Origin of the sequence: Spirosoma endbachense (assembly GCF_010233585.1) — a bacterium.
Taxonomy (GTDB): domain Bacteria; phylum Bacteroidota; class Bacteroidia; order Cytophagales; family Spirosomataceae; genus Spirosoma; species Spirosoma endbachense.
Genome location: NZ_CP045997.1, coordinates 5,409,341 through 5,467,011, shown reverse-complemented (window position 1 = coordinate 5,467,011; position 57,671 = coordinate 5,409,341). Strand labels below are relative to the sequence as shown.

At 48.0% G+C, this 57,671-nt stretch carries 51 protein-coding genes (2 of these 51 running past the window's edge); 32 read left to right on the top strand and 19 right to left on the bottom strand.

Annotated elements, in window-relative coordinates; translation table 11 throughout:
- Positions 1 to 243 carry the 3' portion of a putative Ig domain-containing protein gene (locus GJR95_RS22015; RefSeq protein WP_162387905.1) on the top strand. 3,600 nt of this gene lie to the left of the window's left edge, so the window shows 243 of its 3,843 coding nt (coding positions 3,601-3,843); the start codon falls outside the window, past its left edge; its stop codon occupies positions 241 to 243.
- A 124-nt stretch (positions 244 to 367) separates the two neighbouring features.
- Here the strand turns inward: GJR95_RS22015 and GJR95_RS22010 are convergent, their stop codons facing one another.
- From GJR95_RS22010 to GJR95_RS22000, 3 genes are all read right to left on the bottom strand, one after another.
- Entirely contained in the window at positions 368 to 1,180 is an 813-nt protein-coding gene (locus GJR95_RS22010; protein WP_162387904.1) for an alpha/beta fold hydrolase, read from the bottom strand.
- 345 nt (positions 1,181 to 1,525) lie between these two features.
- Positions 1,526 to 4,012: an outer membrane beta-barrel protein gene (locus GJR95_RS22005; RefSeq protein ID WP_162387903.1), complete on the bottom strand. Its 2,487-nt coding sequence runs from the start codon at positions 4,010 to 4,012 to the stop codon at positions 1,526 to 1,528.
- Between the two features lie 500 nt (positions 4,013 to 4,512).
- A complete protein-coding gene (locus GJR95_RS22000) occupies positions 4,513 to 5,211 on the bottom strand; it encodes an outer membrane beta-barrel protein (RefSeq protein ID WP_162387902.1) in 699 nt (232 codons plus the stop codon).
- Positions 5,212 to 5,456: 245 nt separating this feature from the next.
- Here GJR95_RS22000 and GJR95_RS42555 point away from each other — a divergent pair, with 245 nt between their 5' ends.
- Positions 5,457 to 5,552, top strand: coding sequence for a LytTR family transcriptional regulator DNA-binding domain-containing protein (locus GJR95_RS42555; RefSeq protein WP_262889814.1), 96 nt, complete (start codon positions 5,457 to 5,459; stop codon positions 5,550 to 5,552).
- A gap of 108 nt (positions 5,553 to 5,660) precedes the next feature.
- Positions 5,661 to 8,693, top strand: coding sequence for a sensor histidine kinase (locus GJR95_RS21990; protein ID WP_162387901.1), 3,033 nt, complete (start codon positions 5,661 to 5,663; stop codon positions 8,691 to 8,693).
- Positions 8,694 to 8,791: 98 nt separating this feature from the next.
- On the opposite strand, the gene GJR95_RS21985 is transcribed toward GJR95_RS21990, so the two are convergent.
- Positions 8,792 to 9,259: an Hsp20/alpha crystallin family protein gene (locus tag GJR95_RS21985; protein ID WP_162387900.1), complete on the bottom strand. Its 468-nt coding sequence runs from the start codon at positions 9,257 to 9,259 to the stop codon at positions 8,792 to 8,794.
- A 58-nt stretch (positions 9,260 to 9,317) separates the two neighbouring features.
- Positions 9,318 to 9,578 carry a hypothetical protein gene (locus GJR95_RS21980; protein WP_162387899.1) on the bottom strand — a complete coding sequence of 87 codons (261 nt, stop codon included), beginning with the start codon at positions 9,576 to 9,578 and terminating at the stop codon, positions 9,318 to 9,320.
- 419 nt (positions 9,579 to 9,997) lie between these two features.
- On the opposite strand from GJR95_RS21980, the gene GJR95_RS21975 reads away from it, so the two are divergent.
- The 4 genes from GJR95_RS21975 to GJR95_RS21960 all read left to right on the top strand — a co-directional run bounded on the left by GJR95_RS21975 (position 9,998) and on the right by GJR95_RS21960 (position 12,921).
- On the top strand, positions 9,998 to 10,831 hold the full coding sequence (locus GJR95_RS21975; RefSeq protein WP_162387898.1) for an ABC transporter ATP-binding protein: 834 nt from the start codon (positions 9,998 to 10,000) through the stop codon (positions 10,829 to 10,831).
- A gap of 106 nt (positions 10,832 to 10,937) precedes the next feature.
- Positions 10,938 to 11,729, top strand: coding sequence for a hypothetical protein (locus GJR95_RS21970; RefSeq protein WP_162387897.1), 792 nt, complete (start codon positions 10,938 to 10,940; stop codon positions 11,727 to 11,729).
- Between the two features lie 2 nt (positions 11,730 to 11,731).
- Positions 11,732 to 12,103, top strand: a complete 372-nt coding sequence (locus GJR95_RS21965) for a GntR family transcriptional regulator (RefSeq protein ID WP_162387896.1) — start codon at positions 11,732 to 11,734, stop codon at positions 12,101 to 12,103.
- Positions 12,104 to 12,177: 74 nt separating this feature from the next.
- Complete coding sequence (locus GJR95_RS21960) at positions 12,178 to 12,921, top strand: hypothetical protein (RefSeq protein ID WP_162387895.1); 744 nt, start codon at positions 12,178 to 12,180, stop codon at positions 12,919 to 12,921.
- Between the two features lie 76 nt (positions 12,922 to 12,997).
- Here GJR95_RS21960 and GJR95_RS21955 read toward each other — a convergent pair whose 3' ends face one another.
- Complete coding sequence (locus tag GJR95_RS21955; protein WP_162387894.1) at positions 12,998 to 13,801, bottom strand: methyltransferase domain-containing protein; 804 nt, start codon at positions 13,799 to 13,801, stop codon at positions 12,998 to 13,000.
- A gap of 292 nt (positions 13,802 to 14,093) precedes the next feature.
- On the opposite strand from GJR95_RS21955, the gene GJR95_RS21950 reads away from it, so the two are divergent.
- From GJR95_RS21950 to GJR95_RS21930, 5 genes are all read left to right on the top strand, one after another.
- Positions 14,094 to 14,777, top strand: coding sequence for a porin family protein (locus tag GJR95_RS21950; RefSeq protein ID WP_162387893.1), 684 nt, complete (start codon positions 14,094 to 14,096; stop codon positions 14,775 to 14,777).
- A gap of 257 nt (positions 14,778 to 15,034) precedes the next feature.
- Positions 15,035 to 16,015, top strand: a complete 981-nt coding sequence (locus tag GJR95_RS21945; RefSeq protein WP_162387892.1) for a c-type cytochrome — start codon at positions 15,035 to 15,037, stop codon at positions 16,013 to 16,015.
- Between the two features lie 158 nt (positions 16,016 to 16,173).
- Positions 16,174 to 17,505 (top strand): glycosyltransferase, encoded by a 1,332-nt coding sequence (locus GJR95_RS21940; protein ID WP_232540823.1) that lies wholly within the window; start codon positions 16,174 to 16,176, stop codon positions 17,503 to 17,505.
- 211 nt (positions 17,506 to 17,716) lie between these two features.
- A complete protein-coding gene (locus tag GJR95_RS21935) occupies positions 17,717 to 19,060 on the top strand; it encodes a sensor histidine kinase (RefSeq protein WP_162387891.1) in 1,344 nt (447 codons plus the stop codon).
- Positions 19,061 to 19,223: 163 nt separating this feature from the next.
- A complete protein-coding gene (locus GJR95_RS21930; RefSeq protein WP_162387890.1) occupies positions 19,224 to 19,742 on the top strand; it encodes a hypothetical protein in 519 nt (172 codons plus the stop codon).
- Between the two features lie 69 nt (positions 19,743 to 19,811).
- On the opposite strand, the gene GJR95_RS21925 is transcribed toward GJR95_RS21930, so the two are convergent.
- Positions 19,812 to 21,155 (bottom strand): sensor histidine kinase, encoded by a 1,344-nt coding sequence (locus GJR95_RS21925; RefSeq protein WP_162387889.1) that lies wholly within the window; start codon positions 21,153 to 21,155, stop codon positions 19,812 to 19,814.
- Positions 21,156 to 21,375: 220 nt separating this feature from the next.
- Here GJR95_RS21925 and GJR95_RS21920 point away from each other — a divergent pair, with 220 nt between their 5' ends.
- The 5 genes from GJR95_RS21920 (at position 21,376) to GJR95_RS21900 (ending at position 26,526) form a co-directional block, all read left to right on the top strand.
- Positions 21,376 to 22,068 carry a VOC family protein gene (locus tag GJR95_RS21920; RefSeq protein ID WP_162387888.1) on the top strand — a complete coding sequence of 231 codons (693 nt, stop codon included), beginning with the start codon at positions 21,376 to 21,378 and terminating at the stop codon, positions 22,066 to 22,068.
- 183 nt (positions 22,069 to 22,251) lie between these two features.
- Entirely contained in the window at positions 22,252 to 23,181 is a 930-nt protein-coding gene (locus GJR95_RS21915; protein ID WP_162387887.1) for a hypothetical protein, read from the top strand.
- A 274-nt stretch (positions 23,182 to 23,455) separates the two neighbouring features.
- Positions 23,456 to 24,511 carry a sensor histidine kinase gene (locus tag GJR95_RS21910; RefSeq protein WP_162387886.1) on the top strand — a complete coding sequence of 352 codons (1,056 nt, stop codon included), beginning with the start codon at positions 23,456 to 23,458 and terminating at the stop codon, positions 24,509 to 24,511.
- Between the two features lie 4 nt (positions 24,512 to 24,515).
- On the top strand, positions 24,516 to 25,556 hold the full coding sequence (locus tag GJR95_RS21905; protein ID WP_162387885.1) for a sensor histidine kinase: 1,041 nt from the start codon (positions 24,516 to 24,518) through the stop codon (positions 25,554 to 25,556).
- Between the two features lie 160 nt (positions 25,557 to 25,716).
- Positions 25,717 to 26,526, top strand: coding sequence for a LytR/AlgR family response regulator transcription factor (locus tag GJR95_RS21900; protein ID WP_162387884.1), 810 nt, complete (start codon positions 25,717 to 25,719; stop codon positions 26,524 to 26,526).
- 11 nt (positions 26,527 to 26,537) lie between these two features.
- Here the strand turns inward: GJR95_RS21900 and GJR95_RS21895 are convergent, their stop codons facing one another.
- The 3 genes from GJR95_RS21895 to GJR95_RS21885 form a co-directional block, all read right to left on the bottom strand.
- Positions 26,538 to 27,587, bottom strand: coding sequence for a sensor histidine kinase (locus GJR95_RS21895; protein ID WP_162387883.1), 1,050 nt, complete (start codon positions 27,585 to 27,587; stop codon positions 26,538 to 26,540).
- Positions 27,587 to 28,633 carry a sensor histidine kinase gene (locus tag GJR95_RS21890; protein WP_162387882.1) on the bottom strand — a complete coding sequence of 349 codons (1,047 nt, stop codon included), beginning with the start codon at positions 28,631 to 28,633 and terminating at the stop codon, positions 27,587 to 27,589. Before GJR95_RS21890 ends, GJR95_RS21895 begins: the two co-directional genes overlap by 1 nt.
- Positions 28,634 to 28,879: 246 nt before the next feature.
- Positions 28,880 to 29,431: a cupin domain-containing protein gene (locus GJR95_RS21885; protein ID WP_162387881.1), complete on the bottom strand. Its 552-nt coding sequence runs from the start codon at positions 29,429 to 29,431 to the stop codon at positions 28,880 to 28,882.
- A 389-nt stretch (positions 29,432 to 29,820) separates the two neighbouring features.
- Here GJR95_RS21885 and GJR95_RS21880 point away from each other — a divergent pair, with 389 nt between their 5' ends.
- Positions 29,821 to 30,765 carry an NADP-dependent oxidoreductase gene (locus GJR95_RS21880; RefSeq protein WP_162387880.1) on the top strand — a complete coding sequence of 315 codons (945 nt, stop codon included), beginning with the start codon at positions 29,821 to 29,823 and terminating at the stop codon, positions 30,763 to 30,765.
- Positions 30,766 to 30,942: 177 nt separating this feature from the next.
- On the opposite strand, the gene GJR95_RS21875 is transcribed toward GJR95_RS21880, so the two are convergent.
- Positions 30,943 to 31,194 carry a MerR family transcriptional regulator gene (locus tag GJR95_RS21875; protein WP_162387879.1) on the bottom strand — a complete coding sequence of 84 codons (252 nt, stop codon included), beginning with the start codon at positions 31,192 to 31,194 and terminating at the stop codon, positions 30,943 to 30,945.
- Between the two features lie 76 nt (positions 31,195 to 31,270).
- Here GJR95_RS21875 and GJR95_RS21870 point away from each other — a divergent pair, with 76 nt between their 5' ends.
- The 4 genes from GJR95_RS21870 to GJR95_RS21855 all read left to right on the top strand — a co-directional run bounded on the left by GJR95_RS21870 (position 31,271) and on the right by GJR95_RS21855 (position 35,037).
- Complete coding sequence (locus tag GJR95_RS21870; RefSeq protein ID WP_162387878.1) at positions 31,271 to 32,200, top strand: EamA family transporter; 930 nt, start codon at positions 31,271 to 31,273, stop codon at positions 32,198 to 32,200.
- 310 nt (positions 32,201 to 32,510) lie between these two features.
- Positions 32,511 to 33,038, top strand: coding sequence for an isopentenyl-diphosphate Delta-isomerase (idi, locus tag GJR95_RS21865; protein WP_162387877.1), 528 nt, complete (start codon positions 32,511 to 32,513; stop codon positions 33,036 to 33,038).
- Between the two features lie 332 nt (positions 33,039 to 33,370).
- On the top strand, positions 33,371 to 33,973 hold the full coding sequence (locus GJR95_RS21860) for a YceI family protein (protein WP_162387876.1): 603 nt from the start codon (positions 33,371 to 33,373) through the stop codon (positions 33,971 to 33,973).
- A gap of 104 nt (positions 33,974 to 34,077) precedes the next feature.
- Complete coding sequence (locus tag GJR95_RS21855; RefSeq protein WP_162387875.1) at positions 34,078 to 35,037, top strand: sugar phosphate isomerase/epimerase family protein; 960 nt, start codon at positions 34,078 to 34,080, stop codon at positions 35,035 to 35,037.
- An 80-nt stretch (positions 35,038 to 35,117) separates the two neighbouring features.
- Here GJR95_RS21855 and GJR95_RS21850 read toward each other — a convergent pair whose 3' ends face one another.
- Positions 35,118 to 35,702 (bottom strand): Crp/Fnr family transcriptional regulator, encoded by a 585-nt coding sequence (locus GJR95_RS21850; protein WP_162387874.1) that lies wholly within the window; start codon positions 35,700 to 35,702, stop codon positions 35,118 to 35,120.
- Positions 35,702 to 36,574, bottom strand: a complete 873-nt coding sequence (locus GJR95_RS21845; RefSeq protein WP_162387873.1) for a pirin family protein — start codon at positions 36,572 to 36,574, stop codon at positions 35,702 to 35,704. Before GJR95_RS21845 ends, GJR95_RS21850 begins: the two co-directional genes overlap by 1 nt.
- Positions 36,575 to 36,948: 374 nt before the next feature.
- Here GJR95_RS21845 and GJR95_RS21840 point away from each other — a divergent pair, with 374 nt between their 5' ends.
- Together GJR95_RS21840 and GJR95_RS21835 are read left to right on the top strand one after the other, a co-directional pair.
- Complete coding sequence (locus GJR95_RS21840; protein ID WP_174260217.1) at positions 36,949 to 37,821, top strand: alpha/beta hydrolase; 873 nt, start codon at positions 36,949 to 36,951, stop codon at positions 37,819 to 37,821.
- Positions 37,822 to 38,043: 222 nt separating this feature from the next.
- Positions 38,044 to 38,793 (top strand): LytR/AlgR family response regulator transcription factor, encoded by a 750-nt coding sequence (locus GJR95_RS21835; RefSeq protein WP_162387872.1) that lies wholly within the window; start codon positions 38,044 to 38,046, stop codon positions 38,791 to 38,793.
- A gap of 28 nt (positions 38,794 to 38,821) precedes the next feature.
- Here the strand turns inward: GJR95_RS21835 and GJR95_RS21830 are convergent, their stop codons facing one another.
- Entirely contained in the window at positions 38,822 to 39,466 is a 645-nt protein-coding gene (locus GJR95_RS21830; protein ID WP_162387871.1) for a response regulator, read from the bottom strand.
- Between the two features lie 10 nt (positions 39,467 to 39,476).
- Positions 39,477 to 42,512 carry a two-component regulator propeller domain-containing protein gene (locus tag GJR95_RS21825; protein ID WP_162387870.1) on the bottom strand — a complete coding sequence of 1,012 codons (3,036 nt, stop codon included), beginning with the start codon at positions 42,510 to 42,512 and terminating at the stop codon, positions 39,477 to 39,479.
- 183 nt (positions 42,513 to 42,695) lie between these two features.
- Here GJR95_RS21825 and GJR95_RS21820 point away from each other — a divergent pair, with 183 nt between their 5' ends.
- The 5 genes from GJR95_RS21820 to GJR95_RS21800 all read left to right on the top strand — a co-directional run bounded on the left by GJR95_RS21820 (position 42,696) and on the right by GJR95_RS21800 (position 45,564).
- The gene (locus GJR95_RS21820) at positions 42,696 to 43,139 is read left to right on the top strand and encodes a hypothetical protein (protein WP_162387869.1); all 444 of its coding nucleotides are present in this window, start codon (positions 42,696 to 42,698) and stop codon (positions 43,137 to 43,139) included.
- Positions 43,140 to 43,486: 347 nt separating this feature from the next.
- Positions 43,487 to 43,657 (top strand): DUF1059 domain-containing protein, encoded by a 171-nt coding sequence (locus GJR95_RS21815; protein WP_162387868.1) that lies wholly within the window; start codon positions 43,487 to 43,489, stop codon positions 43,655 to 43,657.
- Entirely contained in the window at positions 43,647 to 44,147 is a 501-nt protein-coding gene (locus tag GJR95_RS21810) for a DsrE family protein (RefSeq protein WP_232540822.1), read from the top strand. Before GJR95_RS21815 ends, GJR95_RS21810 begins: the two co-directional genes overlap by 11 nt.
- Before the next feature lie 352 nt (positions 44,148 to 44,499).
- A complete protein-coding gene (locus GJR95_RS21805; RefSeq protein ID WP_162387867.1) occupies positions 44,500 to 44,961 on the top strand; it encodes a lipocalin-like domain-containing protein in 462 nt (153 codons plus the stop codon).
- A gap of 12 nt (positions 44,962 to 44,973) precedes the next feature.
- Positions 44,974 to 45,564 carry a hypothetical protein gene (locus tag GJR95_RS21800; RefSeq protein WP_198424730.1) on the top strand — a complete coding sequence of 197 codons (591 nt, stop codon included), beginning with the start codon at positions 44,974 to 44,976 and terminating at the stop codon, positions 45,562 to 45,564.
- Positions 45,565 to 45,591: 27 nt separating this feature from the next.
- Here GJR95_RS21800 and GJR95_RS21795 read toward each other — a convergent pair whose 3' ends face one another.
- Both GJR95_RS21795 and GJR95_RS21790 read right to left on the bottom strand, forming a co-directional pair.
- Positions 45,592 to 46,335, bottom strand: coding sequence for a LytR/AlgR family response regulator transcription factor (locus GJR95_RS21795; RefSeq protein ID WP_162387865.1), 744 nt, complete (start codon positions 46,333 to 46,335; stop codon positions 45,592 to 45,594).
- Positions 46,313 to 49,579 carry a sensor histidine kinase gene (locus GJR95_RS21790; protein ID WP_162387864.1) on the bottom strand — a complete coding sequence of 1,089 codons (3,267 nt, stop codon included), beginning with the start codon at positions 49,577 to 49,579 and terminating at the stop codon, positions 46,313 to 46,315. The genes GJR95_RS21795 and GJR95_RS21790 overlap by 23 nt, the downstream gene beginning before the upstream one ends.
- A gap of 13 nt (positions 49,580 to 49,592) precedes the next feature.
- Here GJR95_RS21790 and GJR95_RS21785 point away from each other — a divergent pair, with 13 nt between their 5' ends.
- The 3 genes from GJR95_RS21785 to GJR95_RS21775 all read left to right on the top strand — a co-directional run bounded on the left by GJR95_RS21785 (position 49,593) and on the right by GJR95_RS21775 (position 54,386).
- Positions 49,593 to 50,474 (top strand): SGNH/GDSL hydrolase family protein, encoded by an 882-nt coding sequence (locus GJR95_RS21785; RefSeq protein ID WP_162387863.1) that lies wholly within the window; start codon positions 49,593 to 49,595, stop codon positions 50,472 to 50,474.
- 134 nt (positions 50,475 to 50,608) lie between these two features.
- On the top strand, positions 50,609 to 52,828 hold the full coding sequence (locus tag GJR95_RS21780) for a VWD domain-containing protein (protein ID WP_162387862.1): 2,220 nt from the start codon (positions 50,609 to 50,611) through the stop codon (positions 52,826 to 52,828).
- A 4-nt stretch (positions 52,829 to 52,832) separates the two neighbouring features.
- A complete protein-coding gene (locus GJR95_RS21775; RefSeq protein WP_162387861.1) occupies positions 52,833 to 54,386 on the top strand; it encodes a right-handed parallel beta-helix repeat-containing protein in 1,554 nt (517 codons plus the stop codon).
- Positions 54,387 to 54,390: 4 nt separating this feature from the next.
- On the opposite strand, the gene rodA is transcribed toward GJR95_RS21775, so the two are convergent.
- Together rodA and GJR95_RS21765 are read right to left on the bottom strand one after the other, a co-directional pair.
- Positions 54,391 to 55,671 (bottom strand): rod shape-determining protein RodA, encoded by a 1,281-nt coding sequence (rodA, locus tag GJR95_RS21770; protein ID WP_162387860.1) that lies wholly within the window; start codon positions 55,669 to 55,671, stop codon positions 54,391 to 54,393.
- A gap of 91 nt (positions 55,672 to 55,762) precedes the next feature.
- Positions 55,763 to 57,671 carry the 3' portion of a penicillin-binding transpeptidase domain-containing protein gene (locus GJR95_RS21765; protein WP_162387859.1) on the bottom strand. It continues 41 nt past the right edge of the window, so the window shows 1,909 of its 1,950 coding nt (coding positions 42-1,950); its start codon lies off the right edge, out of view; its stop codon occupies positions 55,763 to 55,765.

The window sequence follows — 57,671 nt, the reverse complement described above, 5'->3', positions numbered from 1 at the left end:
GTTAAAGTCCTGGGTAATCCCATCGAGGGAAAATCAGTCGATGTGGAGATTAGCGGTGTACGAGGCCAGGCTGTGGAGTTGAGTTTACTGGATCTACAGGGCAGGGTTCTGCATCAGCAGCATCTTAATGAAGCTAGCAATCTGGAGCGGGTCAGTGTGCCAATCGGCACTGGTAAATCCGTTCTCTTTTTACAGGTCAATACAGCTACTGAGCGGCAACAGGTGAAGCTCCTAAAACCCTAGTTAGACCTAACCTAAGCAAGTAGGCCCGAGTCCATAAAACTCGGGCTTTTTTATTGTCGCTTACTTTCAGGACTTTATTCAGGCTGTATAACTTTGTCATAGCGCATTAATGGGCTTAATTCGTTTATTGATCCTTATCTAAAAATGGATTTATGAGCGCCTGTAACTTGTCGGCTACTCCCATAAGCCCCACATGGGTCATTGCAGGCAATATCGCCAGTTCCGACTTAGGTAAACCAGCCATATCGCCGGAAACACCACCTCCCAGCAGGGAATATAGCTCCGCTACTTTTTTCAGATCAGCCCCGTCATTATCCCCCATAATTAAAAGAACAGGCGCAGTTATACGTTTGATGTTGTCGACACCCAGATCAAATGGTGTTGAAACAAACTGAGCCGCCTTTGTTACGAACAACGGCCAATGCTCCGATTCAGGAGCTACCCGATCATACTCGACTTTCAAGGGCGTATTCGTTAGAAATTCGGGGGCTTTTGTGGCCAGAAATGCAAGCTGATCCTTAACAGACTGTGTCCAGGCGTCATATTGCCAGGCCGACGAAACGACAATTAGTTTATTGACCAGGTTGGGGTGGCGTATAGTGAGCGCTAAACCAACTGTTCCCCCCAGGCTATAACCCAGAACGTCAGCGTGATCAATACCGAGGTATTTCAGCAGGCCAGCCGCATCGTCGGCGAGGGCATCGTAAGAATATGGACGGTCAGAATCAGCCGTTCTTCCATGCCCCTGCATTTCGACCGCAATTACTTTACGGGTACGGGCAAGCTGAGGAATAAGTTGGGCAAAATTAAGCGGAATGGTCATGTAGGTGCCATGCAGCAGCAGTAATGGCTTGCCTTCACCATATATTTCGTAATAGATAGAAAGGTTGTTTACCGGAGCATAGCCCGACGATGTCAAATAGTTTTGTTGTTCCATATCAATAAATTTTGTGCAGGAAGATGGCGTTGTGTTTACCTGTAATCAGCCTTCCCATAAGACAAAAATAGCATTCACACTCATAACCAAAGCCCTGTAAACACGACAATTGAGGGGGGTGTTTCTGCCATTTTCCTTTTCACATTTTACGTGCGGCTCTACCCTCGAACAGAGTAGCACCCCGCCCATAACACACTGACAATGAGACAACAAAAAAGCCACACTTCAAGATGAGCATGGCTTTCGCGTTTTCTTAACCTAAACTAATCTTTAAGGATCGATGACGTCAGTTATAGGCGATATAAGCGACCAGGCCAGATTATATCGTAAACCTCATTCGTCCTTTTAATTTTGCCCTCCAACCCGGCTCTGTTCAGCAGATGTTGCTGAATTACGCTGACGGGCTGTTTTTACGTTCTGGTTGCCGAAGCGGTACGTGAACGTCAGCATAATCCGACGGCTTTCCCACTGCGAGCGAACACGGAAGTTGATATCCTGTACCATTGCCCGGCCATTAAACTTATTGAGCCAGAATGGGTCGCTAACATTCAGTTTTATATTACCTTTCCCTTCCATCACCTTCTTCTGAAGGCCCAGGCTGAAAGCTCCCATCGGCTGGGCACGGTAGAAACCATACTGCGACGATGAGTTATACCAGGCCGATAGTTCAGCCGACAGGGTTTTGTTCAGCGTGAAATTATTCGATGAATACAGGTTGAAGGCTACCAGTTTCACCTCGTAGGGTGTTCCTGAATAAAACGTCTGGTAATGTGTGTAATAAGTACTTACATTGTTCTGCATTCTCCACCACTTTGCAACCACCACCGGGAAGCTGACATTCAGGTTAATATTGTCGAGCGAACCCAGGTTTTCGGGTGTTACATACGTGATATTTTCTGCCGGAATCTGCCGGGGCGTTTCGCGGTTAATAAAATCTGTTGTGCGACTGAATCCCAATGTTGTTGAAATTGTGCTCTTGTATACATGCGTCAGTTCAATCGAGTTGGTATACTGAGGCCGCAGGAACGGATTTCCTTTTTGGTAGGTATAGGGGTCCAGATAGAACACGAACGGATTCAGATTTTGATAGTCAGGGCGATCGATCCGGCGGCTATACGACAGATTCAGTGTATTGGTCGAATCAAGTTGTCTCGACAGAAACAAAGTCGGGAATAAGTTCAGATAATTACGATCAACGACCTGGTTGAGCGTAACCGACGTACCGATTGAGTGCGTATGTTCAGCCCGCAATCCCATCTGTATTTTGGTTTTCTTGTCCAGCTTTCCGGCATAGTTCAGATAGGCGGCATTGATATTCTCGTCGTATTTGAACTGATTCGAGCGACTGGCATCAGGTAACCACTGTTTTGTTTCCTGCTGAAGCGTATCGTAAATGGTGTTGTTATCGGCCTTTACGAAACTCGTTTTCAGACCGGCTTCAAACTTACCGCCATTCTTCAGCGGATGAACATAATCCGTTTTGAAGGCCATAATATTGATCGTAGATGGCATGTTATTCTGCACATCCTGATTTGGCCGGGTCGTTTCGTTCGCGTTGTTATAATAGATGGTGCTTAAGTTGTTGTTGCTCTTGCCACCATAGTGAACATAATCGGCGTCTACAGTCCACTCACGACCTTTCCCGTCAAATTCGTACTTATAGTTAATGTTACCCGTTACGTTTGACAAAAATTGGCGGGCATCGGTTTTTGTAGTTGGCTTGCTGGTCAGCTGGTGATTATCATCGCTGATGTACGTGTTGTTGATACCCGCTGAACGCCAGTCATTTGAAAAACCGTTGACCAGCACCCCAACTGTACTTTTCTTGCTCACAAAATAATCCATACCGGCTTTGTACGAATGCCCTACGAACGTGTTTGGCCGGAACGAATACTGATCAAAATAGGTCGTCTTGCCATTGAAGGGAATCGTACGGTTAATTTCGTTGCTCTGCGAACTCTGCCGATTCACGTAGCTATAGTTACCGAACAGGTTCACTTTACCCTCGCGGTGATTCAGATTCAGAGACGTGTTGAATTTCGGCAGGTCGTCACGAACACCGCTCAGGTTATTCACCCAGCCGTAGCCCGTTCCAACGATAAACGTTCCATTCGTACCGAAATTCTTGTTCTTCTTCATCTTGATATTAATAATCCCGGAGTTACCAGCGGCATCGTATTTCGACCCCGGATTGGTAATAATCTCAATCGTAGCGATGTTATCACTCGGCGTATTTTTCAGCAGATTCGCTACTTCCTGCTGGGAGAGATACGTCTGTTTTCCATCGATATAGACGATTACCCCCGATTTGCCTTTCAACTGAATCTGGTCGTTCTGGCGATCAATGGTTACGCCCGGTGCTTTTTCCAGTACTTCCAGAGCCGTGTTACCGCTGGATACAATGCTATTTTCAACGTTGACGACGGTGCGGTCTACCTGCTGTTCGATAAATGGTTTTTTTGCCACCACATTTACTTCAGTCAGGTTTTTCGATTCTTCAGTCATCGCCAGTGTAGGCAATTCAATCGCTGGATGCGTTTCATCGATCACGAATGCATCACTATATATTTTGCGGTACCCGATCTGTTGAGCGGCTACCCGGTAATTTCCTGCCCCGATATGTTCGAAGACGTATTTACCGGTTACTTCGCTGATAGCTCCTTTTACGAGCGTCGAATCTTTTGCTTTTACGAGCATCATAGTCGCAAATTCGAGTGGTTTACCGGCCACTGTGCCTACTTGCCCACTTACGTTACCGCGCGTCAGGATCTGTCCAAACGACGTGGTCAGCGTCAGTATAAATAATGTCAAAGAGTAAAATGTCGCTTTCATGGTACTGTCTTTTTTCAGAAGGTTGCCTGTGTTTGTGTCGAAGTACATTGCAAAGGTAGGTAGTGGGCATCGCAAAGTACCTGTTCTTACACAAGCGGTCTGAACGGCTGTATGAGTGGATTTAGTTTGTGATTGGTGTTATGAAGAGCGACTTTGGATCAAAGACGCACGAAAAAAATGAACGTTGCTTGACGCAGAATTTTTTTTATTACTTTTCTGGTCCTTTGCTTTTAGTTGATTATGCCCTGAATTCAACTAGCCAGGGTCGTATTAGCCCCAAGCCTTTTTTAGCATATTTAGTAGGAATAATCTTGGTAATCCGACTCCATTCGAATCATTCGGCGTGTTAAAGTAGCGCCTTCAGATCTTTTCTATTTATCGACCATTCGTGCGCTTCGAAACGAAAGTCACCCTCACTTTTAAGTCGGGATCTATATAATTTAGGGTTTACAGGGAACGAAATCCTGTCAATTCCTAAATCACACAGATCCCGGTTCAGACTACAGTTTCAGGCCGACAGCCCATACGCTGGCATCGGGGCCTTCGCCCGACCGGAAGGGGCTATTCGGCTCATACCGGAAAAATAGTTTCGCACTGCCCCGGAAACCGAGTTCGCTCGTCAGGCCCCAGCGAACAGGATTCAGATTGTAGGAACCATGCGTCCGAACGACCGATCCACTTTCGGGTTTTACTTTCGTGTAGCTGTCCAGCCGCATGCCAACATAAGCCCCTGCCCCTACTGTCAGTCCTGACTTAAACCGTAAATTCAGGATTACCGGCAGATTGAGTTGGGTCGTTACAAGCTTCGACCGATGCAGATCGACGTTAGCGGCCTCAATAACGAGTTGATTATTCTGCTCAACCAGTGTGTTGCGGCCTTCGAACATGAAGTTGTTCCAGGCAATCTCCGGGCCGGTTACTAACCGCAGTTTTGTGGAACCAGTCGTGATGAGTGGAATGCGTTTCTGCCAGCCCAGCGCAATAAAGCGAGAACCAATCGGCCGTAAATCATAGCCTGCAGGCAGCGAACCACCAAAATTGTTAAAGCCCACGTAGATACTGAAATCGGAGGTGATACGTTCGACGGTCCGGTGTGGTTTCGAAACAGAATCCGTAGAAATAATGACCGTTGTCTGGGCGAACGTAGCAGTCGAAGCAGCAACTAAAGCGGCAGTGAAGAGGTGTTTGAACGTTTTCATGGTTGTAATCGGAGTTAAGAGTTTAGGAAATTTGAAGTTTATCAAGTTCAGAATTGTATTCCTTGTGTTATTTGACAGGAAGATGTAAGAACTCAGCAATCAGGTTGCATGAAACGTTGAATATTTCTTAAACTATCTGATTATACTTTAATTAAATCACTCATAATCAGCAAATTATATGCGAATAATTTTTCACTCCGACTACAAACCTATAAGGTCTTTGAGACCTTACAGGTTTAAAAAACCTGAAGAGCCTGGAAGAAAAACTTTCGGATAATCAGTTCATTCGCGTACACAAATCTTATCTTGTTGCGGTAAACCGGATTGAATCAATCGAGTGAAACAGGATTTACATTGGGAAAGCGGTCATTCCCATCGGCGATACGTATCAAGATGTGTTTTACCGGATCATTGAGGGCTGAATTAAAGGCCAAAACCATCAAACGGCTTTGAAAACGTCACCTGCTAAGGGCTTTTGTTCGTTCATTCTATTGCTATTCCTGAACGGAGTCGTACTCGGACAATCACCTAACCTGACGTTTCAGAAACTCAGCACAAAAGACGGCTTGCTGTCTAATTTTGTATCCGCGATTACGACCGATGCGAAGGGGTATCTTTGGGTAGCGACCCGGCGCGGACTATGTCGATACGATGGCTATACGTTCCGGAAAATTCCAGAAAACCAGGTCGGGGCGGTCAATAGCCTTAGCCACTTACCCAATGGCTCACTGGCCGTTTACTGGAACAATGCCGGTTTATTCATTGCCGATCAGGATGGTCAGTCAATTACGCCCGTCGACTCTGTTGACTTCACAGACCCCGACCCGGTCAATGACCACTTTAATAACCTCTTCACCGATTCGCAGGGCAACCTTTGGTCGAGTAGCTACGGGCTGGTACGCCGATATGAAATCGCGACAAAAAAACACAATCAATACACGATCAAAGGAACGGACCAGACCGGCGAGGGAAAACACTTCTTTGAGGATCATCAGCGCAGACTCTGGATTCTAAGCGAACGGGGTTTGTATACTTTTGATCGTAAAAAGAATTCAATATACTGCGTTTTGGGCCAGGAAGCAGCCAATCCGGCAAACAGAAAAACGCTGCAACTTTCTGCTATTGCCGAAGGCAACACGGGTAATCTTTGGTTAGGAACTCCTAATGATGGTCTCTTTCAGTACCGGCCCGATCAGGAAACACTTCAACATTACCCTATTTCGGGGATGATTCGGAGCCTGGCTTTCGTGGTCGACTCATCGGGTACAACGACACTTTGGCTGGGGTGCGATGATGGGTTAAAGATTTTCCAGCCTACGTTGGCGACTAGCATAACCGTTGAGGGCTTACAGGGTGTTTCCATACAACAAATCAGCCCCGATACGGTCAACGGCATTGTCTGGTTAGCCACGAACGATGGGCTTTGGCAGTATCGGTCCGGAATTTCTGCCATACAAACCGTTCTGCTCCCAGAATCGATCACTCAAAAAGCGGTGATTGTCACAGCAATCTTACCTGATTCTGCCGATACCTATTGGCTAGGCTTGTCGCATTCTGGAGTACTGCGCTGGAATCGGGCAACCAATGCTTTCCAGCTTTTCCGCTATCCAGTCGATGTGATAACAAATACGCTATCGTGGGTAAACGGAACGCTCTGGGCCGCAACCGACCAGGGCATTTTTCAACTAAATAAGGCTGATTTTAAAGCAGTTAAACTGCCATCCCGATTTTCATCACCTTCTATTCAGAAAGTACTGGCTGATCGTCATCAACGACTATGGGTGCTTCATAAAAACGAAGGCATTCAGGTCTTTGACCTCAATACTCTGCGCTCGATTACGCTCTGGAATGAACAAAAAGCCCGTGAACTCTGGGCTTCAAATCGCTACCATGATCTGGCGGAGTCGCCCGATGGACGAATCTGGATCGCGGCCTGGTACCCGAAAAGTTTTGGCATGATAGGGTATAACGAACGGGAACGTCGATTGCAGGAACTGGCTGACTTTAACATTCATAAGCAATTTATCGGTGATTATTTCACCCGAGTATCGGTAGGAAAAAAGGGTCGAATGCTGTTCGCTGGTGGAGGAGGTGTCAATACGACCGATGCCACCGGAAAAATAGACAGCCTGCGCTCTGTTTACAGCGGTCTTACCCCAGAGTTAGCCGATGATCAATGTTTTGGTATTGCCGAAGATAACAGCCATCGACTGTGGATCGGCACCGGAGAGGGCTTACACACCTTCAACCCGGCCACCCGCCTGATCAGGCGTTTTACCGAAGTAGATGGCTTGCTCTCCGACGATGCTACAAACGGGTTTGCCATAACGCCAAATGATTTGTTGCTGGTTGGTCAGCAAAACGGGTTCAATCTGATCGACATCAACCGATTACATCAACCTACTCCCCTGCCACCGCTAATGGTTGCCAGTATGCAGGTTAACGGGCAATACAAACCCGTCGTTTTAACAACCCCATTACTGCTGGCAAACAGCGAGAATGATCTTCGCTTTACGTTTACAACCCTGAGCTTCGGGCCAGTCAGTACGATCCGTTTTCGCTACAGGCTAACCGATCGTTCAGGATGGATAAACCTGGGGGTAACCAATGAGCTCAATCTAACGAACCTAAAATCTGGCGACTATACGCTGGTCGTTCAAAATGGCGACGATACGGGCCGCTGGAATCAGAACGGCATTACGATTCAATTTGAAATTGCCCCAGCCTGGTATGAAAGCGGTTTGTTCAGGGGTCTGGTATTGCTGGGCCTCCTGGGCCTTTTGTATGGTTTCTATCGTATGCGCATTGGCCAGGAAAGGCGACGCAGTGAACTGACGCGCCAGCGGGCCGAAGCTGAAACGCGGGCTTTACGGGCGCAGATGAATCCACATTTTATTTTCAACTGCATGAATACCATCGACGCCTATATTCTGACCAACCGTCCGGATGCGGCTTCGATCTTTCTTCAGAAATTTTCCCGGCTGGTTCGTCAGGTTCTCGAAAACTCCCGCGAAACGCTGATCCCCATTAAGCAGGAACTCGAAACATTGACGTTGTATATTGAACTGGAAGAAGAACGCGCCGATCATCGGTTTAGCCATACGTTTGCCATCGATCCAACTGTAGAAACCTGCCTGATGCCACCCTTATTACTGCAACCTTTCGTAGAAAATGCCATTTTACACGGCTTACGACATAAAACTGACGGACCAGGCGTATTGATTGTTTCTATTCAACAGGTTGACAATCAATTACGCTGCCGGGTTGAAGACAATGGCATTGGCCGGACTAAAGCCGCAGCCATACATGCGCATACTGGGGCACGATCTCATCGATCGCTGGGGAGCAAAGTTACGACCGAACGCGTCGATTCGCTGCAAGCCCTCTACGGTACAGAAGCCAGTTATTCTATTATGGATCAGAATCCAGTTACCCGAACAGGAACGATAGTCGACATAAAACTGCCACTGATACGGCAGTAAACCATCCGGTTCGGCACGGAATCAATGTGAACTTATTGAAAAAGGCCAGTCCTGTAAACACAGTCTGGCCTTTTTGCTCATCTTACCGATTCAATCGCTTATCCTACCGTGATTGTTTGCGCAGGCTTGTTGGTAGCCGGATTTTTAGGCAGAACGACTTTCAGAATCCCCTCGGCATAGCTGGCCGAAATCGTTTCGACAATAACTTTGTCATTCAGCCGAAATGACCGCTCGAACGAACCCACGCTATGCTCCTGATACGTGTATTTATCCTGAGTGGTCGATTCGGAGTTTGTATCCTGATTTGAGCCTGGATAGGCAATCGTCAGTATGTCGTCTTTGACGGTCAATGTTACGTTCTCCTTGATAATACCGGCTGCAAATAATGAAATAATATAGTTGTCGTCGGTCTCTTCAATGTTCACTGGCGGTTGAAAAAATCCCCCCGCATGGCGTCCCCAGAAATTACCAAATCGACCCCGGCCTTTGAAGCCACTGAATTTACCCCGGCCCATTGAGCCGCAACCACCTTTATAGTCTGATTGAAATGCTTGATTGTGATGCATGACTGTGTTCTTTACTGTTGTGTTTACGTTTTATGATGTTGTTGTTTACCTGTTCTGCCTAGTTGATTGGAATCACGCGGCTAAATCCACGCTGGCTCATGGGTGAACGGTAAGCAGGATTGTCAATCGAGATAATCTCGGTTGATTGCCAGCCTCCCTGCCTCAATCCACCGAACGCCCGGCCCATCAACCGCCCGCCAACTACCCGTATCAATAGGAAGCCTACCGAAGCGATCAAAACTAATTTTAAAACAATCGTTACCAGAAACAGGGCCAATCCGGCCATCAGGGCAACGCCCGCTATTCGCCAAATATTCATGTTGTTATTTTGTTTAATGATTTATAAAAGCGGAGATACGCTCGAGATTCGCTACAGGCCTGCGTTCGCTGCTTCAAAGGGATAGTCGCAATAGGGGCGATTTATATTTTAACTAGTTGTGATTTTTTTATCAGCAATGACAATTGGCGAGCCTCTATTTATGTTAACATATTGTTTATCAATACCTTTTTGATAGAAAATAATTGAGCAACTATAAAAATTTGTTTGGTATAGCGCATTACTTCCCAATGTTCCAGTCGGGTACCAAGCGTATTTCAGTATTCGTTGCATAGCTTTTGCTACAGGTGATGTGATGGTACTCTTATTCAAAATAAAATCAGCTTGTTACTTGACATTAAACTGATAAATTCTGAGCATTGCAGTGTATTAGTTAAATAGTACACTAAATCAAACAAGCAATGCTAGACCTCAACAACCTGACGTTTGGGTACAGTCGAAAAAAACTGATTTTTCAGAATCTGAGCCTGTCGTTAAAACCGGGAACCATTTATGGATTATTGGGTAAAAACGGAGCGGGCAAATCGAGCCTGTTGCGGCTCATGGGTGGCCTGCTCTATCCCATTGCCGGGCGGGTCAACGTTGCGGGTTTTGAACCCCAGAAACGACAACCCGCCTTTTTGCAGGAACTCTATTTTATTCCGGAGGAAATTTATCTGCCATCGATAACCGTCCAGCAATACATCGATACAATGGGGCCGTTTTATCCAAAATTCAGCGACTCGCAGTTCCGGCGCTACCTGACGGAGTTTGATGTGCCGCAGGACCAGAAGCTAACGGCCATGTCGTATGGACAAAAAAAGAAGATTATTATCAGTTTTGGCCTGGCCGCCAACACCCGTATTCTGATCATGGATGAACCGACGAATGGGCTCGACATTCCATCGAAAAGTCAGTTTCGCAAAATTGTATCCTCTGCTCTTGACCCCGACCGGCTTATCCTGATCTCGACTCACCAGGTTCGTGATCTTGACAATCTGATCGATGCGGTTATTGTCTTGGACGAAAGCGAAATTCTGCTCAATCATTCGCTGTCCGACATTGCCGATCGGCTTCTGTTCGATACGGTATCGACAGTTATGGAAACCGATCATGTTTTATATGCTGAACCCGCGCTGCGGGGGCAGGCCGTTGTGATGGAAAACCCAGCGCAGGAAGATAGTAAAGTCGATCTGGAACGGCTATTCAATACGGTGGTTACTAACCGGGAGCGTATTAAAGTCCTTTTCCAATGACGGCCATGAGCGTATATACTGTCATCATTCTGCTGCTAGCTGCCCTGATAGGCACTGTTGTTCCTTACTGCTTTTCGCTGGCTATTTCTCTCCTCATTCCTGCACTATGAATCAAACTTTCGACTTCCGCCGGTTTACTTTAGTTCTTCGCCTGCACTTATTCGAACACTTCCGAACCTACCTGATGGGCATTGGGGTATTAGTTGGCGTCTGGATACTGATGCTCGCACCCAGTACCGCCAGAACCGCTCACTACAGCGAAGGCGTTTATCGATTTCATGGAATTCTCTTCAGTTTTATCGTTGGCGGGGCTGGTGCCTGGTTTGCCAGTGAACTATTTCGGGTAGTGAGTACGCCACTCCGAGGGATTCCTTACCTGACACTGCCAGCGTCGCAACTGGAGAAATATCTGGTGGGGTTACTGATGCTATTGCTGTTCGTTCCTGTTTTTATTGGTATTTTTTACACAGTAGAAGGAATCTGCTTCTTCATCATCAACAGCCGGATTCCGGCAGACGAGCCTCACTATCAATTACTTGATTTGTTTAGCCCAAATATTCCTTTTGACTTTCGCTACCTGTCGTGGCTAACGCTACCCTTTTTCTTTTTGGGGTCTATTTACTTCACAAAAGTACCATTCGTCAAAACCAGCATCATCGCCTTTTTGATCTACTTTGCGATCGTCTTTCTGAATGAGTTTATTATCATCGAGTTATTCCCGGCTCGCGAACGTTACGGATCGACTCCGTTCGCGGAGGTATTTTTCTTTCAGAATGGGGGAAGATACAATCTAGAGCTGACAGGAATCCCCAAACTTATTATCAATTCAATTTTGTTGCTGGTAGCGCCCGTATTGTGGTTTATAGCTTACGTCCGCTTCACAGAAAAAGAACTGTAATTATGGATTTTCGAGAGAAACAAGCCATTTACCTGCAAATCGCTGATTACGTATGCGAGAAGATTTTGCTGGGGCAATGGCCACCGGGCGAACGTATTCCGTCGGTTCGGGACCTGGGTATTGAACTGGAAGTCAACCCTAATACGGTTGTTCGGACGTATGATTTTTTGCAGCAAAAGAACATCATTTTCAACAAGCGGGGCATTGGCTACTTTGCTGCCGATGATGCGAATAATCGTATTACAGCCTATCGTCGCGAGCAATTTCTGGAAACGGAACTGCCCGTTTTTTTCCGCACAATGTATTTGCTCAATATCGACCTGAAAGAAATTGAGCAACGGTATGACGATTTCGTTAAAGCTGAATTTAAGTAATCAACCGCAATCCTGTTGGTTTGTGGATAACCGTAACGGCTTATCCACAAACGGGACTGTTCTCACCTATAACTATGAAAACTAGCAACAAACTGTTGATAAGTCTGCTGGCAGTGTGTTTACTCACACTGGTTGGCTCTGTGATGTCTTTGAGGGCAGAGCACGACAAGATTGATTTCAATGACCCATTCTATGGCTTTTCGACAACGCCAATCAAACCATTCAGCGTGTTGAAAATAGAAGGCATCAAACTTGGTGGCCTCAGTACTGGTGCGGTGCGAATCGAACCGGAAAAAGGTCCGTCCAATTCGGGCGACAGCTACACAACCGTTGGTATAGAGGCCGGAAAAACGTTTGAAATTCGGGTGCAGAAAGACAACATAATTCCGTTTACCCATCGGGTTATGGGAGATACGTTGATTGTTCGCTACGAACCTGAGTTCTACTATCGACGAATCAGGGGTGGCGACGCATTCGATAATAAACCGTTTGTGTATATAATCGCCCCTTCGATACGGACGCTTATCGCTACCGCATCGACCTGCAAACTAGCTGGCTTAACGACCGACAAACTGGCCATCACGATGACTAACGCACGAGTGCTTATTAGTAAAAGTACAATCAGTGATCTGACAACAACGGGCCAACGGGGAAGTTTGCTGCAAACGGCTAAAACCAATCGCATCAACACGGCTATGGTTGCCTCCTACGACAGCACTGGCTTCATTGCCGACCATGATATTTTTGGTTCACTGGCTCTACAGAACGATAGTACTGCAACCCTAAAAATACCGGCATCATTACTAAAAAAACTGTAGGCGACCGGCGTACCGAACCCGATAAATCATGCGTCATTTTCTGGAGAGATGGCGCATGATTTATCGGGTTCAATTATCATGGCTGTGCTTCTACGGCCAGCATATAAACCGTCATCGACTCGCCGACGGTTTGAATCCAGTTGTCATACTCAGTAATCGACCGCAGGCGTAATTCTTCAGAAATATAGCCTGAATTGACCAGTTGAGGGCCACGCAACTCCGCAACCTCTGCCCACAACCGACTAGCTACGGCAAAGGTCGGGTCTGTTTTTTGGGCGAGTTCTGATTGATTTTCTACCCGAATGTCCGTAAAACCGACCGTTCTCATCAGATCAGCCAGATGATCGGCAATGGCATTGTCGAAACCCGCGTCCTGCCGCCATTTCAGGAAAGCAGTATAGAAGGTTTTCATGGCTTCTGGCGGCTCGGGATGCCAGCTGATCTTCTCGTGGTTAAAATCGAGCACCGACAGATAACCTCCGGGCTTTACGAATCGCTTCATATTGGCCAGTGCTGACCCCGGATCGGCCAGCCATTGCAGTGTTCGCGCAATGGTAATCAGGTCAAATCGCTCATCGGTATCGAATGTATAGATATCGCCCTGCTCAAAATCGAGACCCGGCAGACTACCCGCATTTTGACGCGCCTGTTCGATCAGTTTATCGTTTGGATCTATGCCTAGAATTCGACCCGTTGGGCCGACTTTCTCCGCAATGCTACGCGTTATAGCACCCGAGCCACAGCCAACATCCAGTACCGACAGCCCCGGTCGCAGGTATTTCAGTAGATTCCGATTGGCGTTTTCGACAGTTCGTCGCTCCAGAACTGGGTTATGGGCGGCAGGCATGGTAGCCCGATCGGTAGCGGTTTGCTCAGACATGTGCGTGAAAATTAAGATCGGCAAGTTCGCATTTATTCGAACGCCAGCCTATTTGTCGGCCTGATTCCGCCCCGTCTACACCACAATCGTGCATTCTATGGAGATGCACGGATAACTCCACGAATTTGCGTCACTTCCTATAACCAGATTATACCGATTCAAGTCCTACAAGTGTCAGTTCATGCAGCTGGCAATTGATTTCTCCTGGCCAATCATGCCAATTTTGGTCTATCAACCGCAACAAACTGCGGGTCATGTCAATCAATCATCCTCTTTTTTAACAACGCGTCTAATGAAACCCTATTTGCTTTCTTTATCGCTGCTCATGATGAGTGGCTTTGCAGCTTCGGCCCAGATGTCTACCCGCTTTGCACAACCGACTGCGTCAACAACCAAATCTACATCGGCCGCTCAACCGGTAGCGCACAACACGGCTTCTTCGTCTAAACCTGTTTCAGCTCCACAAAAGCCAGCCACTACACCCGGCGCTTCGGTGCGGAATATGCCTGCGCAATCATCCGGCGATCGGCCACTTTACATCAATGCCGGTATTGGTTTGGGTGCCTATACGGCTGGTGGCATTCCGATTGGCGTGTCAGTAGAGAAAACGATCCAGAATAACATCTCGGTTGGTGGTTCTGTCGATTATGCCCGCTATGGCTATAACTACAGCGGGTACAGCTGGCACTATACTTTTATTTATGTGGGTGCACGGGCTTCCTATCACCTCGGCGAATTACTCAATACGGGCAACGAAAAATTTGATCCATACGCTGGTGTATCGCTTGGTTTCCGTCATGCTTCCTACAAAGACACATATGGCTACAGTGGCGATTATTACAGCCCTTACTCAAGCGGTTTATACCTGGGCATTCATGCGGGAGCCCGTTACATGTTCAGCGAAAAGATTGGTGGCTTTGCCGAAGTTGGCTATGGCGTTTCGGCCCTCCGTTTAGGTCTTACGGCGAAATTCTAACGAGCAGTAACCAGTCAATTAACAACCATAACTAAACTCATCTGATGCTTTCAACAGCGCAGGCCTGGCAGGATTAGGGGACGTTTAAACGAGCTGATGGCCGACTTGCCGTCAGCTCGTTTTTTATCGGGTATCTGCGTCGTTTCAGCAGCGGTTTCTGCCATTTCAACGGCTTTTCTATTGCCATCAGGCTGCTTTAACGGCCACTTTTGCCACGCCTTTACCGGCGATCTGAATCACTCTTTTTACCTGAAATCATGAAAAAAATCGTTAAAATTCTGGGAATCATTGTTGGCTGCCTTGTTTTAGCTGCCGTTGGTTTCTGCACGTATGTTGCTCTGACGGGTATTCCTTCTTATGATCCACCGGCCACCCCTCACCTAACGGTTCAAAAAACACCGGCCCGAATCAAGCGTGGAGAAGCCATTGCCCATATTCTCTGCATTCAGTGTCATGCCGCACATGATAATCGATTGACAGGCAAAGCAATGCACGAATTGCCCGAACTATTCGGAACGCTTTACTCGCCCAATATCACGCAGGACAAAAAAGCGGGCATTGGCAACTGGACCGATGGCGATCTGAAATACTACCTGCGCACGGGGGTGCGGCCCGATGGAACATTTGCGCCCATCATGCCCAAATTCCCACTGATGGCTGATGACGATGTTGAATCGATCATAGCCTGGCTACGCTCTGACCGGTTTGAGGTTCAGGCAAGTGCACAGGAAGCGCCGGTTTCGGAGTATAGTTTCGTGACAAAGTTGCTGGCTCACACCATGATGGGAGCCAAGCCCTATGAACCAACGTTTCAGACCATTCCGGATAGCACCGATGAAGTGGCATTCGGGCGGTACATGGCCAACGGGTTAGCTGACTGCTACAGTTGCCACTCCGCTGATTTTACGAAACAGAGTCGCGAGCATCCCGAACAGTCGGCGGGTTTCTACGGAGGAGGTAACGAGATGAAAGGTGAAGGCGGGAAAACTATTTTTTCGGCCAACTTAACCTTTGATGAACAGACTGGTATCGGCAAAAAATACACGAAGGCACAATTCATTAAGGCCGTAAAAGGCGCAGTTCGTCCCGATGGTTCCATTCTGCGGGCACCAATGGGCCCACACCCAACGCTGACCGACTATGAAGTTGGGGCCATTTATGAGTACCTCAAAACAATACCAAAGATTCATAACGACGTAGCCAAGAAGAACGCCGAGGCTCAACTCGCAGCAAAGTAACCGATTACTAACTGCTTCGATTAAACGCTTGTAAGAAGCAGTTCGTTGCCGAAGTTTACCGTTTCAACGACAAATAACTCTTAGCAGTGGTTAGCGCTCTGCATCTTTGATTCATAATACCCTCGCAGGCACTATTCCTCTTATTAACAACAACTACAATGAACAACAAACGTATCCTTTTTGCCACCATGCCCATGGATGGCCACCTGAATCCACTAACGGGCCTTGCCGTTCACCTTCAGCAAGTTGGCCATACTGTACGCTGGTATACCGGCCCAACTTATGCCGACAAAATCAAGAAGTTGGGAATTACCTATTATCCCTACGGCAAAGCCCAGGAAATTAATCAGCTCAACATGGACACGGTATTACCCGAGCGGCAAAAAATAAAAAGCTCCATTGCCCGGCTCCGTTTCGATATCAATAACGTGTTTCTGCTACGGGCTCCTGAATTTGTCGAAGACCTGCTGGCCATTCACGAAGAGTTTCCTTTTGATCTGCTGATCTGTGATGTGTTGTTTACGGGTGCTCCTTTCATTAAGCAGTTGCTCCATATTCCAGTAGTGGCCATTGGTGTTGTACCACTGGGCGAAACGTCGAAAAATCTCCCTCCGACCGGCATGGGCCTTGAACCGGCCGCGACTATGCTGGGGCAACTAAAGCACCGGTTTCTGCGCTATATGACCATTAATCACCTGCTGAAACCCTGCACGGACCTGTACAATAAACTGCTGGCCCAACATGGCTTACCAGCAACCAAGGATTTCGTGTTCGATGCCTTTATCCGCCAGCCCGATCTGTATTTACAGAGTGGTGTGCCTGCTTTTGAATACCCACGCAGCGACATAAGCCCGAATGTGCATTTTGTTGGACCAATGCTTCCCTATAGTAATGGCCATAAGCATCCATTCAAGCAAGTTGCCGAGGTCGAACAATACAAGCGTGTTGTTCTGGTTACGCAGGGAACGGTTGAGCGAGATCCCGAAAAAATAATTATTCCTACGCTGGAAGCCTACAAAGGTGACTCCGAAACGTTGGTTATTGCCACGACGGGTGGCTCGCAAACGGCCGAATTGCGTGCACGTTTTCCGCAAAAAAACCTCATTATTGAAGACTTCATCGATTTCAATGCGGTCATGCCTTATGCGCATGTGTATGTAACGAATGGCGGTTACGGCGGGGTTATGCTGGCCATCCAGAACAACCTGCCTATGGTAATAGCGGGTGTTCATGAGGGTAAAAATGAAATTGCAGCACGGGTTGGTTATTTTAAACTGGGCGTCAATCTGAAGACCGAAACTCCTAAGCAAGAACAGGTTCGGCAGGGTGTCGAGCAGGTGTTGGCCAATGAAACGTACCGCCAGCAGGTACGGCGCATGGGCCTTGAATTCCGTCAGTATAATTCGAACATTTTAGCCACCAGAGCCATTTCGACCCTGCTGCAACGACAGCAAAAAGTTAACGATTGGGCTCATGAACTGATGCAATAGTCTGGTTTGAAGCCGGGTTTCAGGATACCAGTTCATCCTGAAACCCGGCTTTAAATCAGTACACCCGTACCCGGTCGTTTCACATCCGTTTTTTTTCGGTTGATAAACCTGTTTGTCCGGTTCATGGTTAAGACTGCTTGTATGGCAACGACAAAGACGACCTTTGCAAGGTTGTGCCTAAATTTGCCTGCTTACACTGTCATTAGCCTAAATGACTTACGAAACATGGGTCCTGGTATTTCTGGGAATGCTCACAGCCATGCTCCTGTACAACGTCGTGCAGTGGCTCTGGTATCGGGAGCGTGTGTATGGATTGTATACCCTGTACATACTCGTCTGGCTGAGTTATTTCATACTCCGGAACCCGTCGCGAACCGTTGACCTACCCGATAATGTCTGGTATTTCCTGCGAACCATTGGCCCAATGGTCGCCTATTTTGTTTATTTCGAGTTTACAACGGCTTTCCTTGAATTAAAAAAACGTAACCCCAGACTGGTTCGGCTGTTTCGCTATGCCCAGGCCGGATTGCTGGCGTACCTTGTTGTGGAGTTGATTTTCTGCTTCGCGACAGATTTGTGGTCGAAGCCGATCCACGAAATTGTTCATACTGCGGTTCGGCTTGTCCTGGCGATACTCTCCATCTACATCGTCGTTCGCATTTATAAGCGACCAAACGCCGTTTCCCGGCTATTTATAACCGGCTCACTCTTGTTGGTTTTGGGTGGGGTAGCCTCTATGCTACTCACGCTGTTCTGGCTCGACCTTTCCAGTCCAGACCCTACGCCGTTCTGGCAGGCTCCGTTGACGTATCTGCATATTGGTATTTTTCTGGAACTACTCTGTTTCTCGCTGGGTCTCGCTTATCGCCACCGGCGCGAATCGATCCGAAAGGCACTGGTCGACAAAGAACTGGCTCACGAGCGTGAACAACGGTTGCGCGAACAGGCCGAGACCGATCTGGCGGTTCAGCAGTTAAGGCAGGAAATGACGGAGATGCAGATGCGGGCCTTACAGGTGCAAATCAGTCCACACTTTCTGTTCAATAGCCTGAATACGCTCTCGTCGCTGATCGCTGACGAACCGCAGCGGGCTGAGCAATTTGTCGATGAGATGTCAAGCGTTTATCGCTACCTGCTTCAGGCAAACGATCGCGAGTTAACCACACTGGCAACCGAGCTAACGTTCATCCATTCGTATTCACATTTGCTGACGACCCGATACGGCCAGGGCATTCGGGTCGATCTGGATATTGCCGACACGTTTCAGTCCTACCTGCTGCCCCCGCTGACGCTTCAGTTACTCGTTGAAAACGCGGTCAAACACAATGTCGTTTCGGCCAATCGACCGCTTCTTATTCGCATTTCGACCAGCGAAACCGGTGCGCTCTGCATCTGGAATAATCTTCAGCATAAAATCAACAGCCACACAAAGTCTACGCAGAAAGGATTATTGAATATCACAGAAAAATACAGGCTGCTGGACCTCCCTCCTATTCAAATCACCGAGACCGAAGAGTCGTTTGAAGTGGTGATACAACTGATCAAACCGGCCTGACCCCCCACTGGCTTTTCTTTCCGCTTCACGGACTCAAAACGGTGCTTCATCCGCTTGCTGATTGATTGTGCCCCCTCCCGACTGCCATCTTTGAACCGTCGACGCAAAAACCACTGTCGACTACGCCAAAATCCTCTTTTCACAGTAACTACAACAAATACTCATGAAACGATTTAATACCTTTATTCTGGCTATTGCAGCCGTATTAGTAGTCTCTTTGTCGGGATGTAAGAAAGAAAATGACACGGTTGTTCAGCCCGATGGAACGACCACTGGCACAGGTTCGCTGGCTTTCGTTGGAAAGAATCTGATGATGACCTCTTTTCAAATCAGCCCTGCCATCGACATGGATGGCGATGGTAAAATTGATCCGGACCTGATGGTGTTTATGCGCCCCTGCGACAAAGACAACACGGTTGTTTTCGAGAAAGGCGGCAAACTGTCGGGCAGCAATGGTCAGCTTTCCTGCGCCAATGATCAGGCAGACCCATCGGTCGTGAAACCCAGCACCTGGTCGTATAATGAACAGACGAAAATAATTCGCATCATTAACGGAACTGATGCAACCGATGTATCGGAATGGAAAGTGATCGAAGCTTCGTCGACAACGCTGAAAGTGGAAGTTTCGGTCAAAGAAGACGGCGATTCCCACAAAGCGATTATGAGCTGGAAAGCAGTATAAAGAATAGCAACTAGGTTGAAATAAATGGGTAACTGGCAGAATTTGCTCGCCAGTTACCCATTTATATTCTTAGGCTTGCTGCTTCATCAGCATCGTCTGGGGTACGAGCAAGGGTAAAGTAACCCGAAACCAGCCATCCTGTTCTTCAATCATGGGATCTGGTTGATTCAGAAGCTGATATTTAATGGAAATGTTCGACAAACCTACGCCATTCGATTCGACCCGCAATGGTTTCCGTTGCAGCGTATTTTCGACAATCAGTTGTTTCTGATCGGTCGTACGGATACGAATAAGGAGTGGTGCTTCGGGCAGAACAACATTATGCTTTACCGCGTTTTCAACCAGTAACTGTAAGGTTAGCGGTGGAAGCCAGGCCTTGTTATAAGCCTCATCGATGGACACCTCCAGGCTCACATTGTTACCAAACCGGGTTCGGAGCAGGTGAAAATACGAGTAAATAAAGGTCAGTTCAAGATCCAGCGTCGTTAATTCATTTTCGTTACTCCGCAGCAGATAGCGGTAAACGCTCGATAATTCATCGACGAAATCATTAGCCTGCCGGGGGCTTTCGTCAATGAGCGACGACAGTGTATTCAGGCTGTTAAACAGGAAATGCGGGTTAATCTGGCTCTGTAAAGCCCGCATCTGCACTTCCGTTTTTTCATGCTGGAGCTGCTGCATGGCGAGGTCGGCTTCGAGCTGTTCACGATAATGCTGTTCGCGTTCGTTTTCCAGATTTTTTTCAACAACGGCCTTCCGAACGGCTTCGCGCCGATGCCGGTACGAAATACCCAGCGAAAAGAATATCAGATCCAGTACTACACCCAGTTGAACAAACAGATCGGGGTGTTGCCAGAACGGTAATTTCAGACTAAGATTGGACGAACGAATCAGCAGAAGCAGCGTGATCGAGTGGTTGATCATCAGGGAGGCAGTACCGGCAACAAAGAACCGGGCCACCATGTCTTTGGATCGATAGAACGTAAAAACGATATAACCGCCGACGGTGAGAAGGGCAAAGCGAACCGGATGAAGCAGTAGATCGTGAAGCTTTGTTTGCCAGAAATCGGTAAACAGATAGATGTACGTTTTGGTCACGCAGTAGAAGACCAATACCCACTGCACGCGGGTTACCCATTGCAAAAACCGGGGGCGCCCCCGAAGTTCCAGAAAAATTTTGGCCAGCTCCAGATAGAGAATATACGACGAATACGACAGCAGCAGCTTGTAGAAATTAGCTATATTTTTAGGCAGGCCAAAGTGGTTAATGGTAAAGTAAACGGCCCAGGTCAGCGTATATATGGTATAAAGGCCGTAAATGCGTTCCCGATACATGAACCATTGTACGGCATTGGTCAGCAACATGGCAATCACCATGCCCAGAAAAAGGGGTGACCAGGCTTCGTAAGTCATTGACGGTGTCTTCCTTATGATTGCCCAAAAGCAAGAACGAATGTACAAAAAAATACAGATGCTTCAATCAATTGGTTTAGTAGTCGGTAGAATGATGCAAAAACGGTTCATGCCCATCTTTTTCCGTTTCAGGAATCAGACTCTTGATTTACCAACCGCTTATCAACCATTTTTGGGGCAGTAAACAACAGAAAGCAGGTAGTAGTCTATCTCCCAGGCCATGAAATTCCTTGATATTGAACTTTATACAGCCGATCCGGCAGGGACCCGGCGATTCTACACGCAGCAATTAGGGCTGGATATTCTGGCCGAATCAGCGGACTACATCACACTGCAATTGGGCTGGACACGTCTGACATTCAGGGCGGTAACCATTCCGGTGGCTCCTTATCACTTTGCCATCAACGTTCCAGCGGGTACTCTGGAAGTATGCATGCATTGCTATCAACTCGATTATCTGGACACACAGGCTGTTAATCAAACGATTGCCGATTTCCCCAACTGGAACGCCAGAGCCTGTTACTTCTACGATAACAACGGCAATCTGCTCGAATTTATCGGTCGAAACGAACTGTTACTCGACAATCCGAACCTGACCATCGGCGATTTGTTTCAGGGCATCAGCGAAATAGGCATTGTAACCGAGAACGTGGCTTATACGACCCGCCAGCTCAAACAACAGTTTGGCGTAACGCAATTCAGTCGCTCAACGCCCATGCCCGATTTCAACGCACTCGGCGATGATAATGGGTTGTTTATTCTCTCGCAGGTAGGCCGCAACTGGCTATTTACCAATACACCAGCGGGCCTGTCTTACTGCCGGATAGTATTCGAGACAGAGCCTAACGGAGACATACAAACGTTGTTTAGCTATCAGATAAATCAGGCACCAATTGGTTCAGCCATTGGGTAGTTACAGGAAATGAATTGCGGGGTAAACCGGCTCATATCCACTTACCCCGCGATTCATTTCAACGACAAAATACTACGGTTGACCATTCGTTTGTTGCACTTGGTTTCAGTCACACTTCTGTAAGTGCGAACGCTCTGCCAACTTTGTCAGCATCAACTCCTTCCTCTTTTTATAACCAATATCATGAAACCCGTTAAACAACTCTTTTTACTGGCACTGCTTACAGCTAGCTACTGGCTGATAGCCGCCCGTTCCAGCGATGTACTGGCCGATCTGGGCATTGGTCTGGGTAAACTCCAACAAGACGTACTGCTCAATCTGAAGGAACCCAAATGGTTCTTTTTCAACAGCACCTCAACGATTCGTACCATGGCCCGCCGACTACCCGAATCGTCGAGGGCGGCCACAGTCCGGACGTTAGGCAAAACCGTTCGGACGTACGTTGAATCATCTGTTTTCCGGCAGGAATGGCTTCAGGATCTGAAGCAGGAGTACCCATACAACGATACTTACAGCCCCGAAAATCTGGCAAAGAAAAAACAGGAGCACGATGCCGGAAAAGTGGCCGCAGAAGGGCAATTGGCAAACATGGATCAGGCCTTTGCTCAACTTGACCCGGCTATGCTGCAAATGGCTATCCGCTCGCAATTGCCGGATGAAGAACGGAAGTTAGCCTCACTCACCGGCGATGAGCGTACAGAGCGGGCACGCTATATTTCTGACCTCAAAAAGATGCTATCGCTCCCAGCGGCCGACTTCAAAAAGCAGTATTTAGCCTATATCAAACAACAGGCACGGGGCAATATGGCCAAACCGGCCAACGATTCGGAGGCCAACCGGGAAGGTATTGCCCGATATCGTCAACAAAAAGCCGAATTTGACGCCCACGCTGACTTTAAACCCTTACTAAAAAAGCGGCTACAGGATTTTATCGAACTCAGCAATTCGGTTGATTTTGAAGCTAGACTCGTGCCGATGGGGTCTAAACAGGAGTTTGCCAACCCACTCTACCAGCGCAAACCAGCCGAATGGAAATTTCTGTATCGACTAGGCAAAGAGCCAGTTGCAGAAGCTCGTTCGTTTGCGCAACAGTGGCTGGCCGACCTCCACTAAGTTAACACAAACAGGCCACAGCGCGTAAGTATCAAGAAATAGCAACTGAAGCGCTCGATTCATTAACTCATTCCGGGATACTTCGCCAATCCATTACCTAAAATACCGTTTCATCAGCTGAATTTGTCACATGAGCCCGCTCACCATTTTCGGAAGGTGAGTGGGCTTTTATTTTTACATCACCAACCCATAAGCGGTTGACTACCTGTGAGATCGAAAAATCATTAATTTTACCTGAATCGTGATTCCCCGTTTTGTTCAACCAAAATCGCTCTTGGAACATCCTAACGACAAATGGCTCCGCTGGATTGTTATTCCGCTGGCGGTACTACTGGCTAATCTCCTCTTTTTAAGGGAGGGCTACTACAACCTGCGGCTCTACGTAGGCTGGTCGCTTGTTGGCATCGGCTATGCTTCGCTCATGTGGCATGTGACCCTGCAATGGCTGATGTACATCCGTCGGCGATATTCTGACATTAAACAAACCCGTAAACGAGTATTTATTACGTTTGGCGGCTATCTGGTGATCACGGCCAGTATGCAGGCCATGATTGTCTGGCTCTCAGGTGCAACCGGGCTCAGCAGTATTCCCGCTACGGGTGAGGTATACGGTAAATTTATAGCCGTCAGCCTGGTTTGGGTGCTCATTGTTGGGACTATCTATGAGGTCATCTATTACCTCCAGAAATACCGCGAAGCGTTACAGGAAGCTGAAGCGCTGAAAAAAGTAGGCCTGCAACAACAATATGATCGGCTGAAAAATCAGGTGAATCCCCATTTCCTGTTCAACTCGCTCAATTCGCTATCGGCGCTCATTGCCGAAGACAGAACGAGAGCCTGTGCGTTTCTGGATGAGTTATCGAGCGTTTATCGGTACCTGCTTCAGGCCGGACAACGCCCCATTGTAACACTCTGCGATGAGATGACATTTTTTACAGCCTATCGTTATCTGCTCGATACACGCTTCGGAACAACTATCCACTGGGACATCCGGGTCGATAATCAGTTTTCGGATCGGTGGCTCCCTCCGCTCACCATCCAGACACTCATTGAAAACGCCCTCCGCCACAACCTGCTCTTACCTGAACAGCCATTGACAATTCGTATCCTAACGACTAAAGACGGCAGCCTGGAAATTAGTAATGGTATTCAGCGCAAGAAACTGACGGTGTCAACGCAACCGGGCGGGCTAAGTATGCTGGCTACCCGCTTCGAAACCCTGGGGCTACCCCGACCTGTTATTGAAGACGACAGCCACCTGTTTACGGTTCAGATTCCGCTGGTCCGTACGTCGCAGACCCAGGAGAATTTTGTCGCTGAAACCCAGTAGTCGGATGAAACGATTCAGCTACACAGAACAGGACAGTACATTGCAGTTGATCGTATTGCCCGTTTTTGTGTTTATTCTGAACTGGATTCTGCTGAGAAATGTATACTGGCAAAACTGGCAGATTTTCGGATTTGCTACCCTATCGGCAGGTCTGCTTTCTTATGGCAACTGGCTGGCGAACAATGCTATTTCCATTTATATCAATCAGCATTTTCCGCACCCTCAGCAGACTCCCCGGCGCATTCTTTTTATGTTTATTCTAACCGGTCTTCAATCATGCCTGACCATATCGGTTATTTATGGATTATATAAAGTGGTTGCCTCACCAGCATTTCCTGTTTATCCGGGCTGGTTGGGGTGGGCTTATACCTATGACCTCCTGGTGGTTGTTATGGTCATTACGGTTTATGAAGGTGTTTTTGCTTTTACGCACTGGGAACAAACGCTCATTGAAACCGAACAGCTCAAAAAGGCTAATCTGCAAAGCCAGCTCGATGGATTAAAAAGCCAGATCAACCCCCATTTTTTATTCAATTCGCTCAATTCGTTATCGTCGCTGATTGAAGATGACCCCGATCAGGCCGAACGATTTGTGGAAGAAATGAGCAGTGTGTATCGCTATCTGCTCCGAAGTAATGAGACCGAACTCGCTACGCTAAGTCAGGAAATTCAGTTCGCTCAATCGTATTTTCACCTCCTCAATACACGTTATGGCGACGGTATTCAGCTCAGGCTCGCTATTGATCCGGCCTTAGCCGATCATCTGCTTCCTCCATTAACGCTTCAAATTCTGATTGAAAACGTGGTGAAGCATAATATCATTCTTCCCCAGCAACCGCTCACGATTCGCATCGGCACAACGCCGGATGGAAGGCTGGAAGTACAAAATAATGTGCAGCGAAAAAATGTCCGGGTGCCATCAAACCGGGTCGGCTTATCCAACATAACCACTAAATATCAACTGCTTGGCCAGGGTTCGGTAAGCATTCAGGAAAATGATCAGACTTTTAGTGTAACCTTGCCATTACTGGCCAATTCTGAGTAATTCTACCCCGGAAATACGCGGTTTCATACCCAGAAAGCACCGTTTCATGGCTCACTTATATCAGTTCAAACAAGATAATTTTGGATAAATAGTGCTTCTTTTATCATTTTGTAACATAACCAGGCCAGAAACTTAACCTCACCCTCCGGGTAGCGACCCTATGAACGTATTTTTAATTGAAGATGAAGAATTAGCCGTCCGGAAACTATCCAAGCTTTTGCTGGATGTAGACCCAACCATTCAGATCGTTGGCACCGCAGCCAGTGTACGATCGTCGGTTGCCTGGCTCAACGCCAATGGCCCCGGTCAGCCATCCGCGCCCGACTTAATTCTAATGGACATCGAACTGGCCGACGGACAAAGCTTCGAAATCTTCGAGCAAACAACCGTTGGTGCGCCGGTTATTTTTACAACTTCCTACGACGAATACGCGCTCAGGGCTTTCAAAGTCAATAGTATCGACTATTTATTGAAACCCATCAAACGGCACGAACTGGAGGCCAGTCTGGCCAAATATAAGCGTACGGTTGCCGATAACGGCGACACGATTGAACCTAAAACCAGTGATGTGGGCGTAATGGATATCGACGCGCTGGTTCAACAGCTTCGGCAGCAAATCCAGCCTACCGATTACCGCCGTCGATTTCTGGTAAAACACCGGCAGCAGTGGGTACCAATTGAAGTTAGCGACATTGCCTATTTTTATTCGGAAGAAGGCGTCAGCTTATTTCGTACGCACGCAAACCAGAAATATTCACTGGATTATCCACTTGATGAGCTGGAAAAAATGCTTGATCCAGCACAGTTTTTCCGGGCTAATCGCCAGTTTATAGTTCAGATCAATACGGTCCAGCAGATCCACCCCTACTTCAACAATAAGCTCAAACTTATACTCAAACCGGCTACCGACGAAGAGGTTCTGGTAAGCCGCGAACGGGCAACCGATTTCAAAAAGTGGATGGGAAAATAACTACGTTCTACTTAATGGACGAGTGATCCGTGGTCGACCAAAAGCGGCAGGGTTACCCGAAAACAATCGTCCAGTTCTTCGATGGTTGGCGTTGGCTGATCGAGTACCTGGTATTTAGTGGCCATATTCGACAATCCGGCGCCTGCCGTTTCTACCCGCACACGCTTACGCTGGATTGTGTTTTCGACGACCAGCTTATTGCCCTGAATCGTACGAATTGTGATCTGCAAGGGCCGATCGGGCAGAAAGGCGTTGTGTTTAAGGGCGTTTTCGAGAAGCAGTTGCAACGTAAGCGGTGGCATTAAGTACTGATAGTAAGCCGGGTCGACTGAAATCGTTAACTCAAGCCCCGCCCCATATCGCATCTTGAGCAGATACGAATACGACTCTATAAAGGTCAGTTCGTTGCGCAGCGTAGTCAGCTCGCGTTCACCCGCCTGCAACAGATACCGATACACGCTCGCCAGTTCATCCACGAAGGCTTCGGCCTGATGGGGATTTTCGGCAATCAGCGACGAAATGGAATTAAGGCTGTTGAACAGGAAATGAGGGCTCACCTGATTTTTCAGCGAAACCAACTGGCTCTGGAGGTTCCGTTTTGTTAGTTCGTCTTTCTCGACCTGCGCTTTTCGCCATTCTTTGAGCACATAAGCGCCTTCGTAAATCACAAAATAAACGCAGTGGTAAAAAAACTGCATGCCAACGGCCCTCGAGTATTCAATCAGTTTCGAAAAATACCAGATATTCCCATCGAGCACGAAGCGCGTAGTCTGCCGTATAAACCAGGCCAGATTCGCCATAACAGGCAGCAGTATCAGCAACCAGAGCAGGCGTTTCCGGCTATTGTGCAGGCCGGGATAATGAGCCTGAAGCTGCAAAACAACCCACCGCGCCAGTTGCCACCATAGTAGCCCGATCGATAATCCAATCAGATCATTGATCAGGAGAGTTCGAATGGGCAACTTAAGGTACCAGTCCAGCCGAAAAAATAGCGCAACGAACGCAAACAACCCAACGGGGCCCCAAATACGGAGTTTACTATCGTTGAAGGATGTATTCATTATGGGGTAGCTGTCAATTGGTGGGCACGCAGCAAGGGCAATCGTACCGTAAAATAGTCTTCATCGTCTTCAATCGATACCTGATCTTCACCCAGCAGTTTGTATTTGGCCAGAATGTTCGCTAATCCAATACGATTTGAAGCCACTTTGGTTGTTTTACGCTGTAAATTATTCTGAACAATAAGCTGTTCATTCTGCACCCGTATGTCAATCTGCAAGGGCAATTCCGGCAGAATTACGTTGTGTTTAACGGCATTTTCCACCAGCATCTGCAACGTTAGGGGTGGCAACAGATAGTCGTCATATTGCGGATCGACAGCCATATAAATGTCAATACCGTCACCATAACGGGTTTTCAGCAGGTGATAATACGACTCGATGAAAGCCAGTTCATCGCGCAGAGGTGTGAGTCGATCTTCATTATTGCGCAATAAATACCGATAAACGCTACTGATCTCATCGACGAAGGTTTCAGCCTGCGCTGGATTTTCGCTAATCAGGGCTGATAGCGAATTGAGTGAATTGAACAGAAAATGGGGATTGATCTGGCTTTTTAGTTCTTCGAGCTGGCTCTGTAACGCGGTTTTTCGGAGGGCCTCCTTCTCTGCATGTGTCTGTTTCCATTTACGCAGGCTATAAATTCCTTCGTAAATGACCATGTAAACACAACAATAAAAAATTTGAATCCCAATCGAATAGGTATAGTTGACAAAATCAGGCAATTCCCAAACGTTGTCATTCGCCACATTCTGGGCTACATATCGAATAAACCAGGCGAAATTGACCAATACCGGAACCAGTGCCAGCAGCCATTTGAAGCGTGTTTGTGTTTGAGACAGATCAGGGAAACGCCGTTGTAACGACATAATAACCCGCCGGGCTACTTCCCAGCAGGTAAAGCCAGCGGCTAAGGCAATAAGGTCTGATTTGATGATATCCGGAAGTGATAGTTCAAAATACCAGTTCAGTCGGAAAAAGATAGTGCCGAACACAAACAGTACGATGGGTCCAAAAATTCGCAGTTTTGTGTCGTTGAACGGCTTCATGCTTACTGAGGTGTAGAAAATACGGCTACAACAGCGCTTTCCAGTAAAGATATAGATTTTAGCGGAAGTTGTGAGTCCTGTGTAGCCCCGGTTTCCGGTAGCTTTCTACCCATAAAACGGCACCATCAGCAGCCAGCCAGACCAGCCGAAGTACCTCGCCATCGACCGGTATATGGCACTGGGTAATAAGAGTTAGGCCATTGTACGCTGTAGAAACGTTCTCCGATTTTCAGGCAATAAAGCTTGCTAGTCGAGGTATTTCTTATAGGTCGGCTTATAGCCAGCAAGATAGGCAAACGGCGTCAGGAGCGTAAACAGGATTTTCTGCACGGCAAACGGTGGTTTAGCAATCCTGAAAACATTCGAAAAATGGTTGGCCATGAGTGCTGTCTGCAGCAGTGGTGGCATTCCGGTTGCCTTCACTTTACCATCGCTGGCGAGCCCATTTGCCGTTTCGAGCAGTTGCTCGGTGTCCATGGCTGGCCTTACCTGCCAATTGATAACGGTCTCACCGTTAGAGGCATTCCACATGGCATGTACGGTATTAGCCGGAACATGCAGTTTATCACCTTTTTTCAGAATTTTCAATTGCCCATCCAGTTGCACCGTTAGCTCTCCGGCCAGAATTTCGAAATCTTCTTCCTGATAGGGGTGATAGTGCGCCGTTGGCTCTTTTGAGTGCGCGCGATAGGTCGATTCCATCTCCAGCAGTTGTCCATTCGTGTCGGCAGCTGTCTGCAAAAACCGGATGTTCTGGCCGGTTATTTTATTCTGAACTAGTTTATTTTGATAAGCCATAGTGATCAGTAAAGAGGTTAACACGTCGCAATCAAGAAACAAGAATAGCTACCAGATGAGCGCGTATCAATCAATTCTGCACTGAACTCCCAGAATTGATCCATGAACCGGAACTATTAACTGCCGAATAAATTATCTTCGGACAATACTTTGATTGAGTCAGTTTAGGGGCCCGCTATGGATGTACGTTTTTCATATTTCAACGTTTGTACCTCAGTTTTTAATCCATCATACCAGTTCAGCGATCCGATTTTTCTCACCGAAAATCGGCTGTTTCCCGCCATAAACCCACCTATTTTTTGAATAGTTTATTCAGGTGACGCTCGTTGCCAGATTCATCAGCATCGTATTTCGGCCAACCATACCAGTAATCAATCAATTAACTAGACATGAAAGCAGTAATTCTTAAAGAACCGGGAGGAGTTGACAACCTAATTCTGGCCGATCTTCCCGTTCCGGCAGTGGCTCCTGCCGATGTACTTGTTCAGGTAAAAGCCATCAGCATAAACCCCGTAGACGCCTTTATTCGTGCCAGCCGCCCGCTTCCGCCCTGGTTTACGCCTAAAGCTGGTGAGCCAGTCGTATTAGGCTGGGATATTTCGGGGATAATAACAGAAATCGGCAGTGATGCTACTGATTTCAAACCGGGAGATGCCGTCTTTGGTATGGTTCATTTTCCCGGCCACGGTCAGGCATATGCCGAATATGTGGCGGCTCCAGCCTCACAGCTTGCGCTAAAACCCGATAATGTATCGCATGAATCCGCAGCCGCAGCCACCCTCGCTGCCTTGACAGCCTGGCAGTCACTGGTCAATTTAGTCAAGATCAAACCGGGCGATCGGGTACTCATTCATGCGGCTGCGGGTGGTGTTGGGCATTATGCGGTACAACTGGCGAAGTACCTGGGAGCCTACGTGATCGGCACATCATCGGCGGTCAATCGTGACTTTGTGCTGGGGTTGGGTGCCAATGAACACATCGACTATACGACTCACACGTTCGATGAGGAGCTAAGCGACATCGATTTTGTGCTGGACCCGATTGGGCGAGATACGTTTGAGCGATCATTGACCATTATCCGGCCGGGCGGTACTCTTGTTGGTATCGTAGGCAACAAAGCCGTTATAACCGAAAAAGCGCGGGCTAAAAGCATCAACGGCTTTCGGCAGGGGGTAACATCAAATGGCGATGACATGCGTCAGCTTGCCGACCTGTTGGCCAAAGGTGTTCTACGATCGCATGTATCCGATACATTTTCGCTCGATCAGCTTCCCGAAGCGCATACACTGGTTGAGACCGGCAAAACAAAAGGCAAACTGATTGTGACGGTGTAATCGTCGGGCCCGTTACCCCGTTGAGACGGGAGTTTGATTCAGGTTTTCAGCGTGCGTTCTAAAACAGCCACAACGCCACATTGGTCAGGGCAACTGGCCGTAACTGATAGTAGCTTTGCTTATGTTTACTTCAATGGCCTGACCTGTTCGTCGATCAGCTGAATTTTTCAGTTATTTTCAGCTGTTCGGCCGCACAGTCAAACTCGCCACGCTGGTAGGTAGTACCGTATGCCGAATTTCCGGGAGCGCAAAACCCGCCTGTTTCAGCGACTGAATAGCTCGCAGCCGGGTTAATATAGATGTCGGATATTCTTTGTAATTAGTATTCTGCCGGTCTTTTCTGTTCAAGGTCAATTGTCCGATTTTTTCGTAGTATCGGATTGTATGCTTTGGAAAACCGGATTTCTGAGAAAGCTCACTAATCAGCATAATCTGCTAAAATTAAGTCTTGACAATCATATCATTTGGCCCCTATAAAAGCAGGCGCTTTATCTCATAAAAAGGCATGACAACACAAACGCAGCCGCGTGCTCTCTCAACGTCCTGGCCTGTCGTACTCGCATTCGCAGCTATTTACCTGATCTGGGGATCAACCTATATAGCTGCCCTGATCGGCCTGGAAAGCCTGCCCCCTTTTGTGATGGCGTCGCTTCGGTTCTTCATTGCCGGTGGGTTACTATACGGATGGTGTCGTATGCGGGGTGAGCGGGTAGACATGCGTATGACGCTCCCACGTAACGCACTAGCTGGTACACTGATGCTGGGTGGAGGCACTGGCTCGGTCATCTGGGCTGAACAATACCTGCCAACCGGTCTGGCAGCCATTTTAGTCACGACTTTACCACTCTGGTTTGTGGTACTCGATCGACCACAATGGGCGACGTATCGCACGGCTAAACTCCGTTTAGTTGGGCTTTTGCTGGGTTTTGGTGGTATTCTGCTGCTTTTCAGCGAAGATCCGGCCGCGTTTGTATCACAGGCAAAAGCCAGTATGTACTGGCCAAGCGTAGCTGTTATTTTAACGGGCACGATTTGCTGGGCCGTCGGATCACTTTATTCCCGATACCGTACAGCCCCAGGCTCAACCATCCTGAATGCAGCCATCCAATTACTGGCAGCCAGCCTGTTCTGTGCTTTTGTGAGCTGGTTACTGGGTGAGTGGTCAGGATTTAGTTTCGATCAGGTAACGGCTCGAACCTGGACGGCTCTGGTGTATATGATTGTGTTTGGATCGATTGTCGCGTACTTATCGTATCTGTGGTTACTTCAGGTACGCCCACCAGCCGTGGTAGGCACCTACGCTTACGTTAATCCGGTGGTAGCCGTATTGCTCGGTTGGGCGCTGGCCAACGAGGTGATAACGGGTCGGCAAATTGCAGCTCTGGCTGTCATTCTGGTGGGTGTTTTACTGGTTAATCGACCTTCATCCCATTAATAGCGCCATTGCCCCTAACCTGATTTTACCCTAATCATTTTGCTAAAAACAGGCCTGGATATTACTATTCTTGACGCCAATCCTGATGCAACTGGTTTCTACACCCGGCAATTTATCGGTGAACTAGCTCCTATCTGGCAGCAGTTTCATTAACTCCAAAACAAATTGATGAGCCGTTTGTATAAACTCAGTATTAAATTTCACTTTTTGCTGAAAATCACTAAACTACGCACCCCTGCAAGACCGTTCATAAAATAATGGTATATTGAGCTTATCTGGTGCTTGATTCTACAGTCTATTCTACTCACTTATGACGAACGAAATTACATCTTCACCAACCGTATTGCTTGTCAATGAACATGACGGTGTGATCGGCACGGCCGAAAAGCTGGCCGTACACCAGTCAGGTGAACTTCACCGGGCCTTTTCCGTACTGATATTCAATGATCAGGGAGACTTTTTACTTCAGCAACGAGCACCCCAAAAGTATCATTCCGGCGGTTTATGGTCGAATAGCTGTTGCGGCCACCCAAGTCGGCCCGATAACACCGCCGATCAGGCGGAGCAGCGTCTATTCGAGGAAATGGGTTTTCGGACAGCGCTGGAACCCCTATTCAGTTTTCGCTACCATGCTGAATTGCCGAACGGCCTGACGGAGCACGAACTCGATCATGTTTTTACCGGTCGCTACCGGGGGCCAGTTCCGTTCAATCCTGACGAAGTCTGCGCTGTCCGCTGGATATCGGCCGATGATTTGGGGCAGGAAATAATCAGTGCTCCAGATACGTTTTCGGTTTGGTTTCGAATGCTCTTCGAGCGACTTCAACAACCAGTATAATTTACGTCAATTGTATACTTAGGTATTTAACCGAAAAAATACCGGATTCAGCTACCTAAATCGGGCATTCCGCAATTCTCTTTTCTGAAATCCAGCTTAATTCCCCCAATTTAGCAACGTAGATACCTGATTAATAGCTGGTAGCGTTATCTGAGGGAACTAATACATGTACCTACAGGAAAGTTGATTTTACAGGTAAAAACACATCAATTACAAGCTGATTCAGGAAAGTAGTTTTGCTTATCAGGCAATTACTCGTTTTTTAAACCGTTTTCTTTTTGAATTAACCAGTCTAACTTAGAAAAATTGATTTCATTAAACCAATTAAACACATGAAGACACTTACCGTATTAGCTGCCTGCCTTTTCGTTTCCGGAGTTTCGTTAGCCCAAAGCTGGACGGTCGATAAGGCCCACTCTCGCGTCGGGTTTACCGTAACTCACAATCTGCTGGCAGAAGTAGATGGTAATTTCAAAACCTTCGATGCCAAGGTTACTTCGTCAAAGCCTGACCTTTCAGATGCCGTTTTTGAACTTACGGCCGATGTAGCCAGCATCAATACGGACAACGAACGCCGGGACAACCACCTGAAAAGCCCCGACTTTTTTGATGCAGCGAAATTCCCAACCCTGACTTTCAAGAGCACATCGTTCAAGAAAGTAGACGGCAAGAAATATACAGCAACCGGTGATCTGACCATGCATGGTGTAACAAAACCGGTTACGCTGGATGTAACGATGGTTGGTCCTGTAAAAATGAAAGGCCAGGGCGGCAAAGAGCAGGAAAAAGTTGGTTTTAAGATAGCCAGTTCGGTGAAACGCTCTGATTTTAGTATTGGTACGATACCCGTAGTGGTTGTCAGCGATGAAGTTGAATTAAAAGCCAGTGGTGAGTTTGTAAAACAGGAAGCCAACGCTGCTGAAGCTAAGAAATAAGTAAAAATCAACCTGTCTTGAATCGTGCCTGATGATCGTTTTGTTATCATCAGGCTTTTTCTTTTTAACTAGTACCCAATTACTCGTCAAACCCTTTTACCTCCATGAGAAACCGCAGAGATTTTTTGAAACAGGCCAGTGCGCTGGCGTTAGGTGGACTGGCACTACCACAGCTTACACAGGCCGAACAGTTGTTCGGATTTGCCGCTTCCCGCCCGATCGGGATCCAGCTGTTCACGCTGTTCAGACAGATGAACGAAGACCCGAAAGGAACACTCGAAAAAGTAGCCGCAACGGGTTATAAAGAGGTCGAGTCGGCTTTTAGTCTGAAAGGAAAATACTACGGCTACACGGCCAAAGAATTTAAAACGCTGGTTGAAGGCATGGGTATGCGATGGCGGGCGCACCATGCTGGCGGAGCACCGTTTAAACCACGGCCAACACCGCCAGCCAGTACAACGGCAACGGGCGCGGCAGCAGCACCTGCCCGAAACCCATTTGGTAATGGGCCAATGCCTCCCATGCTGAATCTGCGCGATAACTACCAGCAATTGGTTGATGAAGCAGCCGAAGGTGGATTGAGCTATCTGGTTTGCGCCAGTACACCTGTGGCAACGCTGGATGAGATCAACAAATCAATCGAGGTATTTCAGAAAACCGGTGAAGCTGCGAAAAAGGCAGGTATTGGTTTTGCCTATCACAACCACGCTACCGAATTCGATCCCGTCGAAGGAGGGAAGACCCCTTACGAACTGGTTCTCTCACAGACGGATAAAGACCTTGTGAAAATGGAACTGGATCTGGCCTGGGCAACTAAAGCGGGTAAAGATCCCGTTGAATTGTTCAAAGGGCAACCAGGACGCTTTCCGCTCTGGCACATAAAAGACATTAAGTCGGATCTGAAAACGATTACCGAAGTCGGTAATGGTGTCGTTGACTTCAAGCGTATTTTCGCTGCGGCCAGCATCGCCGGTCTAAAATACTTCTTCGTCGAGCAGGATATGGCTCCCGGAATTGAGAATATTCAGATCAGTTACCAGAATCTCACGAAAGTACTGGCCTGATCATAATAGCCTTGGCAGGGCTCCCCAAACAGGGCAACCAGTCGTCCCTGTTTGGGGAAGTTCTGCCAAGGCCAGCTTAACTACCTGCTCGGCGAATGTTTACGGATACGGCTCAGCGTTTCGGGTGAAATACCTAAGTAAGAAGCGATCATATTCTGTGGAAACCGCTGCAAAAATTCAGGGTTTGATTTTAGTAAATCAAGGTATCGTTCTTCGGCAGTAAGGCTTATCGATGCGTGAATTCGTTTCTGAGCGGCTATATAACTCCGCTCATCGAGCAATTGCCCCAGTTTTGTAAACGACGGCGAATGAGCCCTTAATTCCTGCAAACTGGCATTGGTTATCATCAGCAGGTCGGTGTCTTCTACGGCATCGATATTATACCGGGATGGCGTAAGCATAATAAAACTCTCCCGGTCGCTCATCCACCAATTCTCGATACCAAACCGAACAATATGCTCCATTTCCTTAGTATCGACGGAGTATTGGCGCATTGCTCCTTTGACAATAAAGGCGATGTATTTGCACACATCGCCTTCCTGCAATAAATACTGTTTCCGTCTGATTTTTTTAGCGACAAATGCCCGTTTGATCAACTCAAATTCCTCATCAGACACCGTATCGGCTAGTTGAGTATCTATATAGTTGCGAAGCTTATCGTACATTACGCTGTGTACTTGATTGTACCATATTTTCCGTTAAAAAAATCACGGTATGCCTCCGCAATTTCCAGATGGGTATTCATAACAAACGGCCCTTCTGCCACGATGGGTTCCGTATAAGGCTCCCCACCGAACAGCATTACATCGGTTGACGCAATAAGGTCGCTCTGGAGCACAATATCACCACCATCCATCTCAAAAGTAAGGAGTTTGCTGTTACCAAGCATCGATCCGTTTACGTTTACTTCGTTGGAAGGTACGAAAGCCGCATACTCAAAATCAGACCGCGTCGGCAACGTAAACGATGACTTTGGATTCAGCTTTACATGGTATAAAAACTGCCTGCTGAATGTTTTGACCGGCGAGACCTGGCTCCCTAATTCTCCAATCAAAATCCGCACAATACCACCATCATTGGGTAATACCACCTCCGGAATTTCGTCGGCCTGCACGGCCAGGTATTCGGGGGCTTCTGCTTTGTTTTTTGCGGGCAGATTAATCCAGAATTGCAGCGCATGGAGCACAGAACCGCCCGCAGCGGTCATACTGGGATGTTCGTCATGAATAATTCCATTCCCGGCTTTCATCCACTGCACCCCACCCGAGGCTACCGTACCGCGATGTCCCTGGCTATCGAAATGAGCCAGGCTACCCTTGAACAAATAGCTGAATGTGGCAATACCCCGATGCGGATGTGCCGATTCGCCGGTTGGCACTTCGGGTGCTTCCGGATTTAGTTCTGTTGGGTATAGGTGGTCAAGAAATATAAACGGGCCAACGGCATCTACATAACGATTGGGCAGTAAGCGATTGACTAAAAAGTCGCCCACTCTTGAATTGGTACCTCCATAACTGATTGCGGTTACTTTCTCCATGGCTGAAAAGGGCAAATAATAGGATGCAAATATGCAATAACCTGCCCGTAGTCAGCAATGACATAGATCAGAAATAAGGCTTGACAAATATCAAGTAAAATGCAGTCAGGCACAGCCTTTAATTTGTATTACCAGATGAAAAAATAAAAAATAATCAACAGCACATTTCTCAACATTAGCAAAAAATCTTATCATTACGTATTAATTACACAAAGAACCTTTCTCCCTCTTGAGCAGTCATTTATACGAGTAAACCTGGTATTAATGATATATTTAACCGTAGTCCCACACCTCTCCCCTACTTTCACCAGCACCAGAATCACGTCGAACACCCAGACTATCGTTTTTCCGATACATTCTTAACCCGGCAATCTATGTATTTACGTTTTCTAGTTCTAAGCATGGGCGTATTCATGCATCTATCCGCATTTAGCGCGAAGGTCGATACGCTCGATATCCCCAGTGCCGCCATGCAAAAGAACCTTCGGGCGGCTGTTGTATTGCCCAGTAGTTATGCGAAAAGCAAGTCGTCCTATCCGGTTCTCTACCTGCTGCATGGTGGTGGTGGACAGTTCAATGATTGGTTGTCAAAAACACCCGACAAGATGCTGCTGCACAACCTGGCCGATCAGTACAACCTGATTATTGTTACGCCGGAAGGTGAGAAACTAAGCGGTTATCTGGACAGTCCGATTCAGAAAGACAATCTGTTTGAGACTTATATCACGAAAGAAGTGCTGGAAAAGATCGATAACACATACCGTACCATTCGCGATAAAAAAGGTCGGGTAATTACGGGCCTGAGCATGGGTGGGCATGGCGCGTTATATCTGGCTACGCGCCATGCCGATCTCTACTGTGCGGCTGGCAGCATGAGTGGCGCCCTCGATCTGAGCCCAACCCACTGGCGGATAGCGCCCGAGTTTGCCAAACAGATTGCCCCTCAGTTCGAGCGAATTTTGGGACCGCAGGGAGCTACACCCGATTTATACGCGGCTAACTCTGTGGTGAACATGGCTGATAAAATAAAGGCCAACGGGCTAAAACTGATCATTGACTGTGGCGTTGATGACTTTCTGATCGAACCGAACCGAGAACTGCATCGTCGGTTGGTTTACAACCAGACGCCACACGATTACACAGAACACCCCGGCGGTCATACCTGGGACTATTGGGAAAATTCGCTACCCTTTCATATCCTGTTTTTCAATAAGGTTCTAAAATCCAATGGCGCAATAGCGCCTTAGATAGCCCCTATTGGCCCCGCAAACGAAAGCGGTGTTAGCTATTGATTACCAGTATCTACCATTGCTTTCATGTATTTTTCACAGACGAAAAACCAGGTATACATACGCTGAGCGATCGCTTGGTTTCATCCGGCAGAAACGGCTTTTTTCGCAGCCTTTTAGTTACCGGTCAATCTTCTGCCCTCATAAGTCCGTACATTTATCAACGGACAACCAACCGGAATGATGAAATTATCTGCTATTCTTGTTGATGATGAGCGAGCGAGTCTGGATGCATTACGTGTAAAGATCCAAAAAGTAGCCCCTGACGTGGATGTTCTACAGACCTTTCAACATCCGTCAGATGCTGTGGCGAGTTTAGCCCATTACAAACCCGATGTGTTATTTCTAGACATCGATATGCCGGGGATGAACGGATTCTCACTCCTGCGCGAACTGGGAACAATCGACTTTGAGGTGATTTTCTGCACGGCCTACGGTCAGTATGCGATTGATGCCCTGCGGATGAGTGCGCTCGATTTCCTGCTTAAACCCATCCACGAAGGTGAGCTTCAGCAGGCCATCGAACGGCTGCACCAGAAGCGTCAGCACCGCGAATCGGTTTCGATCGATATAAATCGCCCAACGCCGTCGCCCCATGCCCTATTCAATAAAATTGCCGTGTCGTCCTTGCGGGGGCTTATGTTCGTACCCGTTCAGGATATCATTCGGCTTGAAGCCGACAGCAATTACACGACGTTTTATCTGGTCGATGGCCGTAAAATTGTGGCCACCAGAACATTAAAAGATTTTGCTGACCTGCTCGAGCCGCTCAGCTTTGTCCGGATTCACCGCTCGTCGCTCATAAATCTTCAGCATCTGAGCGAGTACGTTCGGGGCGAAGGCGGCACTGTTGTTATGTCTGATGGCAGTGAGGTGGAGGTTTCGCGTCGGGAAAAGCAGCACTTTTTCGAGCGGATTGGCTGGGCCTGATGAGCAGGCGTTATAGTGTCGCTAACGATTATAACCCGTGCTCATTGGCAAACCGAATCAGTTCGGCCAGGTTATTTATGTCCAGCTTATAGTAAATATTCTTTCGGTGTGTTTTAACCGTTTCTTCCGAAATAAAGAGTTGTCTGGCTATCTCTGGTGCTGATAATCCTTCTCTCATTAATACAATGATTTCTAACTCTCTGGGCGACAGTTTAAATCGCTTCACAAACTCATCTTCCTGATGGAGGGCAGCCGCTTTCCCGTTCAGCTTTATATCGAAATACCGGCCTCCAGTGCTAACACTTTGCAAACAGCTGATCAACTCCTGCTGGGAGGCACTTTTCAACAAATAACCGGCAACACCGATTTCTTTTAGTTCATCAACAAATTTCTGATAGTTATACATCGAAATGATTACTACCCTGACGGTCGGGTAGTCGCGCACAATTTGCCGGGCCACATCAATACCATTTCGATGGGGCATGTTGATGTCTAATAAAACGACATTAGGCTGTAGTTGATGAATGGCCAGGATTACATCATCACCAGTATAGACCTGGCCAACAACCTTAAACGGGCTCCCCTCAAACGTTAATAAGGTACGCAATCCATCATTGAATAGTTGATGGTCGTCGGCAATGAGAATTGTAGAAGGAACTGCTCCCGAAACCATACTTCTGGATTTAAAGAGGCACCTCCAGAGTGATGGTTGTACCCCTCTCTCCAGAATCAACCAGCAACTTCGACTGTAGATAGGCCACGCGGGAGCGAATATTTCGTAGTCCAATTCCTGACTGACTTATGCCCTCGTTAATCGGATAACCCCTGCCGTCATCTTCAACCAATAAAGATACTTGTTGCGGGTAAAAAATCAACTGGATTGTTATTTGCTTTGCTTTTGCGTGCTTAACCGCATTATTAATCAGCTCAATAGCAATTCGGTAGATGGTTAACTCCGTTTCGTTATCGAATCGCCGTTCCTGCCCATGTGTGATGAACAAAAAATGCAGTCCCGAACCAGTTTCGGCCCGCCTGACGGTCTCGTGGATAGCCTCTGTCAGCCCTAGCCTGGCAAACTCGGGAGGCATGAGGTTGTGTGAGATATGCCGCAGATCCCGAATTGCCTTTTCCATCAGATCGATTGGTCTGGCCAATTCATCGCTGGTTTGGTGAACGGTTTCCAGTTGCCCTTTTATAGCCGATAAAGTAGCGCCTAAATCGTCGTGCAGATCGGCTGCCAACCGTTGGCGTTCCTCCTCCTGCACCTGTAAGACCCGTTTCAGAGCGGTTCGTTGCCGACGCAGTCTGGCCTGCGTATACAACCGGATCGAAATGCCGGCAAGCAGCAACAAAATGACGATTGCGGATAATCGAAACCAGATGGTTTGCCACCACGGTGGCTGAATTATTACGTGGATAGATGCCCCTTTTTCGTTCCAGACACCATCATCGTTGGAAGCCTTCACCCGAAATGTATAGTCTCCGGGGGCTAAATTGGTGTAATTGGCAAATCGGCGGGTTCCTGCCTGCACCCACTTCTTATCTACACCTACGAGTTGATAAGCGTACTGATTTTTTTCGGGAGTGTTGTAGTTGAGAGCGACGAACTCAAAAGAAAGGAAGTTTTCCTGGTAAGCTAATTCAATATGATCTGAGGGTACCGCCCGACGTTTTCCCAGCACCGTGAAGCCGGTAATATACACAGGAGGAGGAATGGCATTATCCCTGACGCTATCCGGATAGAACATAACAAACCCATTCCGGGTACCAAATAAAAGCTTACCCTTATGATTTTGAACCGCACCAGTCAAAAAATCATTGTCGGGCAGACCATCGCGCACATCATAGTTACGAAACACGTTGGTAATAGGGTCAAATCGGCTTAGTCCTCTGGTTGTACCCATCCACAAATGCCCTTTCAGATCGCCTATGATACTCAGTATTCGATTACTCGGCAACCCTTCCTGAGTCGTGTAGGCAGTAAACTTGCCCGTCCGGGGATCTAATCGATTAAGTCCACCCAAGCCCGTGCCTGCCCAGATAATACCCTGATCATCTTCGTACAGGCAACGTACTTCTTTGTCATTGATATGACCAGTCGGAGACTGGTAATTAGGCATATAGTGCCTGAATTTACCTGTTTTGGGATTCAGGCGATTTATGCCTCCTCCTCCCGTAGCCAGGTAAATATCTCCATTGCGGCTGGCCAGAATGCCGTAATAAAAGGGATTATTTAAACCAGATGTGTCCTTTTCGTTGTAGCGATAATAGGTAAATTGTGCTTTATCAGGATCAAACGCGGTCAGTACGGCTGAATCGCCTGCACTAGCGCTCGGGAGCCATAAAGTACCATTTCGATCCGCAACCATGTGGTAAACGGAAAATGGGTAAGCATAGCGTACAAACCTGCCCGTAGCGCGATTTAACTGATACAGACCAGTGGCAGCACCCATCCAGAGTCGGCCCCTACGGTCTTCATAAACAGTTAATACATCTTTGCTGGCAGGATCGGAAGTATCCAGCGGAACAGCTCTGATTTGCTTATCCCTAGGATCAAACCGGAATAACCCATTCTTGAAACTACCATCCATGTTCCCCGCATTGCTACCTAACCAGATGGTTCCCGTTCTATCCTCCAGCAGCGTATTGATGTAGTTACTATTCAGGCTGATTGTGGGTAAAGACGGAATAACCTGGTAAGCCGTAAATGATTTACTATAGGCAGATCCTTTATTAACACCACTATTGGTCCCTACCCATAGCGTGCCTGCTCTATCCTGAAATAAGGACTGAATGCTGTTATTGCTTAAACTACCCTGCCGAGAAGCATTGGACTGGTAGGTGATCACCCGGTCTGTTTTCGTATCAATGCCTTGCAAACCCTCACTGGTAGCCAGCCATAAGTGTCCGGCTTTATCAGAATAAATCCCATTATACCGTATCGCTTTATTGACTTCCCCACGAGGATTATAGCGTGTAAAGGTCAGTGGGCTACGTTTGGTATCCATTCGCCATAAGCCTCCGGTAAGGCTTCCAGCCCACAATAGACCATCAGCATCAATACAAAGTGATGAGATAAATGGCTGACGATCAAAAGTAGAATCCAGTAATACGTGTGTAAATGTGCCGGTCTGTCGATCAAACTGTTGTACGCCCTGAATACCACCTACCCAAAAACGCCCTGATTGTTCCTGGGTTACGGCAACCAGGTATTTTTGTTTCGTATAAAGCGTATACTGTCTGGCCTGTGTATCAAACCGGGCGAGGCCCCTGGCCGTTGCGATCCATAAAAATCCTTTCGCATCTTCATGAATGGAAAAAAGGGTATTTAATGAACTATTATGCCCCGATCCAATCTCATAAGCCGTAACGTTTCCGGTTAGTTTGTCTACGAGGTGTAATCCACTGCCAAGGGTAGCGGCCCATAATAATCCCCGGCGATCCTCATGAATGTCAGTTATAATATTATGATGAAAGGTGTGTTTAGGATCGCGGGGATCAGGCTTGAAAACCGTAAAGGAGTACCCATCATATCTGTTCAGACCATTATGAGTGCCAAACCACATAAACCCTTCCCTGTCCTGACAGATGCTTCGCACCGTGCTTTGAGAAAGCCCCTGTGGAGTAGAAAGGTGTTCGAAGCTAAGGGTCGTCTGAGCATCACTCAAAAACGCCAAACCAAGGATGAAAAGTAGTACTGTAAACCATGTGTGGTTCATGGTGATGTGCTTTAGGCATTAAGAAAACCGTATTCACTGATTACTACGAAAGTACACGACAGAAGAGGCACTAAAAATCCCCCTTTCGGGGGATAGATTACAACCGAAAAGTTGCTGAAATTTACATGTAATTCATCCCGTAGCTTCTGTTAATCAATTAACATCTATCCAAAACATACTGCTATGTCCTATTTTTTACGTTTATCCTTGATTTGCTGCCTCATTGCCCTGATCAGTGCACCCGCTCTGAGCCAGAGCACCCACACTGTTGCCAAACCGAATGAAACGGTTTGGGTAATTGCTTATCCGGTCAAGGCCAACAAACGTGCCCAGTACGAGCGATTCATTCACGAAATTTTCTGGCCGGGTGCCAAAAATTTATCGGCTGCTGAACAGAAAATATTCAAACAGACGCGTGTTATGCATCCCACCAAGCCAGAACCCGACGGGTCGTATGCCTACCTGTTCATCATGGACCCAGTGATTAAAGGGGCCGATTATGGCATTGAGTCGTTACTGAAGAAAGAATATGGTGAACCAAAAGCCAAGGAGTATTTCAAGCTGTTTAAGGACGCTATTATTGAGAAGAATTACAAAGATTACCGGCTTATTCAATCAAAGGATTAAACTCTATTGCGTTTCATTTCTCGACATAACGGTTGCTTTCCAATTCTATCCACCCAATATCTCCCAGAACAGGCGAGTCCAGGTCTGTAATTGCCGTTTGCTCAAAGGTTTTTGCTTTTCGACAACCAGCGGTTTAGCTTGGACTCATTATTCAGGTTTCCTTTACGCTGCCTATCAGTACATTAACTGAAAGTTACAGCTAACTTTTTTCACAAAATATCATCTTTTGGTTTTCGGATAACTGTAGGCGTTTGGCTTGAAGCCGTGCCACGGTTCCAAACCAAACGCCGAAACCGCACTGAAGCTTTTGTTTTTATAAGTCCATTTAACCTAAAATTCACACAATCATGAAAGAACTACGCTGTAAAGATGTAGGATTCGAATGCCCTGGAATTATCCAGGCCGAAAGCGAAGCCGAAGTATTGCAATTAGCGGCACAACACGCTCTGGATGCACATCAGGTGATGGTCACTCCGGAGATGGCCGAACAGATCAAACCACTGATTCATGAAGCATAGTAACCAGGCGAAACCTAAGATCATGCGCAACAAAAGCCGTTTATTTATCGCCCTCTGCTTCCTCCTGGCCTGTTGCACAGTTCAGGCGCAAACATCCACAACTAATTCCACACCGACAACCGCCAAGAAGATGAAATTCCTGATACATATTACCTGTGGCCCAGAAAACGCAACGAAGGCTGCACTGGGTTTTCTGGTGGCGAAGACCGCCATCGATGAAGGCCACTCCGTTACGCTCTTTCTGGCGGGTGATGCCGTTACCCTACTGAAAGATGCTGAGCTGGATAAGGTAGTCGGGTTGGGTACAGGCAAGCTCCGCGAACATTATGAAGCCATCGCGAAAGGAGGTGGGCGATTCTATTTATCGGGCATGTCGTCGAAAGCGCGTGGCCTTGCTGATGCCGATATTGCCGGAAAACCCGCTGAATTTGCAATGCCAACGGTACTGGTTCGGCTGGCGACAGACAGCGACCGCATGTTTACCTATTAAGTTTTTCCAACACCAGCGAAACAGACATAATCATATTGACAGTCAATAATTTACAGTCCTATTATTTCCGATACACAGGCTATAAAACGATCCTTTACTAATCTTTAATTTTGTAAACAAATTCTCTGAATATCAAGAAAAATCGCACTTCGCTAAATAGTAACCGCCGTTTGCGCAGGGGCTTTTGTCCGGTGCGAAACGGCGATTTACTTTTCAGGTATAAACTACCTACCTATGAAACGGCCCATGCGCCAGCAACTCATCGAATGGCTATTCCTACTACTGGCTGGCCTTCTGGGCTTGTTATTGATTTTTCTCTAGATAACGACTAAGACTGAAATCCTTGACCCGTATGTATCGCTCACTTATCCTGTTAATTCTGATCGCAACAGCCTTCCGACCTGCGTTTGCCCCTCGTGCCGGTGGTGTAGCTGGCACCTGGAAACGGACGGCAATGACCCTGGTTGAAAGTAATGGCAAAGCAACCGACATGATGCAAATGATGACGCGTAGCATGCCCTGTACCAAAGACGTTACTTATACATTTATGAGTGATGGAAAGATGAAAACGAATGTTCCCGATGCCTGCGGATCAATGAAAAAGACTATCGAATCAATGAGCGTCGATGCACACTGGTCAATGAGTGGTCGGACAATAACCGTTACATCGTCGATGAAGGAATTTCCCTCGGCTGTATATGATGTTAGTATGCAGGGCAAAACAATGACCTGGGTATTCACCTATGCCGACAATCCGAAATCGCCTAATCCGACGAAAGCAGAACGGCTAACGACGGTTTATGAGCGGATTTAGATACGTATGCCCATGAAAAAGCCTTTGGGTTGTCTGACTGTTCTGGCGGGGCTGTTCCTGATCGGTTTGGTCTGGGGTGGTATTCGTTTCTATGGAGGTAAATTTTTTGATCGTTACCAACACCCCTGGGCTTACAGCGACACCGAACCGCTTCTGGTCGGCCACTGGCAGGGCTCTTTCAACGATCCCGATGGCCTATCGAAGAATCTCGTCCTGACTATCGACGTACCCGTAACCGACGACGAGCGATGGAATAAGGCGTTTAAAAAGCGTAGACGTCGATCTCACACCAACAAACGGGCATTCGACGGTCTGGCCACGGTAACGAGTAAGCTCGGCCGCGAAGAGTATAGAATCAATGGGAGTGTCAATAAGGATGATTATCACCTGTTTACGATGCGTTTTGGTCCGACAGACGCTAAATATCATGTGGTACCCAATTTTTACATCAATGACATCGAACAGGGTCGTTGGGAAACGGATGCGATGACCTTAACGCTGCGTTTCAGCTATCACCAGAAAGATGGCTCAAGTTATTCGAACAGTGCCGATCCGCGTTTCAGCAAGAACGTTACGGTTACCCTTCGTCGGGGAAGCTCCTGAATTTATTTCCAGAAAATACCCTGCCAATCAGTCTCCTGATCGGGTAAACAGGTTCTGGCGTATCCGGCGCGACATCGTAATGGCGGTTCCATCGTTTAGGTTGACCGTACCATCCCGCCCAATGAGCGTCACAAACTGCATGTTGACCAGATGAGATTTATGCACCCGAACAAAGTCGTGCTCTTTCAACATGATTTCAAACTCTTTCAGCGTACGGGAAGCACAAAAACGACGATTCCCAGTCATATACAGGAACGTATAGTTTGAATCCGCTTCGCAACGAATAATCTCGGCTATGGGCAGCATATGTATACCTTCGGTCGTTGAGACGGGCAATTTATGCTGCTGGATCGTGGGTGCATTGAGATTACCTACCAAATTCTGAATCAACACCTTACGTGGCACCTGATATGACTGTCGGTGCAGAAACTTATCGAATGCAATCCGCAGATCATCGACGTCAATTGGTTTTAGCAGGTAATCCAGCGCACTGACTTTAATGGCCTGCAAGGCGAATCGGTGATAGGCTGTCGTGAAAATAATGTCAAAATCCCATTCATCAACGGCATTCAGCACATCGAACCCATTCATCAACGGCATCTCCACATCCAGAAAAATCAGATTCGGTTTCAAGCGCTGAATAAATGCTATGCCTTCGTCGGGGCGGGTTGCTTTGGCAAACGTGGTAATTTCGGGTAAGTGTTTCTGAACCAGTATTTCCAGCACGTGGCAGGCCCTGGGCTCGTCGTCAATGACCAGTGCTTTGTACATGAGTAGTGGTATGAGTGAATTTGGTACGAAGAGATAGTTCTGTAATGATTGGCAACCATACGCTTACCCGCGTACCACCTGGCTCCCCTGTAGCATCGGTCAGGTCGTCGATCTGTAGGCTGCCCTGCCCCCAGCCGCTCTTTTCGAGCAGCGTTATTCGTTCGGCAACCAGCTTTAACCCCTGCGAGGTCCCATACACTGTTTTCCTGCTTTCCGATGCTTTTTTTCGGCCTACACCGTTATCGTCAATCACGGATAATAGCCGGTTAGGGCCATCAAGACGGATCGCTATCTGGAGTTTTCGTGGCCCAGTCTGATGAACCAGGCCATGCCAGATTGCATTTTCAACCAGCGGTTGAAAAATCAGTGAGGGCACTTGCCAATTATGCGTATCTACTTCAGAATCAATGTCGATCGCGTAGTGCAGCGGCTGCTCGAACCGGAGCGCTTCCAGTTCGAGATACAGGCGAATCAAATCCAGTTCGTGTTGTAACGAATGAATATTCCGGGCCGATTCTTCCAGTACCATGCGCAAAAGCCGGGAAAATTTCGACAAATAGCGGTACGCCGTATCCGTATCATCGGCCAGAATGCATTCCTGAATCGAATTAAGGCAATTGAAAATAAAATGCGGATTCATCTGAGCGCGTATGGCCCGCGTTTCCAGTTCGGCGATCAGTTGCGCCATGCGGCTTCGTTCCGTTTCCTGACGCTTGATTCGCCTTTCCCGAAATCGAATCAATAGCCAGATTCCCGTTGCCAGACCTATAGCCAGCAAACTCAGAAACCACAAGCGTTGCCAGAATGGAGGCAGTACATCGAAGGAAAACGAAGCCGTTTTACTCCAGATCCCGCTAGCCGATGTTCCTCGAACGGAAAACGTATAATGGCCCGGTTTCAAGCCTGAATAAGTAACTGTGCTTTCGCTTCCGGAGGTATTTCGCCAGGTCGATTCCGCCCCATCGAGTCGGTAACGGTACCGATTAAAGCCCGGATTGGCCAAACTCAGGAGCGCAAGACGAAACGTCAGCGCATTCTGCGAAGCGGAAAGCTGCCGAATTTCGGACGTATCACTGAGCAGATTACCAGACTTGCTGACTGCTAACCCAACAGTGCCCGATTCGTCACGAAGCCGAACATCGGTTATCAACACCGATAACGCAGGGTGCTGAGGGTGTAATTTGTTCAGACTTACCCGCAGTAATCCCTCCGTACTGCCAACCCAAAGTGTACCAACCGGGTATTCAATTAAATGCGGATTCAGAAACGATTCGCTGAAAAATCCATCTTTATAGTCAAAATTCTGGATTTGCTCTGCCGGTCTATTGATTGACAGGCAGGTTAGAGCCGTGGTTGCAACAGCCCAGATTCGCCCGCTGCTATCGACAAGCAGATCACTAAACGAATTGGAAGGCAGCCCATCCTGCTGTGTATATTGGCGGATAAGCGTAAACTGCCCGTTCTTCAGTTCGCCCCGCAATAGCCCGCTTCCCTCGGTTGCCAGCCAGATATGGCCGTTTTTATCCTGTACAATTTTCCGGACAGACCGAACGGTGGTTTGGTTAACCGTCAGCAGATGGTTCTGAAACTGACCATTTCGAAATGATACCAGCCCAAAGTCGCTGGCAAGCCAGAGCGTGCCGTCGGATGTTTCCAGCCCCGAAAAAAAGATCGTGAATTTATAGCGGTTTACTTTATGCTCGTAGAATTGAAGCCGGTATCGATTACTTGTACTATCATAAGTAATTTGCGTAATACCCACATCGCCTACAGCCCATAACCTACCTGATTTACCCGGAATAATAGCATTGAAAGCTTCATTGACCAGACCGTCGGCAAGGGTATAACGACGGGTTTGCCAGCCATCAAATGAAAAGAGTCCCTGATAGGTGGTTGCCAGCCAGAGCGTTCGATGGCTGTCCTGCTTAATAGCACTCACGCCCGCAATCGGTGCCAGACCCGCCAGCATTTTTTTCAGCGTGTCGCGTTCCCAAGTAAATACACGCCCATGATGTGCTCCCACCAGTAATTTGTTATCATACAGACCAAACCCGTTAATTTCGCTTCCACTTACGGATTTTGGCAGTGGTATTCGCTCAAAAAAAGAACGTCGGATTTTGAGAAGTCCTTCATTAGTCGCTACCCAAAAAATACCTTCCCTGTCGATGTACAGCTTGTTGAAGCTGCTATTGGTTTTCTCGTACAGGTCCAATAACGAAATTGGGTGGTTATCGGCTGGACCTTGCCGATGTAACCCATAAGACAAATACCAGAACTGGTTAGCCTGATATACCACATCGGTGGAATAAATATTGGGAAAAAACCGCTCTTCGTTGCCGTTATGAAGTCGAATATAACCCAGCGGGTCGAAGGTTGTAAAGACAAGATCGTCCGACGACCGAACGGCCAGTGCCTGAATTTCGACCTTTCGGTGCTGGTTTGGCCACAAACGCACCACCTGCTTCCCTTTTTCATAGCGAAACAAGCCATAGTTAGCTCCTGCATATAACCGCCCTTTTTCATCAAAAGCCAGCGTAAACACCCGTTGATGAGCTAATTCAGGCACTAATCGTTCGTAGCCGGGCAACGGTCTGGGCTGGATGGCAGTAGCGGGTGTACGGACAATCTTCTGGAGATCAGACTTGTCAATGGCATACGCTCCGCTGCTGGTTCCGCACCATAAATTCTGCTGCTTATCGAAAATCAGGCAGTTCATCCGAAGAAATCGGTCCGTTTGCAGGCTTTTAACGGCATGGGCCGCTCCATTCCTGACAACGAATAAACCATCCTCTGTTCCGACCCAAAGCTGACCGTCCTTGTCTTCGGCAAGCGCGTTTACTACGCCAAGCCAGCGCCCCTCCTGCGAAACACTGATGGTCTCGAATCGGAACCCGTCGTAACGGACCAGGCCAATGTCGGTTCCGAGCCAGAGGTAGCCCTTTGCATCGCGAAACAAAGCCCGGATGTCGGAAGCGGGCAAGCCCTGCCGCAACCCGATTGTCTCGACCACAAACGACGACTGCCCCAGCGAAGCATACGTCATGAGGGTCATGAGCAATCCCATAAAAAGCTGAACAACAGGCATGACAGCGGGCAGGTATTTCGGAGAGACAAGGTACGCCCGTAATTCTACGCAGTCAATCACTTGCCCGACCGTTCCCTCAACGGCTACACCCGTTCCGTCAACGGATTGGATTTTCAGCCCACTCAACACCACATTCACCCTGTCAAATGGCAAAACCATGAACTACTCACCGATGAAAAAGACACTGTTTTTCTTTTTAGTACCGCTCCTTCTTGCCTGTAGCCAGGGCGGAAGTAACGACCCCGCTCCGGGAACAGGTAGCAGCACAACACCCGGCACCGGCACCAATCCGGGTACTGGTTCATCGGCGCTGGGCAAAGGCCAGCCCGGAGTAGTCGGACTGGCAGGTATTGACGCCTGGGATAAGCTGGCCGTTTCTGAACGAGACCGCATCAAAGGCTGGAATACGCTTTTCCTCCATCAGTCAGTTGGTCAGGATCTGGAAGAGGGCGCAAAGGCCAATGGGTTTCCATTCGAGTATTATGGCAAAGGTGATCAGACAACGAAAGGGCTTCACGGCGGCATTTTCGTCGATGTGGGCGGCATTCCCAATGGAAATCCACAGGAGAAAATCAGGGTGTTCCGCGAAAACGCATTGGCCAATAAAGCCAGCCTGAACATTGCGGTATTCAAGTTCGGGTACGTCGATATTCAGGACAACAATTTTGAGCAGGTAAAAACAGACTACAAAAAAATGGTCGACGAGCTGCGGGCGGCCATTCCGGGGCTTCGCTTTGTGCATCTGACCCCGCCACTGGTCTATTCAACAGCAGATTATGAAGGCAACGCGGCCAAAATGAAGGTCGGTCAATGGATGGAATCCACCTTCAACGCTACCGATGTCATTTTTGATTTGCAGGAACTCGAAAGCAACAACGGAGCCTGTCAGCAAACCAATGTCTGGCGCATCTGTCCTGAAAACCGCAATACGGCTGCCGACCCATCGGATGTCAATGGCGTAGACTCGTCTGATGGACAGGGTCATATCGGCAAAAAAGCAGGACAGCGAATCAGTAAAGCACTTTTGATGAGTATTTACAACGCTGGGAAATAAAAATCGCTGGACTCTGGCAGGCACGGGGATGTTGATTTTTAACCTAACGAGCCTGCCCAGTGTGTTGACCTCTGATGGGCAATTTTCGAAAACGATAGACTACTTACCGACCAAAAAGTAACCACCAAAACAAAATGAAACAGTCAGTTTGGGCAATAAGCTGCCGGATCCTATGCAGTGTGTTCACGCTGCTACTGCTTCTGGTACCGCAATCGTGCAAAGAAAAAGACACCAGTCCGACAGCCACCTCCGACGGACCAGTGTCGATTCGTTATCACCAGCTCATCATTGAATGTACGGAATTGGCCTCTCAAAATAAGGGCGTGGCCATTCTTGACTTTCGGTTCGATACCTACGCGAATCAGGAGGTTGAAGGCTTTGCATCGGGCAAATACCTGGCGTTCCAGACGACCAGCTATTCGGCTATCGATGCGGCTATTCAGACGGCGAATACGGATATTGCCAACAAAGCAGCAGAGGTGAAAACGTTTGGGATACTGACCGATTTTGTTGCGAACAGACTCTCAAAAGTACAGGGCTATACGGTTACGAAAGAACTGGTGGCCGATGCCATCTGGGGTGTACTGGCAAACGAAGAAACAACGATTGCCAAACTGCACGGTAAGCAGAAATCGTTCGACATTGGCGACTTTCTGGTCGCGCTCATCGCTACACCCGCGCAGGCTCAAATCCGCCTGGGCCGCCACTCAAATGGTAGTATCGATTATCATAGCTCTTATTACTATAGCCCACCGGCTCAACCCGGCAGCCCACTGCCCGAATACCGGATGAATATTCCATCGACCGGAAATGCTCCAATGCCTTCCAATACTGCACCCGTCCAGCGGAACTCGCGCGGAGAAACCCCCGCCGAGCAAGCCGCCAGGGAAGAAGCCGCCAGAGCCGCAGCCCAGGCGGGCCGTACCAATCGGGGGCCTCGCAGTGTTAGTGATGCCTTTTCGGGAATTTTTGATCGGCTGGGCGATGGTCTGGGGAACGCGGCAGACGCGTTGGGCAGAGCCCTGGGTGACCCTCATGTTATTACGCACGATGGTTTGACGTATGATATTCAGACACTGGGTGAGTTCGTTTCAACCAAAGGCGACAACATTGAAATACAGGCTCGGCAGGAAGATACCTTCAAAACCAATCGGGCCACAGTCAACACGGGTGTTGCAGCACGAATCGGGGCGGATGAAATCTGTTTATTAATTAAACCGGCGGCATTGGATGAACCTCGTCTGTTTGTCAATAAAAAAGAAACGGCCCTGTCGGCATTAACGCAGCTTTCGCTCACCAACGGCAATAAGTTACGGCTGGCGGGTAAAGAAAAACTGGTATTTAGTAATGCGCAGGGCGAAGGGGTAACGATCTATTGGAATACACCCTACCTCGACTATGCCGTCATGCTTGATAAGTCCCGAAAAGGGAAAGTAGCCGGTCTGTTGGGCAATTACGATGGTGACGATAAAAATGACATTCAACTGGCTGATGGCACGACCGTCGAACGAACGTTTCCGCTTATTCACACTACGTTTGCGGATAGCTGGCGGGTGAGCAACCAAACGTCATTGTTCGTCTATGAGGCAGGTAAAAATGCAGACTCCTACGCCGACCGGACTTTTCCTAAAACGTTTCCGCTGATCGATTCCGATAAGTATACCTGGGCAGAAGGTGTTTGTCAGACCGCTGGTATAACCCGCCAGCCTGAGTTGGGAAACTGTATTTTTGATGTAGCTATTACGGGCGATCCACGCATGGCTCAGTCGGCGCTGCTAAGCCAGCGGGAATTTCCGGCCAGCCCCGATGTCAGTGTCTTCACCAATCTCAAACTCGACCTGAAAGAAGGCCAGTCGAACGATCCGCAAACCCGCAATTTGCTGGACCTCGACAAGGGTACGTTCTACCGGTTTGCCGATGGTGCATCGGTTGCTTACGATATCGACGTGGTGTTCGATTATTATTCAGGGCCCTGGTTTGCGGGGCCACGGGCGGTCAAAAACTGCGGGGTTTCGTGCGGTGCCTACACCATCTGGCCTCAAATTGACCAGCAAAAGTGGCCCCTGTTTCCTAATACATTTCTACGATACACTAGCATTCCGGCTAACCAGTGGAATACGTTTGCCAATGCCGCTGATCTACGTAAAGCCTGGACATTCGATGCCGGAGCCGACGAAAAAACGGAACTGGTCACCGCTCTTTCCGACCTGACTACGTCGGTGCCGCTTACGCAGTATCTGTGGTCGTTCAGGACGCAGCAGGGCAAAAAAGGCCTTATCCGCTTCACACAGGGCCAACATACCAAACCGAATAGCACCGCTTCGTTTGTGTTCGACATAAAGATTGAACGATAGGCCCATGAAATCGAACCTGAAGCTCCTTACTATTCTCGTTATCGCCCTGTTCAGCTTAACCCAGTGTAAAAAAGCCGAAGATACTCCATCGCCTGCGGTTATCGCCCCGCCTGGCAGCACAACCAGCGCACCGGGTAGCGATACCTCAACGTCGCCAATCACTTCAGGGTTTGCCTGTAACGAATTCAACCCAACACCCCGAACGTGGTATGTAGCCCTCAATGGTAGCGATGCCAATGATGGAACCCTTGGCAAGCCGCTCAAAACGATTCAGAAAGCGGTCGATTCGGCCAAGCCCGGCGATGCTGTCGAGCTACGCGCCGGTACGCACGAGAGTAAGGAAATCAAGATTCGCACCTGTAACCTCACGCTTCGGTCCTATCCCGGCGAATGGGCTATTATCAAAGCGGTGACAAACATTGAGGATATTACATCGGTGCTGTGGTATCGTGAGCCAACTATTACAGGCGGTCTGATCGAAAATCTGGAAATCGTGGGTGGGTACCTTTATGGCATTAAGCTTGAAAACAATTGGGAAGATGGCGAACCCATTCGTCGGGCAGTCAGCGATTTAACGATTCGCAATTGCCGCATTCACGATACGGGCCGCGACTGCATCAAAATTGTGCCGGGCTGTGCAAACATCCAGGTACTGAATTGCGAGATTCATCATTCGGGCGTTGGACCAGCCAACGTTACGGCAGACAATGCGGAGGGAATCGATAATGTGAATGGGTCGAAGATGATCGTGCGTAATTGCTACTTTCATGACATTGCAACGAACGGTCTCTATGCCAAAGGTGGAGCTAAAAACTGCATCATCGAAAACAACCTGATCATCAATTGCGGGGAGTTGGGCGTTGCGGCAGGCAATACCGACACGGACGAAGAATGGTTCGACAAAGACAATACGGATTATACCGAAAGCTTTGATATGATTATCCGAAACAACATTATCGTCAACGCAAAATGGGGTGGTGTTGGGTTATTTGCGGCTCTTCGCCCCCAGGTCGTCAACAACACGTTCGTGAATGTGGCAAGTGAGACATACGGTGCTTTATACATCAGTCGGGGTGAAACGTATGTCGGCTCTAACGGTGCGCTCAGAACCCCGCCCTGCCGCGATGTGAAGATACTGAACAACATTTTCGTGCAGGCGCAGGCAGGCGACCGCGCCATGATCCGTATCCGCTACAATGACGATGATCAGGCAGAATCGCTTACCGGGACGAATCAGATTGATTATAATCGTTACTTCAGAACCGGCAAATCGGCCATTTATGAAAATCGGCAAAACAGCGACCTTACCTTCGCTCAGTGGAAATCAGCGACCAAATTCGATGCCCACAGCACTGAAGGCGACCCGAAACTCAATAGCCAGCATCACCTTCAAGCCGGTAGCCCCTGTTTGAAAGCCGGGCTTCCTATGGCTATCGTTACAACTGATTATGACGGAAACAACCGTTCCGGGAACCTCGATCTGGGTGCTGACGAAGTCGGCGGAACGGCGCTGTCAGTCCCACCACCGGCCAGCGTTATTGGAACAGGGTTGAAATAAGCCCTTACCTTCTTGTGAATGCGGTTCGGCGCGAATCGAGCTTTAGAAAGATAAACAGCAGAATCGAAAACGACCAGAGCGACGACCCTCCATAGCTAAAAAAAGGCAGCGGAATGCCAATAACGGGCATTAGCCCAATGGTCATACCAATGTTAACCATCACGTGAAAGAAGATAATCCCGGCCACGCAATAGCCGTAAACCCTGGCAAATTTACTCCGTTGTTTTTCGGCCAGAATCACAATACGCGAGAGCAGTCCGATGAACAACGCGATGACAACGGCGCTGCCAATAAAACCATGTTCCTCGCCAATGGTACAGAAAATAAAGTCGGTGCTCTGTTCCGGGACGAAATCGAATTTAGTCTGCGTTCCTTCCAGAAACCCTTTGCCCTGAAGCCGACCCGACCCAATCGCGATTTTAGCCTGCGTCACGTTCCAGCCGACGCCCAGTGGATCGATGGTTGGATCGACGAGTACTTTTATGCGATTACGCTGGTGCTTTTGAAGGACGTTATTCACGAAAAAATCAACACCCGTCACAAACACCATCATCATCACGCCAACAACGCCCATCGAAATCAGGTTGCTCGTTGTGCGGTTGTAGCGTGGCATCAGGGCAATGACAAGAATCAGCAACGCTACAATACCGATGAAGATGTACAGCTTCGGAAAAACGAGTGCCAGCACAAACAGGGCGGCTGCTGTAATGCCCACGGCCGGAATCCAGCCCGGTAGCCCCTCTCGATAGAGCATGATGGCAAACGACGCAAAGACCAGGGTTGAGCCGGTTTCATTCGAGGCAAGAATCAGAATACAGGGCAACACAATGATACCGCCAATGTACATCAGCTCTTTCCGCCGGGACAGATTAATTCCCGGCACATCCAGATACTTCGCTAAGGCCAGCGCCGTTGCCACTTTCGCAAATTCGGCAGGCTGAATGGAAACCGATCCAAATTTGAACCACGATCGCGATCCGTTTATGTTCGTTCCGGCTACGAGCACCAACAGCAGCATCAGGATCATGAACGCGTAAAACAAATACGCAAACGAATCGAAAAATTTATGATTGATGACCAGAATACAAATGATCAGAATAACCGTCGTACCGATCCACATCATCTGTTTCCCGGCATTGGTTGTCATATCGAACAGGCTCGTATGATCTTCTGGACTATAAACGGCGGCATAGACATTGAGCCACCCCAAGGCTACACAGCCGAGGTATAGCACTAGAGTTAGCCAATCGATGTCCTGAGTGAATGGGTCGTTATTGCGAGACAATTTAGTTTGTCGTTTATGTAATTTGTGGTCTATGGTTTGTTCGTTAACGTGTAACGCTCAAACTAGAAACTCTAAAACCACAAACTTATTTTTAATTTCCACTGATAGCGCCCATTGTTGTAGTCGACTTTGGCTTTGTGGATGTCATGAATGGCTTAGCCGCTTTCTGCGTCGTGTCTTTTTTCGACGGAGCGGGTTTCTTTGGGGTTATCAGCGAACTGGCAGGCGGCATATAATTCGATGCTAAAACCTGCTCTTCCAGTTTTTTGGCTTCCGTTTTGCGTTTCAGGTAGCGTTCGGCAACCAGGGCCGCTACAGAGGCTGCTGCTTTTCCACCCCATCCGGCATTTTCAACGAATACTGCAACGGCAATTTTAGGATCATTCATCGGAGCAAAGCCGATAAAGATCGAGTGGTCAAACTTGTGCCCGAATTTGGCATTCTGCGATGTTCCTGTTTTTCCGCACAAATCGATCCCCTCAATGTTAGCCAGTGGCGTTACTGTTCCATGAGCAACCGCCCCGCGCATACCGTCGATAACGGGGAGGTAATATTTGTACTCAATGCCGGTTTCGTGCCGTTCGCGGTATTCAGTTGGTAAACCATCACCTGCTTTGTCAAAACCTTTGATATAGTGGGGTGTAATGTACCAGCCCCGATTGGCAACGGTTGCGGCCAGATTGACCAACTTGAGCGGACTGATCAGTAGCTCCCCCTCGCCGATACTCAGCGAATAGACATTTGAAAATTTCCAGCGTAATGCACCCCGATACGCTTTGTCGTAATACTCGGGCGTAGGCAGATTACCTTTTAATTCACTTGGCAAATCGACACCCAGCTTACTACCGATACCAAATTTCTCGGCCATATCGTGCCACTGTTTCAGACCAATGGCCGATGCTTTGAAGGTATTATGCTCGCCGTTGAAATAGAGGAACTTACGGAAGACATAATAGAAATAAGGGTTGCACGAATTCTGAACAGCACCCCGCAGATTATTTCCTCCATGACAGTGGCAACGCATTGGCGACCCCGCATGACCATAAACCGTATTCGGAAAGAGCGACCCCTGCTGTTGAGCGACCAGCGCCTGAATCAGTTTAAAGGTCGATCCAGGCCGATAGCTAGCCATTATCGGCCTGTTAATCAACGGCTTATATGGATTTTTTATTAAAGCCCGGTAGTTTTTCGAGAAAAACCGGCTCGACAGCAGGTTCGGGTCATAGGTAGGTGCTGAAACCGAAACCAGAATTTCTCCCGTTGACGGTTCGACGGCCAATACCGCGCCAACTTTATTCTGCATCAGGCTATCAGCATACCGCTGCACCTCCACGTCGATGCCCGTAATGAGGTTCTGACCGGCTACGGCCAGTGTATCGTAAGCACCGTTTTTCCAGGACCCTTTATTGACGCCCCGAACGTTCTGCATCATAAACTTGACGCCCCGCTTGCCTCTTAATTGCTCTTCATACTGTTCTTCCAGGCCATTATGACCAACATAATCGCCTTGCCGATAATATGGAATATCCTGTTCTTCGAGTCGTTTTTTACTGATTTCGCTAACGTACCCAAGGGCATTGGCCATCGTATGGGCCGGGTAGGTTCGCATCGAACTAATCACCGGCTCAAAACCCCGATAATCGACCAGTGCATCCTGAATCCGGGCAAAATCTTCTTTGGAAAGCTGCCGCAGAAACAGCGACGGCTTAACGGGCGAATAATTTTTAGCCAGCCCCATGACACTGTCAAAATCGGACTGGGTAATATCCATCATCCGACAAAAAGCGGCTGTATCAGGAATACGGACTTGTTTGGGGGTTACATACAGATCGTAAACGGGCGTATTGTAGACGATGAGCTTATTATTTCGGTCATAAATCTGCCCCCGATAAGGGATTTCAATGACCCTCTTGATTGAATTCTTCGATGCTCCCAGCGAATAGGTATCATCCAGAACCTGCAAATAAAATAACCGAGCCAGATACGCCACCGCGACGAGG

Excerpts from the sequence above, each read along its gene's own strand:
- GJR95_RS22010 (WP_162387904.1), bottom strand. The coding sequence starts at position 1,180 with ATGGAACAACAAAACTATTTGACATCGTCGGGCTATGCTCCGGTAAAC.
- GJR95_RS22005 (WP_162387903.1), bottom strand. The coding sequence starts at position 4,012 with ATGAAAGCGACATTTTACTCTTTGACATTATTTATACTGACGCTGACC.
- GJR95_RS22000 (WP_162387902.1), bottom strand. The coding sequence starts at position 5,211 with ATGAAAACGTTCAAACACCTCTTCACTGCCGCTTTAGTTGCTGCTTCG.
- GJR95_RS21985 (WP_162387900.1), bottom strand. The coding sequence starts at position 9,259 with ATGCATCACAATCAAGCATTTCAATCAGACTATAAAGGTGGTTGCGGC.
- GJR95_RS21980 (WP_162387899.1), bottom strand. The coding sequence starts at position 9,578 with ATGAATATTTGGCGAATAGCGGGCGTTGCCCTGATGGCCGGATTGGCC.
- GJR95_RS21975 (WP_162387898.1), top strand. The coding sequence starts at position 9,998 with ATGCTAGACCTCAACAACCTGACGTTTGGGTACAGTCGAAAAAAACTG.
- GJR95_RS21970 (WP_162387897.1), top strand. The coding sequence starts at position 10,938 with ATGAATCAAACTTTCGACTTCCGCCGGTTTACTTTAGTTCTTCGCCTG.
- GJR95_RS21965 (WP_162387896.1), top strand. The coding sequence starts at position 11,732 with ATGGATTTTCGAGAGAAACAAGCCATTTACCTGCAAATCGCTGATTAC.
- GJR95_RS21960 (WP_162387895.1), top strand. The coding sequence starts at position 12,178 with ATGAAAACTAGCAACAAACTGTTGATAAGTCTGCTGGCAGTGTGTTTA.
- GJR95_RS21955 (WP_162387894.1), bottom strand. The coding sequence starts at position 13,801 with ATGTCTGAGCAAACCGCTACCGATCGGGCTACCATGCCTGCCGCCCAT.
- GJR95_RS21950 (WP_162387893.1), top strand. The coding sequence starts at position 14,094 with ATGAAACCCTATTTGCTTTCTTTATCGCTGCTCATGATGAGTGGCTTT.
- GJR95_RS21945 (WP_162387892.1), top strand. The coding sequence starts at position 15,035 with ATGAAAAAAATCGTTAAAATTCTGGGAATCATTGTTGGCTGCCTTGTT.
- GJR95_RS21940 (WP_232540823.1), top strand. The coding sequence starts at position 16,174 with ATGAACAACAAACGTATCCTTTTTGCCACCATGCCCATGGATGGCCAC.
- GJR95_RS21935 (WP_162387891.1), top strand. The coding sequence starts at position 17,717 with ATGACTTACGAAACATGGGTCCTGGTATTTCTGGGAATGCTCACAGCC.
- GJR95_RS21930 (WP_162387890.1), top strand. The coding sequence starts at position 19,224 with ATGAAACGATTTAATACCTTTATTCTGGCTATTGCAGCCGTATTAGTA.
- GJR95_RS21925 (WP_162387889.1), bottom strand. The coding sequence starts at position 21,155 with ATGACTTACGAAGCCTGGTCACCCCTTTTTCTGGGCATGGTGATTGCC.
- GJR95_RS21920 (WP_162387888.1), top strand. The coding sequence starts at position 21,376 with ATGAAATTCCTTGATATTGAACTTTATACAGCCGATCCGGCAGGGACC.
- GJR95_RS21915 (WP_162387887.1), top strand. The coding sequence starts at position 22,252 with ATGAAACCCGTTAAACAACTCTTTTTACTGGCACTGCTTACAGCTAGC.
- GJR95_RS21905 (WP_162387885.1), top strand. The coding sequence starts at position 24,516 with ATGAAACGATTCAGCTACACAGAACAGGACAGTACATTGCAGTTGATC.
- GJR95_RS21900 (WP_162387884.1), top strand. The coding sequence starts at position 25,717 with ATGAACGTATTTTTAATTGAAGATGAAGAATTAGCCGTCCGGAAACTA.
- GJR95_RS21895 (WP_162387883.1), bottom strand. The coding sequence starts at position 27,587 with ATGAATACATCCTTCAACGATAGTAAACTCCGTATTTGGGGCCCCGTT.
- GJR95_RS21890 (WP_162387882.1), bottom strand. The coding sequence starts at position 28,633 with ATGAAGCCGTTCAACGACACAAAACTGCGAATTTTTGGACCCATCGTA.
- GJR95_RS21885 (WP_162387881.1), bottom strand. The coding sequence starts at position 29,431 with ATGGCTTATCAAAATAAACTAGTTCAGAATAAAATAACCGGCCAGAAC.
- GJR95_RS21880 (WP_162387880.1), top strand. The coding sequence starts at position 29,821 with ATGAAAGCAGTAATTCTTAAAGAACCGGGAGGAGTTGACAACCTAATT.
- GJR95_RS21875 (WP_162387879.1), bottom strand. The coding sequence starts at position 31,194 with ATGCTGATTAGTGAGCTTTCTCAGAAATCCGGTTTTCCAAAGCATACA.
- GJR95_RS21870 (WP_162387878.1), top strand. The coding sequence starts at position 31,271 with ATGACAACACAAACGCAGCCGCGTGCTCTCTCAACGTCCTGGCCTGTC.
- idi (WP_162387877.1), top strand. The coding sequence starts at position 32,511 with ATGACGAACGAAATTACATCTTCACCAACCGTATTGCTTGTCAATGAA.
- GJR95_RS21860 (WP_162387876.1), top strand. The coding sequence starts at position 33,371 with ATGAAGACACTTACCGTATTAGCTGCCTGCCTTTTCGTTTCCGGAGTT.
- GJR95_RS21855 (WP_162387875.1), top strand. The coding sequence starts at position 34,078 with ATGAGAAACCGCAGAGATTTTTTGAAACAGGCCAGTGCGCTGGCGTTA.
- GJR95_RS21850 (WP_162387874.1), bottom strand. The coding sequence starts at position 35,702 with ATGTACGATAAGCTTCGCAACTATATAGATACTCAACTAGCCGATACG.
- GJR95_RS21845 (WP_162387873.1), bottom strand. The coding sequence starts at position 36,574 with ATGGAGAAAGTAACCGCAATCAGTTATGGAGGTACCAATTCAAGAGTG.
- GJR95_RS21840 (WP_174260217.1), top strand. The coding sequence starts at position 36,949 with ATGTATTTACGTTTTCTAGTTCTAAGCATGGGCGTATTCATGCATCTA.
- GJR95_RS21835 (WP_162387872.1), top strand. The coding sequence starts at position 38,044 with ATGATGAAATTATCTGCTATTCTTGTTGATGATGAGCGAGCGAGTCTG.
- GJR95_RS21830 (WP_162387871.1), bottom strand. The coding sequence starts at position 39,466 with ATGGTTTCGGGAGCAGTTCCTTCTACAATTCTCATTGCCGACGACCAT.
- GJR95_RS21825 (WP_162387870.1), bottom strand. The coding sequence starts at position 42,512 with ATGAACCACACATGGTTTACAGTACTACTTTTCATCCTTGGTTTGGCG.
- GJR95_RS21820 (WP_162387869.1), top strand. The coding sequence starts at position 42,696 with ATGTCCTATTTTTTACGTTTATCCTTGATTTGCTGCCTCATTGCCCTG.
- GJR95_RS21815 (WP_162387868.1), top strand. The coding sequence starts at position 43,487 with ATGAAAGAACTACGCTGTAAAGATGTAGGATTCGAATGCCCTGGAATT.
- GJR95_RS21810 (WP_232540822.1), top strand. The coding sequence starts at position 43,647 with ATGAAGCATAGTAACCAGGCGAAACCTAAGATCATGCGCAACAAAAGC.
- GJR95_RS21805 (WP_162387867.1), top strand. The coding sequence starts at position 44,500 with ATGTATCGCTCACTTATCCTGTTAATTCTGATCGCAACAGCCTTCCGA.
- GJR95_RS21800 (WP_198424730.1), top strand. The coding sequence starts at position 44,974 with ATGAAAAAGCCTTTGGGTTGTCTGACTGTTCTGGCGGGGCTGTTCCTG.
- GJR95_RS21795 (WP_162387865.1), bottom strand. The coding sequence starts at position 46,335 with ATGTACAAAGCACTGGTCATTGACGACGAGCCCAGGGCCTGCCACGTG.
- GJR95_RS21790 (WP_162387864.1), bottom strand. The coding sequence starts at position 49,579 with ATGGTTTTGCCATTTGACAGGGTGAATGTGGTGTTGAGTGGGCTGAAA.
- GJR95_RS21785 (WP_162387863.1), top strand. The coding sequence starts at position 49,593 with ATGAAAAAGACACTGTTTTTCTTTTTAGTACCGCTCCTTCTTGCCTGT.
- GJR95_RS21780 (WP_162387862.1), top strand. The coding sequence starts at position 50,609 with ATGAAACAGTCAGTTTGGGCAATAAGCTGCCGGATCCTATGCAGTGTG.
- GJR95_RS21775 (WP_162387861.1), top strand. The coding sequence starts at position 52,833 with ATGAAATCGAACCTGAAGCTCCTTACTATTCTCGTTATCGCCCTGTTC.